This window comes from Hymenobacter segetis, from assembly GCF_038448715.1.
GTDB classification, from domain to species: Bacteria; Bacteroidota; Bacteroidia; order Cytophagales; family Hymenobacteraceae; genus Hymenobacter; species Hymenobacter segetis.
Map to the genome: position 1 here is coordinate 57,672 of NZ_JBCEVZ010000012.1, position 50,008 is coordinate 107,679.

Sequence of the window (50,008 nt, forward strand, 5' to 3'; positions counted from 1 at the left end):
GAATTGAAAGCGTCCATGATAATTATGGTAATAGTTGGAAAGTAGATGAGTATGGTATTGTAAGAACTGGCAAATTGCTTCGTGAAGGAGATGTTTTGGAATACATCGTGTCTGCAACAGACCCTCAAGGCGAGGAACTAGAATATAGTATTCGCCATAATGAGTGGCAGAAGAGTCGAGTGTTACAGTTAACAATTTTGAAAGAGCATATTGGTCTGGGAACTAAGATTTACATATCAATAAGGAGTACGAGAGAGTACCACGCTAATAAAAGCGGGGATGATGACTCAGTGATATTTAAATATGATGTATTGCCTAATCAGTAAACTCGCGCCAGCAATGCCAGCAATTCGCCGTAATAGAAAAGGGCACCCACGCCATGCGCGGGTGCCCTTTTCTATTACCAAATAACTCCCCGAAACCTAAGCCGCTTTCGGGCCTTTCGTTTCGGCAGTATCGCCGGCTTGCTCCTTGCGCACCTGTTGGAGCACCTTGCGCAGCGGTCTTTATTACCCTTTGGCTTTATGACGGGTGTTTGCTGAGCAAGCTTTTTAGGATGGGCAAGTTACCATTTGGGTTTGCTCATGCGTCATTAAGTGAAATAAATTATGCTGACCTGGCCAAATTTATTTCACTTCCTGCATAGGGCGAGTGAATGGCTGGAATCATCAAATGGATTGCCGGAGGCACGGAAACACTGCCAAACCCATTGGTAACCAGTCCCGGCGCGGGCTTGCTTCGGCCCAACCGCCGACCTTTCTTTGCGTATTGAATTGCTCCTCACCACCGCTTGTTTCGTCATCATGCGCATCACTGGCAAAGGTTTCTGGCTCCTGGTTTTGGTTTCGGCGTGCATGCTGCTCAGTTCTTGGCTGCCGGCCCACTATAAACTGTGGTTCGTGAGCGAAACGGGCAACGTCGGCCACGGCCAAGACCTGAACGCGCTGATGATTCTGCTGCTGTTTGGGCGGTGGAAGCACGCGCGCACCTTCGCCCTGTTCCTGAACGGGCTCCAATTTCTGTTCGGTGCCCTCATTCTGTTCACCTCCTGGAAATGGGGCCAGCCCTTGCTAGGCTACAGCCTCACCACCCTGTTGCATCTGGTGGTGCTGAAGGTGCTGAACGACTCGGCCTCAGTACGCGAGTTTCTGGAGGAGAAGCCAACGACTTTCACCAACCAGCAGCCCGCGTAGGTCCCGGCCTGACGGCTGTACGAGCATTACTCCCCCGGTTTCAGCCGCTGAAACGCGTTGTTCAGCACCTCGGCCCAGGTGGGGTGGGCCAGAATCATGTCCTGCAAGTCCTGGTAGCGCAATTTGCCCGCCATCGCCAGCTGAAACATGGTCATGATTTCGCCGCCCTGCTCGCAGAACACGGCCGCGCCCAGCAGGCGGTCGTCTTCGCCCACCAGCACCTCGATGAAGCCATCGGTTTCGCCCGTCTGCACCGCCCGCCCGATGGTGCGAACCGGCAGCCGGCTCACCCGGTAGGCCAGGCCCTGCTCCTTCGCCTGATTCTTCGAGAGGCCAATGCGGCCCAGTTGCGGCTCTGTGAACACTACGTAGGGGAGGGGCCGGTCTGCCGTAGTGCGCTTGCTATTATGCAGCAGCGCATCGCGCACAATGCGGTAGTCGTCGTAGCTGACGTGGGTGAACTGGGGGCCGCCCTTCACGTCGCCCAGCGCGTACACGCCGCGCGTGCCAGTTTGCAGGTGCTCGTTTACTTCGATGTAGCCTTTCTTATTGAGGGTGATGTTGGTGTGCTCCAGGCCGAGGTCGCGGGTGTTGGGCTCGCGGCCCACTGCTACCAGCAGGTGGCTGCCGTGCAGGCGGCGCTCGCCGTCCTTGGTCGTCACCGTGAGGGTGATGGTGCCATCAGCGGCGCGGGTCACGCGGCGGGTTTCGGCGCTCAGCACCAGCCCCACGCCGGATTCGGTGAGGCATTCTTCCAGCGGGTGGCTCACGTCGGCATCTTCGCGCGACATCATGCGCGGCTTGCTGTCGATGACTGTGACGCGGCTGCCCAAGCGCCGGAACATCTGGCTGAACTCAACCCCAATGTAGCTGCCGCCCAAGATGAGCAGGTGTTCCGGCTGCTTCGTCAGGTGCAGCAGTAGCGAGTCGCTGGTGAGGTAGCCGCTGTCGGCCAGCCCCTCAATGTTGGGCACGGCGGCCGAGGTGCCGGTATTGATGAAGATGAGCGGGGCCGTGAGCTGCTGCTCGCCGCCGCCCACCAGCGCCACTTGCAAAGTGTGCGGGGCCGTGAACCGCGCCCACCCCCGAATAAGCGTAATGCCGTCGCGGTCCTCCGTAATCTTGCGGTGCAGGCTGTCGCGCGAGTTCTGGCGTAGCGTATGCATCCGCTCAATCACCGCCCCGAAATCCACCACCGGCTCCGGCGCTTTGATGCCCAGCGCCCCGGCCGTGCGCACATGGTGGGCCCGCTGGGCCGAAGCCAGCAGCGCCTTGGTAGGCGCGCAGCCGTAGTTGATACAAGAGCCGCCCAGAAAGTCGCTCTCAATGAAGGCCACGCGGCGGCCGGCTTCGGCTAGGGCATAGGAAAGCGGCGTACCGGCCTGGCCGGCTCCAATAATGATGGCATCAAACGAATCGGCAGGCATAGCGGGCACAGTGAGGGGATTAATTGCCCTTACATACGGCCCGGCTTACTCCAGCGACTGAGCCCGGCCCGGCAAATCCGGGGGAATGTCGGGCAGAAACACGAAATTGCCGCATCGGGCGTTGCCTGCCCCAATCTTTGCCCCGCCTCGCCCCGCCCCATGAAGCATTTGCTGCGTCTGACTTTCTTATCGGTTTCATCGGGCCTCACGGGCTGCGCCTCGCTGTATTTTCCGCCGCCGCCGCATGCGCCCATGCTCACGCACCAGGGCGAGTTCTACGGCACCGTGAGCACCAACCAGCACACCAACTACGCCCTGCAAGGGGCCTACGGCCTCACCAACCACCTCGCGGTAGCCGGCACCTTCTCCTCCCTGCACCGCAAAAAATCCGACAAAACTGAAAACATCGACTTCGGCGAAGCCAGCCTCGGCTACTTTACCCGCCTGCCCGACAAGCGCGTGCTGGAAGTATACGTGGGCGGCGGCGGCGGCAGCACCGAGCGCATCGAGCGCAACGAAGCTCAAATCACCTCCCGCACCCTCGATGGCAGCCTGTCCAAAGTCTTCGCCCAGGTGAACTACGCCAAGAAGAAGCAGAACAGCCTGCACCTGTTCAACCACGACTTCCCGCTCACCTACGGCGCGGCCATGCGCCTGAGCTACATGCAACTCAACAACTTCAAAATCGACGGCCTGGCCGCCCCCGGCGAAAGCAACGTCTTTTTCGAGCCCATCACCTTCACCCGCACCCAGATTGCGGGACCGGTGCAATTGCAATTAATCAGCGGCCAGATTTTCGGCTTCCGCAACAATAAGTACCTGAAAGCCGCCAATTCGGTGTTTCAGGTCGGCATTGTGATTAATCTGGACAAGAACACCACGCTGGACGAGTAGCCAGCGCTATTTTTTCTGGTCTTCGAAGAAGGTCTTGACTGGCTTTTTAAACAGCCCGCCGCTGGTGGCCAGATACACGGTGTCGCGCCAGGTTTCCAGGCCGTTCAGCTCCAGATTTTCCAGGCCGTCGTTCTTCAGCAGCCGGGCCCGGTAGCCCGTGCTGCTCACTTTGAGCGTGAATAGCTGGTTGGAGCCCGTGGCGTGGTAAATGCCCACCAGGCTGTCGCCCACCGGGTGCATGGAGTTGAAGCGAAGAATGCTCGAGGCCCCCGAGGCGATATTCCAGGTCAGGCCATCATCGTCGGAAATTCCCAGCTGGTTGGTGCCCATGTGGGCATACACCCGGCCGTGCCACTTGTAAAATGTTTCCACGGAGTACTCCTTATTCAGCACCTGGCGGTAGGTGCCGTTCTGCTCAATCCGAAACACGCCCTGGACGCCGCAATCAACCAAAAAGTAGTTGTCGATGGCCGTAATCAAGGTTGGGAAAGAGGGGTAGGTGGGGGAGCCCACGATGGGAATGGTGATAACGCGGGGCGTTGGCATGGACTGCGACGGGGCGCCGGTGGCGTCGAAAGGAGGCACTTGGGCCAGCACCAGGTGCATCTGGCTGTCCATGAACATATCGCGGGTGAGGTAGCTGAACAGCAGATAACCGTTCGCACTAATGGCCCCCATCTTGAAATACGAACGATACCCCGTGGGCACTAGCTGGGCCTGCGGGTCCAGCCGATTGAGCTGAATATGCTGGTAGTACTGGCCCGTAACCGGCTGCTTATTGGGGATGATGGCCACATCCGTTCCCATGTACGACACGAAGTACTGCGACCCAATGGGCAAACGGGCTCTGATATCGGTAGAAACCGGAGAGGCATATTCCTGAAAAAAGCTTCTTCCATTTCGTAGCTCTAGGGTAGTGAAGGCGCCCGGCTGCTGCATATATAGCCCATCGGGGCCCTTGCCTATTCCCAGAATGATGTTGCTGAAGCCCGAGAAGGGAGCCACCGGGGCCCAGCTATACTGCCGGTCCCGCACCACGATTTTCTCGATTTCTTCTTTTTTACAAGCGGCAAGCAGCAAGACAACTGCTATCCAACTATAGCGCAGGGTAAACGGCATAGGGGATGGGGAAAGGAATAAACAAAAAAGTCCCGGCCGAAGCCGGGACTCAAATGTACTTGCTGATTCAGGTTGTGAACGGATTATTTGCCGCCCAGCACGCGCAGCATGGTATCGCCAATCTCGGCGGGCGAATCCACCACGTGGATGCCGCACTCGCGCATGATGGCCATTTTAGCAGCGGCCGTATCATCGGCACCGCCTACGATGGCACCGGCGTGGCCCATGCGGCGGCCGGGAGGAGCCGTCTGGCCAGCGATGAAGCCTACCACGGGCTTCTTGTTGCCGGTTTCTTTAATCCAACGAGCGGCTTCGGCTTCCATGCCGCCGCCGATTTCGCCAATCATCACGATGCCTTCGGTTTCGGGGTCGTTCATCAGCAATTCTACCGCCTGCTTGGTGGTGGTGCCGATGATGGGGTCGCCGCCGATGCCGATGGCCGTGGTCTGGCCCAGGCCGGCTTTGGTGAGCTGGTCAACGGCTTCATAGGTCAGCGTACCCGACTTGGACACGATGCCGATTTTGCCTTTGGTGAAGATGAAGCCGGGCATGATGCCCACTTTGCACTCGCCGGCGGTCATCACGCCGGGGCAGTTCGGCCCAATCATCGTCACGCTGGGGCGCTCCGAGAGGTACTGCTTCACGGCAATCATGTCCTTGGTCGGGATGCCTTCGGTAATGGTGATAATCACCTTGATGCCCGCGTCAGCGGCTTCCATAATAGCGTCGGCGGCGAAAGCCGGGGGCACGAAAATGATGCTGGTGTCGGCACCGGCTTTTTCCACGGCATCGGCCACGGTGTTGAACACGGGACGGCCGAGGTGCTCGGAGCCGCCTTTGCCGGGCGTCACGCCGCCCACCACGTTGGTGCCGTACTCCATCATTTGCTGGGCGTGGAACGAGCCCTCGGAGCCGGTGAAGCCCTGTACGATAACCTTGGAATCTTTATTGACCAGAACGCTCATTCGGAGGTGTTTTTGGGATATTGATGGAGTGGGGGAGGGAAGCCCGGACGGGCAACGGTGGTGCAAAAGTAGGGGATTTTGGGGCTAGGGCAAGGCAGAAGTTATGCAATCGGTTGAACGTCATGCGGAGCGTGCGCAGAACGTCGTGCTGAGCATTATCAGAACGTAGTGCAGAGCATTATTCAGAACGTCATGCAGAGCGCAACGAAGCATCTTGCCCGCCATTACTAAATCTGTCGATTGGATTGCGTTGCGCGGGCAAGATGCTTCGCTGCGCTCTGCATGACGTTCCGTAAATATTTCTTCAACCCCACCCCGCCGCCGAAATCCTTACCTTTGTACCCTCACATCCCATTACCCCACCCATCATTTTTCGATGTATTTCAACCACGTCATTGAGGCCGTCGGCCACACGCCCCTCGTCAAGCTCAACAAAGTAACCGACGGCATTAAAGGCACCGTGCTGGCCAAAGTCGAGTATTTCAACCCCGGCAACTCGGTGAAAGACCGAATGGCCATCCGCATGATTGAAGATGCCGAAAAAGCCGGTATCCTCAAGCCCGGCGGCACCATCATCGAAGGCACCAGCGGCAACACCGGCATGGGCCTGGCCCTGGCCGCCATCGCCAAAGGCTACAAAACCATCTTCGTGATGAGCGACAAGCAGAGCAAGGAAAAGCAGGACATCCTGCGCGCCGTGGGGGCCGAAGTGGTGGTGTGCCCCGTCGACGTAGCCCCCGAAGACCCGCGCAGCTACTACTCGGTAGCCCGCCGCCTGAGCCAGGAAACCCCGAATTCCTTCTACCCCAACCAATACGACAACCTCTCGAACACCGCCGCGCACTACGACACCACCGGCCCCGAAATCTGGGAGCAAACGGAGGGTAAAATCACGCACTGGGCGGCCGGCGTGGGCACGGGCGGCACCATTTGCGGCGTGAGCAAGTACCTCAAGGAACAGAACCCCGCCATCGTGGCCATCGGCCTCGACACCTACGGCTCGGTGTTCAAGAAATACAAGGAAACGGGCATCTTCGACGAAAACGAAATCTACCCCTACAAAACGGAAGGTATCGGCGAAGATATTTTGCCCAAGAACGTGGACTTCGATGTTATCGATTTGTTCATCAAAGTAACCGACGAGGACGCCGCCGTGATGACCCGCCGCCTGGCCAAGGAAGAAGGCCTGTTTGTGGGCTGGAGCTGCGGCTCGGCCGTTTTTGGGGCCCTGGAGTACGCCCGCGAGCACCTGAAAGAGGACGACACGATGGTCATCATCCTGCCCGACCACGGCACCCGCTACCTCGGCAAAATCTACAACGACGACTGGATGCGCGCTCAGGGCTGGCTGTAAGTAAGCTGGGCCATTGCGGGGGCGCAGTCGGGTTGTTATCTTCGTAAAAGCTTGTTTTTTAGCACGACAATATGTCTACTAACTTGAATCACATTGTACTCGTTGACGATAACGAAACCACGAGCTTTCTCAACAACCGCCTGCTGGGCCGTCTGGCGGTAGCCGACCACGTCAGCACGTTCTCGCGGGCCGACGAAGCCTTCGAGCAGCTCTGGGGCGATAACACCGCCGAGAGCAGCGTGCCCGCGCCCGACCTCGTGTTCGTCGACCTGAAAATGCCGGGCGTGTCCGGCTTCGAGTTCCTGGAACTCTACAATGCCCTGCCCCAGCCCGTGCAGGACCAGACCGTAATGGCCGTGCTCACCACATCAATGCACGGGGCCGATACCGCCCGCGTGGCCCAGTACCCCAACGTAGAATACCTCACTAAGCCCCTCACCGAGGAAAAGATGCGCAAGCTGCTGGAAAAGCGTTTCCAGTAAATCGCCTGTCATTGCGAGCGAAACGCGGCAATCCGTCCTCTCAACGCGACAAACCCTTGAGATGTGATGAAGCCAAAAAGTCAAAAGCCCCGGCCCTTTATAGTGGTCGGGGCTTTTGATTTACAGCCCATCCAGCGCCCGGAAAATCCCGGTTTTCTTTTTCTTAAGAAAGATATACCGCACCGAAACCGCCGTAGGAAACCGGTTCCAATCGTCCGAGCCGTACTCGATAGTAGGCTTAAAATCGAAGGAAACGACAAAAGGAATGAAGGCTATTTTGTATTCGACGCCCACCATCCCATCAAATCCCCAGAAGTTGCCGGTGTCGCGGTTGTTGCCGTAGTGGCCGCCCGCGCCGAAATAATAGTTCAGGCTGGGGCCCAGGATGCCGAAGTGACGCTCGGCTAGTACCGTGGCGCTGCGCTCGCGGGGCGCGAACATGCCCAACCCTTCAATCGTGGTTTTGGGCAGAATGAGTTGTTGAATGGTGACGCCGTAGTTGCTGCCGTCGCTACGGATGCCGGCGGCCGTGCGGTACTTCTGGGCAGTGGCGGGGTGGGCTGATAGAGCCGCCAGCAGCAGAACGCAACCGACTAAGCATGGGGATAAAGAAAGAGGTAGCAGTTTCATAACGAACGGGGTAGGGGCGGGGCCTTCCCCCGCCCGTCGTTGAACGACCTGTAGCAGGTATCGTTCGCACGCCGGGCGGGGTCAGGCCCCGCACCCTACGCATAAACCGCGCTAAAAATTGCACCTCGTTTATTCCACCGCATCCACAAACGTGAATTGCTGCCCATCAAATAAGCCTTTGTCGCTCAGTTTGAGGCTGGGAATAACAAGCAGCGCCATAAAGGAAAGCGTCATAAACGGCGCGCCCAGCGGGGAACCCAACTGCTTGGAAAGCGCATCGACAGCGGCGTAGGCGCTGGCCACAGCCGTGCCATCCTGGTCCGACATGAGGCCGGCCACGGGCAGCGGCACCAGGATTTCCTGGCCATCGGCCCCCACGGCGGCCAAGCCACCTTTGGCTTGGATAACGAGGTTTACGGCGCGGGCCAGGCTTTCGTCGTCGCAGCCCACGGCGGTGATGTTGTGCGAGTCGTGGCCCACGCTGCTGGCCAGCGCGCCGTGCTTCAGTCCGAAACCCTGGATGAAGGCGATGGCCGGCGCTACGTGCGGCTGATAGCGGTTGATAACGGCCAGCTTGAGCACGTCGGCGGCCACGTCAGGCACCACCAAGCCGTTTTCGATGGTTGCCGGCAGGTCCACGCGGGCCGTGATGAGCTGGCCGTCGAAACACTCAATAACGCGAATTGTGGCCGATTTCTTAGTAGTGGGCAGCCGGAAATCGGCGGCCGTCACGGGCTGAGCGTGGAAGTTATTGACCACCGCAATGGGCGCGGCGGGCAGCAGCGACTGGCCATTTTCGGCCACCAGCTCACCGTTGAGGTAGGTTTGCAGCACCTCGAAATCGCGCAGGTCTTTTACCACAATGAAGTCGGCGGGGTCGCCTTCGCCCAGCAGGCCCACGGGCAGGTGGTAGTGCTTCACGGGGTTGATACAGGCCACGCGCAGCACGTTGAATACGTCGTTGCCGAGGGCCACGGCGCGCTGCACCAGCTGGTTGATGTGGCCCAGCACGAGCGTATCGGGGTGCTTGTCGTCGGAGCAGAACATGAGGTGGTGGTAGTGCTCGGGCATCAGCTCGATGAGGGCATCGAAGTTGCGGGCGGCCGAACCCTCGCGGATGAGGATTTTCATGCCCACGGCCAGCTTGTCGAGAGCCTCGGCGGCGGTGAAGCACTCGTGGTCGGTGCTGATGCCGGCGCTGGCGTAGTGGGCCGCGTCGTCGGCGCGCAGGCCGGGGGCATGGCCGTCTACGGGGCGGCCGGCGGCGTGGGCCAGGGCAATTTTGGCCATCACGTCGGCATCGCGGTGCAGCACGCCGGGCCAGTTCATCATCTCGGCCAGGTAGCCGATTTTGGGGTTTTCAAATAGCTTTTTGATGTCCGCCACCGTGATTTCGGCCCCGGCTGTTTCAAACGGCGTGGCCGGCACGCAACTCGGCGCGCCGAAGCAGAACTTGAAGGGCGAATGCGCCGCGTTTTCTAGCATAAATTCCACCCCGGCCACGCCCAGCACGTTGCCGATTTCGTGCGGGTCGCTCACGGTGGCCACCGTGCCGTGCGTCACGGCCAGGCGGGCAAATTCGGTGGGCACCAGCAGGGAGCTTTCGACGTGGACGTGGGCATCGACAAAACCGGGCAGCACGTAGGGCAGGGTGGGGTCGGCCTCGGCATCACTGATAGGGGCGATGGCGGCGATGCGGCCGCCTTCAATCTGAATAACGGCGGGCTGAATGGAACGGGCGAAGATGTCGACGACGTTGGCCGTGAGCGAGAAATCAACAGGCATGGGAGGGAAGTAGGGCGAGAAGCAAACCGACCCACTGCCGGTTTTGCGTCGGCAAAGAACCTTATATTTGACAAAAAACCGCTTCCGGTGAAAAAGAACCTTGCCCTTTTGCTGCTCGTGCTGCCGCTGTTGCTGGCCGAGGGCGGCTGTGCCCGCCGCACCGCCCAACAGAAAAAAACCTCCTGGTACAAGCACCACAGCGGCGGCAAATCGGTGCCGTGCCCCTGCAACCGTTAGCGGTTCGGCGGGCTCTTCTCTGGTATGAAAACCTTTCTGCTGCGTAGCGGGCTACTCCGCGCTACGGTCATATTGCTACTAACGGCCGCCACTGTTGAAGCGCAGGTGCCCCGGCGCAACCCGGCGGCCACGAGCACGCCCTCTACCAGCCAGCCGCACGACTACCCCCTCACGCCCGCGCCGCGCTACGCCACCGGCGGCCACCCCGGCAGTTACCGCCTGCCCGACGGCAGCTGGCACCCGGCCGAAGTATATGGCCCCAACATGCCCGACCGCGTACGCCTGCGCCCCGAAAACCTGCCCGACTACGCCCTGTTCCTGCCCAACGAAGTGCCCGCCTACGTGGTGCGGGGCGATACGTTCGTGACGGTGCCGGCCTTCGTGCGGCGCAAGGGCCACCAGCTTGTGCCCGCCGGCTATGCCCAGCGCCTGTACCGCGACGCGGGCTACGAGGTGCTGGTTTTCCAGGCCCCTACGCCCGAAACCCTGCGGGCGCTCAATGCGCCAGCGGTGCCCAACGGGCCGGTGGTATCAGCGGCAGGCGCATTACCGGCCACTACGATAAGCCCGGCGGATGCTTTCAGCAATTCCTTTTTCGGTGCACTGCTGGATTTATTCGTTTTGCCCCGGGCCAATCAGACCGTGCTGCTGCGCCACGCGGGCCAGACGCAGGAGCTGCCCGCCAAAAACGGCCGCTACCGCCAGCTTATGCTGACGCTGTTGGCCGACGACCCGGCCGTTTGTGTTCAACTGCGGGCCGGCCAGCTGGCCACCCGTTACGAGGCCCCGCAGCTGCTGACGGCCTACACCGTGCACCGCCGCGAGGCCCTGTTGCAGGCCCGCAAATAACCCCGGCGGCCGTTTGTGGTTTACTTTGCCTTATGTCTGAACCCACGCCATCCCCCCTCGATTCCATTTATGCCGCTGCTGAACAGGTGCGGCAGCAGCTGAAATTAAAGGCCTTCGATGCCGAAGGTGTGGCCCATCTGGATAATTTTATTCGGGCGCAACGGGGCGAGCTGGGACCGGCCGAGCGGCCGGGCGTGGTAATGGCGCTGGGCTGCTTCTTGGGGCAGTGCTTGGTGGAGGTATACCGGGGCGAATGGGGCACCGGCAAGGACGGCACGACCGGCGTGGGGCTGGCCGGCCGATTTTTTTTTAATCCCTTTTATTTAGTCGATGCGCAACTGAATGAGGGAGAAAGCGCCTCGGTAGCGGCCTTCTTTGCCTCCGTTCCGCAGCGGTTGAAGACCCCGCCCGCCGCTCGTAAGGCTTGGATTTCGTAATCTTGCGGGGCCAATGGCCGCCCGCGTCGTTATGAAACAACTCGTTATCGCCATTGATGGTTACTCCTCCTGTGGCAAAAGCACCACAGCCAAAGCCGTAGCGTCGCTGCTGCACTACGCCTACGTTGATACGGGGGCCATGTACCGCGCCGTCACACTATACCTGCTGGAGCAGGGCATCGACTTCGCCGACTTAGGGCGTATCGAGCAGGCCCTGCGCGAAATCAGCATCACCTTCCGCCGCCACCGCCGCACGGGCCGCAACGAGCTGTTCCTGAACAGCGTGAACCGCGAGGACGACATTCGCCAGATGCGGATTTCCAATTCTGTGAGCGAGGTATCGGTCATTCCGATGGTGCGGCACGCCATGGTGGCCCAGCAGCAGCAAATGGGCCGCAAGCGCGGCGTGGTGATGGACGGCCGCGACATCGGCACCACCGTGTTCCCCGATGCGGAAGTGAAAATCTTCATGACCGCCGAAGTGGAGCTGCGCGCCCGTCGCCGCCAGGACGAGCTAGCCGAAAAGGGCGAACATGTGCCCCTCGAAGACATCATCGAGAACCTGCGCAAGCGCGATTACCTCGACTCGACCCGGGCCGAAAGCCCCCTGCGCCGCGCCGCCGATGCCGTGTTGCTCGACACCACGCACATCACCATCACCGAGCAGGTCGATTTTGTGCTGGATAGGGTGTCGTCGGCGCTGTTTGCGGCGGGCTGGGATTAGGCCCCAGAAATCATCTGTCATCCTGAGCGCAGCGAAGGACCTTATCACGCTGATTTATCCTGCGTGATAAGGTCCTTCGCTGCGCTCAGGATGACAGAATTCCACGACCAACACCTTACACCGCCCGGCCGCCGTACCTTTGCGCCCGGCGAACTCCTCGCCGCCGCAGTGATGTTAAAGGCACAGCATGAAGGTCACGATTGATAAAAATTCCGGCTATTGTTTCGGCGTTGAATTCGCCATTCAGATGGCCGAAGACGAGCTGGCGAACGAAAAAACGCTCTATTGCCTCGGCGATATCGTGCACAACAGCATGGAAGTGGAGCGGCTGCATCAGCAGGGCCTGCGCATCATCGACCGGGAGCAGCTCAGCCAGCTGCACGACTGCAAAGTCCTCATTCGGGCCCACGGCGAGCCACCCGAAACTTATCAGCTGGCCCTGCAAAACAACCTGGAGCTGATTGACGCCAGCTGCCCGGTGGTGCTCAAGCTGCAAAACCGCGTGAAGCACGCTTTCGACCTGAGCCAGCGCCAGGACGGCCAGATTGTGATATACGGCCAGCCCGGCCACGCCGAAGTGGCCGGCCTCACGGGTCAGACTGGCAACCGCGCCATCATCGTGATGAACGAGGCTGACCTCGACCAGATTGACTTCGCCCGGCCCGTCACCCTCTTCAGCCAAACCACCAAGAGCACGGCCGGCTTCTATAAGATGAAGGCGCTGATGGAGGCCCGCATCCTGGCCGCCGGTGGCGCGCTGGACAGCTTCGATGCCAACGACAGCATCTGCCGGCAGGTGAGCAACCGCGAGCCGGCCCTGGCCAAATTCGCTGTTGAGTATGACGTGGTGCTCTTCGTGAGCGGCCGCAAAAGCTCCAATGGCAAGGCCCTGTTCTCGGTGGTGAATGCCGTGAACCCGCGCAGCTATTTCATCGAAAACGAAACCGAAATCGATGAGGAGTGGCTGGTGGGCGCGGAGTCCGTGGGCATCTGCGGGGCCACCAGCACCCCGCTGTGGCTGATGAAGCAGGTGGCCGAGCGCGTGGAAGGCGTGGGCGAGCCGGCGTAGGGTGTAATGAGACGCGCAGGGATGCGATAAATAAGGTAAGTGGCGGGAGCGGCCCGGAATTCGGGGCGACGACATTACAGTTCAGCCCCCGCTTTCGACGCTTGGGAAGCCTTTCCCAACCGTTCGGCAACGGCGGCTTGCGGCCGTATCCGCCCGGCGGCTACCTTTAAATCATCAATCCCAACCAACCTCATCCCCAAGCTCATGGAACCCCTGAACCGCGACCCGTACCTGTGGCAAAAGGCCAAAGCCCGCGCCAAGTTTCAATCGCACTTGCTGTCGTACCTGTCGGTGAACGGGATGCTGTGGCTTATCTGGGCCCTCACCATGCCGCACCATTCCGAGATTCCCTGGCCGCTGTGGGTCACCGCCTTCTGGGGCATCGGGCTGATTGCGCGGGGCGTGGCGGCCTACGGTGGCTTCAGCTACGAGCAGCGCGTCCAGCGTGAGTACGAGCGCATGACTCAGGAGCAAGGCCGCCCCGACCCGCTGGACAAGTACCGCTAGGCTCCATAAGGTGCATGGATTGCACTTTTCAATAAAAAAATAGCGTGAAAATCGGCTCGGCCGTGACCGGAGGGCTTACAAATGCTGTGGAAGCCCCTCCGGTCTTGGCCGGATTGCTTTCCACTGCATTTGTAAGCCCTCCGGTCACGGCCGAGCCGATTTTCACTGTCGTTTTAGGTGCTCCGGCTGGTACCGGACCACTCTCCACGGCATTTCAAAGGCCTCCGTTCGTGGCCGGAGGGCTTTGAAATCTCTTTTTAGGGTACTAAGCCGGCAAGCTACGGGGCGGGCTGCAAGGCCCACACCTGGAACTGGCCTACGCGGGCCACCTGCCGCCGCAGCAGCGGCCGGATGGCGGAGCTGGCCAGCGAGAGCGAATCGTTGGTGTAGAGGTACTGGGCACCCTGGGCCACGCACTGGGCCAGGTAGGTGCCGGGCGCGCCGTTGGGGGCGGGCTCGGCCAGCTGCTCGGGGCGGTCGAAGCCGAAGCCTTTTTTGTGCAGGAAATAGAAGTCCTTGCAGCCGGAATCGTCGGGGCCCACCACGGTGAGCGCGCCGGCGGGCGTGGCCGCTTCCAGGGCCGCCCGGGTGGTGGGGTCGAAGAGCTCGGGGGCCACGGCGGGGTCGCCCTTCATCCAGCGGTTCAGGTCTATCCGAATGGCCGCCCACACGGGCTGGGCCAGCAGCAGCAGCAGCAGCCACGGCCGGCCCTTGGGGTGCCGGGCCAGCCAGGCCGCGCCCCAGGTGCCCAGCAGCACCAGCACGGGCAGCAGGGGCAGCTGGTAGTAGCCGTGCTCCTTCATCTGGTGCAGCTCGAGCAGGTAGTAGGCCAGCAGGGCCACCGCCCACGCCAGCGCCGGCCAGAACCAGGGGTGCCGCGTGGGCAGGTGCCGCGCCGCCCGCACCAGGCCCACCACCAGCAGGCCCACGCCGCCGTAGCCGAGTAGCACTTCGGGCCAGTCCGAAAGCAGGTTGTGCTTGATGATGGAAAAGGCCACGGCCGGGTCCGTTTCGGGGCGCACGAGCAGGCCGAAATCGGCCAGGCCAGAGGTTTTGATGAGGTAATCGGCGTAGGCGTACCAGGCCAGCGGCACGGCCACGGCCACCACGGCGTAGGCGGCCAGCAGCAGCCAGTCGCGCCACGCCAGGGTGCGCCGCACGGCATCCTGCACCACCAGCACCCCAATGGGAAAGCCGATGATGAGAAACTGGAGCTTGGTGAGGCCGCCCAGCGTGGTGGCCAGCAGGCTAAACACCAGCCAGCCCAGGCCCCGGGTATCGCGCCAGCGCAAAAAGCCCCACAGCCCCAGCAACGAGGCCGTGAGGGCCAGCACATCGGGCAGGGCATTGATGCCGTGGTAGAATAATTCGGGGCTCCAGGCCAGGCCCCAGGCGGCCACGCCGCCCAGCCACTCGGCCCCGCTGATGCGCTGCACCAGCTTATAAAACGCCCACACGCCCAGCATGTAAAACAGCCAGTTGATGACGCGGGGCAGGCTTTCGTGGAAGCCAAAAACGTGGTAGGAGCTGGCCACCACCCATTCGTAAGACGGAAACTGCATGCCCGTGATGCCGTTGGTAGCGCCCCGGCGGTCCACGCGGGGCTCCAGCGGGTTCATGCCTTCCTCGTATAAATTGCGGGCCACGGCCATGGTGTTGCACTGCCGCCACACGTGGATGCTGGCCGGCGGCAGCCGGAAAAACGGCGCGTGCAAAGCCAGGTTCAGCCCCAGCAGCACCGGCCAGAACCAGCGCGGCAGCCGCCCGAGGGCCAGCGTTTCAGAAAAAGTCATAAAAAGAAGGAAGCAGATAAGCCCGGCAAATGTAACGGGCGCTGCATGATACATTTGGTTTTCCAAGGCCTGCTTCGTCCCTTCGCCCATGCGCATTTCCCGTCCCCCCAAACGCCTTCTCGGTCGCCGCGAGCTGGTTGATTTTCCGGCCTTCGCCTTGGGCGGCGTCGAGGCCAAGGTGGACACCGGCGCGTACACCAGCGCCATTCACTGCTCCAATATCCACATCGAAACCCCCGCCGGGCAGCCGCCCGTGTTGGTGGTGAACCTGCTCGACCCCGGCCACGAGGGCTCCGACGGCCGGCCGCTCACCTTCAGCAGCTTTGCCCTGCGCGATATCCGGTCCAGCAACGGCGAGGTGCAGGAGCGCTACGTCATCCGGGCGGTGGTGCAGCTGTATGGCGAATCTTTTGAGGCCGATTTTTCGCTTTCCGACCGCTCCGACATGAAGTATCCCGTACTACTGGGGCGCAGCCTGTTGCGGCAAGGACGGTTCGTGGTAGATGTGGCCAAGCGCAACCTTTCCTACAAATTCCTGGCCCGCGCCACCGCCCGGCGCGCCCGTCCCTGACTAATTTTGGGGCGCGGCGTTTGCCACCCTCCACCAATCCAACCCTCCACGATGAAACTGGCCATTCTCTCGCGTGAGCCCAAATCCTACTCCACCCAGCGGCTGGTGGAGGCTGCCGTCGCGCAGGGCCACGAAGCCGTGGTCATCGACCACCTGCACTGCAACCTGGTGCTCGAAAAGGGCCATCCCGGCATTATTTATAAGGGCGAGGCGCTGGAAGGCTTCGATGCCATCATTCCGCGCATTGGGGCCTCGGTCACGTTCTACGGCACGGCCGTGGTGCGGCAGTTTGAGATGATGAAGGTGCGCACCGCCATCGACAGCCAGGCCATCGTGCGCTCGCGCGACAAGCTCCGCTCGATGCAAATCCTGAGCCGAGCCGGCGTAGGCATGCCCAAAACCGCCTTCACCAACCACTCCGAAGACGTGCCCGCCATGATAAGTCAGGTGGGCGGTGCCCCGGTCATCATCAAACTCCTCGAAGGCACCCAGGGCCTGGGCGTGGTGCTGGCCGAGTCGGCCAAAGCCGCGCAGTCGGTCATCGAAGCGTTTCACAACCTCAAGGCCCGCATCATCGTGCAGGAGTTCATCGCCGAAAGTAAGGGGGCCGACCTCCGCGCCTTTGTGGTCGACGGCGAAGTGGTGGGGGCCATGAAGCGCCAGGGCAAAGAGGGCGAGTTCCGCTCCAACCTGCACCGGGGCGGTTCGGGTACGCTCGTCAAGCTCACCCGCGCCGAAAAGGCCGCTGCTTTATTAGCTACCAAAGCTCTCGGTCTGGGCATCGCGGGCGTGGATATGCTGCAAAGCAAGCGCGGCCCGCTGGTGCTCGAAGTCAACTCCTCGCCCGGCCTGGAGGGCATCGAAAAAGCCACCAAGCAGGATATTGCCGGCCGCATCATCGAATACACGGCCAACCTCGCCGCGAAGAAAAAAGAGAAGCCCAAAGCCAAAAAAGGCTCTGCGCAGGCCGTGGACGCGCAATCGGACGTGCCCACAGGCAAGTAGGAGCGGGGCGGTTGAACGACAAGCTCCCCTCCTTACCAAGGAGGGGATGTTCGAGCCGCAGGCTCGGACGGGGGTGGTTATGGGCGTTAAACGGCTCGCGCCTGGCCCGCTATAGCCTGCTGTTGAGGTGCCCTGGCATCGTTCTGGCTTTGCGATTATCACTCAACGCCACAACCACCCCCGTTCGCGCTTCAGCGCGAACATCCCCTCCTTGGTAAGGAGGGGAGTTTGTCGTTCAACCCTCGCCTATGCCACCCACCGCCCCCAACGCCATCAGCCTCAACGGCCTCACCATTCAGCCCGGCGAGCGGGTGCTCACGCGGCTGGTGATTTCCAAGCTGCCCTCGGGCACGGTGATTGACGTGCCGGTGCACGTGTTGCGGGCCGTGGAGCCCGGTCCCACGCTGCTGCTCATGGGCGGCATGCACGGCGACGAAGTGAACGGCATCGAAACCATCCGGCGGCTGGTGCGGCGCGAGCTGCTCACGCCGCTGCGGGGCACGGTCATCGCCATCCCGATTCTCAATATTTATGGGTTTCTGAATTTCAGCCGCGACGTGCCCGATGGCAAGGACGTGAACCGCTCGTTTCCGGGTTTCCCGCGCGGGTCGCTGGCCGGGCGCGTGGCCCACCGCTTCATGCGCGAAATCATGCCCCTGATTGACTACGGCATTGATTTCCACACCGGTGGCGCGGCGCGGGCCAACTTCCCGCAGGTGCGCGCTCTGCTGGGCATCGACCCGGAGGTGGATGCCATGGCGGCGGCCTTTGGCGCGCCCTTCACGCTGCACGCAGGGCTGCGGGGCGGGTCATTGCGCGAGGCGGCGCAGGAGCTGGGCAAGCGCATCATCGTGTACGAAACCGGCGAGAGCCTGCGGCTTGACGAGCCCGGCATTGAAGAGGCCGTGGCGGGCACGCTGCGGGTGCTGCACCACCTGGGCATGGGGCCCGAAGCGCCCGCGCCGGCCCGGCCGGGCATCATCTGCCGGCGGCATACGTGGCTGCGGGCGCGGTTTGCGGGCCTGTTCCGGGCGCACGTCGAGAACGGGCAGTTTATCGAAAAGGGCCAGATTTATGGCTCCATCGCCGACCCATATGGCGCGCAATCGGTGCGGCTGGAGTCGCCCCTGAGTGGCTACGTGATTGGGCTGAACTATATGCCCGTGGTGAACCAGGGCGACGCGCTGCTGCACATTGCCGTGCCGCAGTAGCCTTCTGTCATTGCGCGGCGCAGCCGAAGCAATCCGTCCTGTCAACACCAGACACTTTCTTGTACCAGAAAGCCCCGGTACTACACCGTACCGGGGCTTTTTACATTGAAAAAGGCTTGTCACATCTCAGGGCTCATCACATTGTACAGGACGGATTGCCGCGTTCCGCTGCGCTTCACTCGCAATGACCGGCTGCCCATCCCGCCCACTTCCCTACTTTTGTCCTTTCCTCATCACTCGTTTTCAATGAAAAACCCTCTTCAGCTTACCATTAACATCGTGCTGGCGCTGGCCGTGGCCGGTTTATACTTCCTGCATTTCAACCACAAGCCCGTTGCGCCTGCCATTGCTACCGACAGCAGCACGGCCGTAATGGCCACGCCCGAGCCTGCCGCCGACACGACGGCAGCCGCTACTACCACCGAAACGACCACCACCGAGCCCGCCGTGGCCGCTGCCCCCGTGCAGGACATGACCGGCGACTTCTCGGGCAAGCTGGCCTACGTGGAATCGGGCAAAATGCTGGACGGCTACCAGGGCATGAAGGACGCCCGCCGCGCCTTCGAGGGCAAAGCCCGCGGCTGGGAAAAGCAGAACCAGACCATGCTGGCCAGCTTCAAAGCCAACGTAGAAGCCTACCAGAAGCAGGCCTCCACCCTCACCGCCGAGCAGCGCGCCGCCACCGAGCAGAAGCTTCAGGAGCAGCAGCAGCAAGTGGCCCAGCAGCAGCAGATGCTGCAGCAGCAGGCCCAGCAGGAAGAAGCCAAGCTCACCCAAACTGTGCTCGAAAGCGTGAACAAGAAGGTGGAAGCCTATGGCAAAGCCCACGGCTACAAGCTGATTCTCATCGCCGCGCCCAGCGGCACCATCGCCTACGGCGAGAAAAACCTTGACATCACCACGCCCGTGCTGGCTTATCTGAACGCCGGGTACCGGAAGAAGTAAGGGCTTGGCCTATTGGGGTCAAGGCTAAGCTGACCGTCATGCCGAGCGTAGCCGAGGCATCTCGCGTGTGGTAGTAAATCTTTCCTTGTGATTGAATTACTTCGGCACGCGAGATGCCTCGATTACGCTCGGCATGACGGTCTTTTTTGTGTAATCCCCGAAAAAAAATCCCGGCATCCCCAAGCAACCCTGCCGCCCAAATCCTGCTCTTCACCCAATACTCACCTTTGCCAATAAAAATGCCCGGCTGCCGTTTGGGCAGCACTTCGGCCCGCCGGGGTCGGTTCCTTTCCACCTTTTTATTGCTTCTATGAATTCACTTTTCCGCCTAGCTGCCGTGGGCAGCGTGGCGTTGTTGGGGGCCGCTACCGCCCACGCGCAACAAAACAACCGGTTCACCATCAGCGGCTACGTGCGCGATGGCGCGACTGGTGAAAGCCTGCCCGGTGTGGCCGTGGTGCACCCGGCCAGCGGCCAGGGCACCACCACCAACACCTTCGGCTTCTACTCCCTCACGCTGGCCGCCAGCCCCGATTCGGTGCGGCTGCTGGTGTCGGCGCTGGGCTACGAGAAGCTGCGGCTGGCCCGTAAAGCCGAGCGCAGCTTCACCTACGATTTTCGCCTGAAACCCTCCTCGGCCGAGCTGGCGGGGGTGGAAGTGGTGGGCAGCAAGGAGGAGAAAATCGCCGAAAGCACGCGCATGGGCACCATCAACATCCCCGTGAACCAGATAAAGCTGCTGCCCGCACTGTTTGGCGAAACCGACGTGCTGAAGGTGCTCCAGCTGCTGCCCGGCGTGCAGGCGGGCGGCGAGGGCAGTAGCGGCCTCTACGTGCGCGGCGGCTCGCCCGACCAGAACCTGCTGCTGCTCGATGGCACGCCCATCTACAACGCCTCGCACCTGTTCGGCTTCTTCTCGATTTTCAACGCCGACGCCATCAAGAACGTGGAGATGATTAAGGGCGGGTTTCCGGCGCGGTACGGCGGGCGGCTGTCGTCGGTGGTGGATATTACGATGAAGGAGGGCAACATGCAGAAGCTGCACGGCGAGGGTGCTATTGGCCTCATTGCCTCGCGTTTCACGCTGGAAGGGCCGATTAAGAAGGACACGGCGTCGTTCATTTTCTCGGCCCGCCGCACCTATATCGACATTCTGGCCCGGCCACTCATCAAGGCCAACGCCGATGGGCTGGTGGCCGGCTACTACTTCTACGACCTCAATGGCAAGCTGAACTGGAAAATCAGCCCGCGCGACCGGCTCTACCTGAGCGGCTACCTGGGCTACGACGAGTTTTACGCCAACGACGAGGGCAGCAAGCGCGACAATGGCGACTACAACCGCCAGAACAGCGCCTTGGGCTGGGGCAACCGCATCGCGGCCCTGCGCTGGAACCACATCGTGAACGACCGGCTGTTCATGAACACCCACCTCACCTACACGCGCTACCAGTTCGACGTGGGCACGACGCAGGAGGACCGGTTCACGGACAGCAACGGCCAGGCCCGTACTGATAAATTTGCCCTGAATTACCTGTCTAATATTCAGGATATCAGCTTAAAGTCGGATTTCGACTACGTGCCCAACCCCAACCACTACGTGCGTTTCGGCGGGCAGTACATCCGGCACCAGTTCCGGCCCGGCGCGCTGCAAACCGAGGGCAGCACCGACCCGTCCGAGAACAAGGCTACCGGCCGCAACATCGGGGCCAACGAGGCCAGCATCTACGCCGAAGACGACGTGAAGCTGACCGACCGCCTGAAGGTGAACGTGGGCCTGCGCGTGAACAGCTTCCTGGTGGATAAAAAGCTGTACCCCAGCCTGGAGCCGCGCCTATCGGCCCGCTTCCTGCTCACTGAGCAATGGGCGCTGAAAGGCTCCTACGCCCGCACCACGCAGTACGTGCACCTGCTCACCAACAGCGGCATTGGCCTGCCCACCGACCTGTGGGTGCCCGCCACGGCCAATATTCTGCCCCAGAAAGCCCAGCAGTTCAGCGTGGGCGCCGCCCGCAGCCTGCGCTTCCACGACGAGGACTTTGAGTTCAGCGTGGAAACCTACTACAAGCCCATGCAGAACCTGATTGAGTTTCGGGAAGGGGCTGATTTCGTGGGAACTACCGACGACAACTACGAAAGCAAAATCACCAGCGGCCAGGGTTGGGCTTACGGGGCCGAGCTGTTTCTGCAAAAGAAATCTGGCAAAACCACCGGCTGGATTGGCTACACCCTGGCCTGGAGCAACCGCCGCTTCCCGGAGCTGAACCAAGGCCAGCTCTACCCTTACAAGTACGACCGGCGGCACGATTTCAAGCTGGTCGTCATCCACGAGTTCAGTCCTACGCTCACGCTCTCGGGCACGTTCGTGTACGGCAGCGGCAATGCCGTGACGCTCTCGCAGGGCCGCTATTCGCTGGGGCCGTACAGCTCGTCGATTGAGGACTACGGCACCCGCAACAGCTACCGCATGGCTGCCTACCACCGCCTCGACCTCGACCTGAGCCACACCAAAAAGAAGCGCTGGGGCGAAGTGGTGAACAGTTTCAGCGTGTACAACGCCTACAACCGGCACAATCCCTACTTCATTTACCTGGGGCGCGGGCAGGGGAGCGACAAGCTCAGCTACCGGCAGGTGTCACTGTTCCCCATCCTGCCATCGTTCAGCAAAACGTTCCGGTTTTAACGCCTTCTACCAATGAAAAAGAACCTGTTCCGAACTTTGCTCCTCGCCACCGCCGCCCTGGCCGGCTGCGAAACTGCCACCGACCTGCCCGAGCCGCCGCACACGCCCCGCGTGGCCCTGATGCACATCCTCACCACTGCGCCGCTGGATTCGTCCTTCTACGAGCTGTTTCAGCAGCGCCGGCTCTACGTCAGCAACAGCCAGCGCGTGTTCGACACCAACTACCTCACCGGCCGGCCCGATGCCACCGTGGAGCTGCGCGATGCCACGGGCAGCGTGGTAGAGCGCTACCGCGCCGCCCGGGGCACCCAGTATGGCAACTACCCCGGCTACTACCTGCCCGTGCTGGGCTTCCGGCCGCAGCCGGGCCAGCAGTACACGTTACGCGCCAGCCTGCCCGGCCTCGAAACCGCCGAAAGCACCCTCACCATGCCCGCCGCACCCGTGGTGGAAAGCGGCAGCTACGAGCCCCGCAGCGTGCCCGGCCCCAATGGCTCGGGCCAGTACACGGGCCGCCTGAATTTGGCGCTGCGCGACGACCCCAATGCCACCAACTACTACCTGGCCTTCGCCCGCCTGCTGGACCGGCAGGGCCAGTCCAGCAATGGGAACAGCAGCCTGCGGGTGGACTATAACAGCCAGAACAGCGCCGTCAGCATTGGCCAGTTCCAGCTCTCCAGCCCCAGCCAGGGGTACAGCATCTACCCGTTTGCTGATGCCAACGTGAACGGGCAGCGCATTTCGCTGGCTTCGGACGTGCAGTTTTACAATTATTGCTCCCAGCCCGGCTGCCCGCAGCCGGGCTTCATCGAAGTCACGGTGAGCAGCATCACCAAGGATGCCTACGATTTCTACCTCTCGCGCCGCCGCTACTACGACGCCGACGGCAACCCCTTCGCAGAGCCCGCCCCGCTGGCCTCCAACGTGCGCCCCGGCTACGGCCTGTTCGGCGGTGCCACCGATGTCACCTACGTCATTCAACTCCCTTAGCCGAACCATTAAACCTTACGGTCGCGTTTGCGTCTAAAATCCATAAATTGTCCTTCCATCATTAATCAGCGCGCTTCGGCGCGAATTCTTATGCGGACTAAATCAGTGTTTTTTGCCTTGGGCCTGTTCCTGATGCTGCTCGGCAGCCAGGCGGCCAGCGCCCAGGTTTCGGTGCGTATTGGGGGCGGCTATTATGGCCCGCCGCGGGCTTATTACGGCCCTCGCTACTACTATCCGCCCCAGCCGGCCGTGGTGTATGCCCCGCCGCCGCCCGTCATTATTGCTCCCATGCCATATTATGCGCCGCGCCCCGTATACTATGCTCCCCGGCCGTACTACGGCTACCGGGGCCACGGTTGGGGCCGGGGTGGCCGCCGCTGGTAAGCCGCGTTTCGACTGAAAATTCAAGTGCTAAAAAGCCCGATTGCGGAAACGCGGCCGGGCTTTTTGCTGTGCTCACGGGGTGGGGCTTTTGACTAATTGCGCCGAGCGCGAAAAATACGAGGTTGAGCAATTTTGCTTAATCTTACAGCCCCAACTGCTGTCATCCCGTTTCCCATGAAATCTTCGATTCTGACCCTGAGCGCGGCCCTGCTGCTGGCCGGCTGCAACCAAACGGCCCCCGTCACCTCCACGCCCACCACCGCCGCCGATACGGCGCCCATCACCCCCATTGCCGTCGACTCGGCCAACGCAGCCACCAGCACGGCTCCTGATGCGGCGGCTACGGCCCCCGCGCCGGCTGTCGCACCCACGCTCAAGGATGCCGAAACCATGAAGGTGGCGTTCAGCTTCAAGCCCACCGACAATCCCGACGACCCCAAGCATCCGCGCGTGCTGGCCCACCTGCTGGTACAGGGCAGCCAGCCGCTCGACATCGACCTGGGCAAATTCCCGAACCAGCCCGACATGGTGACCGGCGCCAAAGCCAAGGCCGCCAACTTCCCCGACGGCATGCTGATGGGCTTCCGCAGCTACGACGCCGCCTCCGGCATCAGCCAGGACCTGGCCGTGCTGCACCCCGACGCCCGCCACCTGCGCGTGGTGCAGCGCCGCGTGGACGAAACCAACCCCGAAGCCGCCAAATTTGAAACCTCGCGCGAAGTGCCGCTGCCCCCCAACACGCTGGTTGTAGCCGCGCCGGCATCGAAAAAATAGCTGAAAATGCGTAGGTTAGGGCATGGAAAACACCTCTCTCCTCGGCCCGCTGAAGGGCGCTACGCACCGCGAAGTCGGCGGCGTGCTCGTTGATGTAGTGCCCACCGGCAATGCCCGCGTCAAGCGTATTGTGTACCCGGTGGGTTTTCGGTGGTCGAAAAACCTGAAGGACATCATGGGCACGTCGCTGTGCATGCACGCGCACGTAGGTTTTTTGGCCAGTGGCCGGATAAATATCCAGTACGCCGACGGGGCGTTGGAGGAGTTTGTGGCCCCGCAGGCCGTCGCCATCGCGCCCGGCCACGACGGTTGGGTGGTGGGCAATGAGCCCGCCATTCTGATTGAATTCGACTTTGAAGGCGAAACCGTGGAGCGCATGGGCTTGGCCAGCCGGCACTAGCCGCCTGGCCAAATCAGGAGGGCGCAAAGTGCGACCGGCGTAGCTTTGACGCGCTTTTGCGCCCCCATCTTACTGCCCCGCCCATGCCCACCGGCACCATTCTGCTCATCGACGACGAAGCCATGCTGCGCCAGGCCGTGGCCCGCACCCTGGAGCTGGAAGGCTACCTCGTGCGCCAGGCCCCCGATGCCATGCGCGGCCTCGAAGCCCTGCGCGAGTACGCCGACGAAATCCTCGTGGTGCTGAGCGACGTGAAGCTGCCCGACGGCCGCGGCCTCGACCTGCTGCCCCGCTACAAAGCCCTCGCCCCGCTAGCCGAAGTGGTGCTAATGACGGCCTACGGCACCATCCCAGACGGCGTGCGCGCCATGAAGGAAGGCGCGTTCGACTACCTCACCAAAGGCGATTCCGATGACCAGCTCATCGTGGTAGTGGACCGCGCCGCCGAAAAAGCCCGCCTCCAGCGCCGCGTGGCCGATTTGGAGAAAAAGGTCGGCGCCCAGTACAGCTTCGACTCCATGATTGGCCACGCGCCCGCTTTGGAGCAGGCCAAAAAGCTGGCCCAGCGCGCTGCGCCCACCGACAGCACCGTGCTGTTGGAAGGCCCCACCGGCGCGGGCAAAGAGCTGTTTGCCCAGGCCATCCACCAGGCCAGCCCGCGCCGGAGCAAGCCGTTTGTGGCGGTGAATTGCTCGGCTTTTCCGAAGGATTTGCTGGAATCGGAGCTGTTTGGGTACAAGAAAGGGGCCTTTACGGGGGCGCTGGCAGATAAAAAGGGCTTGCTGGAGGAAGCCAGCGGTGGCACCATTTTTCTGGATGAGATTGGGGAACTGGAGCTGAACGTGCAGGCCAAATTCCTGCGGGTGCTGGAGACGCGGCAGTTCACGAAGCTGGGCGATACCCGGCCCACCAGCATTGATGTCCGCATTGTGGCCGCCACCAACCGCAACCTGCGCCAGGAGGCCGAAGCCGGCAATTTCCGGCCCGACCTCTACTACCGCCTGGCCGTGTTCACCGTGCCCGTGCCCGGCCTCAACGAGCGCCGCGACGACGTGCCCGAGCTGGCCGACTACTTCCTGCAATTCTTCGCCGCCCGGCTGCGCCGCCGCTTGCGCCCCCTCGGCCCCGACGTGCTGGCCCAGCTCCGCGCCCACGACTGGCGCGGCAACGTGCGCGAGCTGAAGAACGTGCTGGAACGCGCCGCCATCCTCGCCGACGGCGACACCCTAACCGTGGACGACCTGCCGCCCGAATTCCACCACATCCTGCCCGCCCCGGGCCTCGATGAGGCCACCGACCGCACCCTGCGCACCCAGGAAAAACGCCAGATTCGGCAGGTGCTGCTCGACACCGGCGGCAACAAGATGGAGGCCGCCCGCCAGCTCGGCATCGGCACCAAAACGCTGTATCGCAAGATTCAGGAGTACGGGTTGCAATAGACCAAACAGAACACGCTTCACTAAAACAAAACCGGGTTATTCTGACCACCGCACCGGGTCAGAATGACCCGGTTTTCTGCGTTTGGGCTGTCTGAATTTTGGGACTGACATAAAGTTATTGACTGAATATAAGTTGATTGATGAGCTTTTGCTTTCCACTTTTCCAATGTGGATTCTGATTGGCAAGGGGCTTTGGGCAACCCTGTCAAACTCACCGCTGATGAACCCGCTGCTGCTGATTATCCTGCTTTCCGCCCTTGGCCTGGCCGCCTTCTGGCTCTTCTATCGCTCGGTCGATTTCTTCGACCGCATCTGATTTCTCATCCCTCGCTTTGTTGCTATCGCCATGATGCTCGCCCTGCTTTTCCTCTCCCTGGCCACGTTCGGCTACCTCTGCTACGTGCTGCTGAAACCGGAAAAATTCTGATGTAGGGGCGGGGCTTGCCCCCGCCCGGACGCTTGCTCTAGCGATTCCGTGCAACGGCGGGCGGGGGCAAGCCCCGCACCCTACGCAGTTTTTACAATCCCCCAACCACCATGAACAAAGAACTTCTCGGCATCCTGCTCATTTTCGGCAGCACGGTGCTGCTGGCCATTCCGCTGGGCCGCTACCTGGCCACCATATACCGCGGCGATAAAAGCTGGACCGATTTCCTCGCCCCATTCGAGCGGCTGCTGTTCCGCATCGGCGGCATCGATGCCAACCGGGGCATGACCTGGCCGCAGCATCTGGTGGCGCTGCTCACCATCAATCTGGTGTGGTTTGGCTGGGCCATGTTCGTGCTCTGCACCCAGGGAAGCCTCCCGCTCAACCCCGACCACAACCCCTCGATGACGCCCGACCAGGCGTTCAATACGGCCATTTCCTTTCTGGTGAACTGCAATTTGCAGCACTACTCGGGCGAGTCGGGCGTGACGTACTTCTCGCAGGTGTTCTGCCTGATGTTTCTGCAATTCGTGACGGCCGCTACCGGCATGGCCGCCTGCGTGGTGGTCTTCAATGCCCTGAAAGAAGGCACTGCGGAGAAGCTGGGTAACTTTTATAGCTACTTCGTGAAGAGCATCACGCGAGTACTGCTGCCGCTGTCGCTGGCCGTGGCGCTGGTGCTGGTGTTCCAGGGCACGCCCATGAACTGGGCAGCCAAGGCCCCGATTGTAACGGTGCAGGGCGACTCCGTAAACGTGAGCCGGGGCCCGGCCGCCGCCATGATTGGCATCAAGCAAATCGGCACCAACGGCGGCGGCTTCTTCGGCGTCAACTCGGCTCACCCGCTCGAAAACCCCACCTACCTCACCAATGCCGTGGAGAACGGGGCCATCGTCCTCATTCCCATTGCCATGGCGCTGGCCTTCGGCTTCTACCTGGGCCGGCCTCGGCTGGGCTGGATGATTTTCGGCGTGATGACGGCCGGCTACCTGCTGCTGCAAGTGCCCACCGTGGCGCTGGAAATGCACGGCAACCCCGCCATCTCCCGCATGGGCATCGACCAAAGCTTGGGCTCGATGGAGGGCAAGGAAATTCGCCTCGGCGCGCCGGCTTCGGCGCTGTGGGCCATCACCACCACCGTCACCAGCAACGGCTCGGTGAATGCCATGCACGACTCACTCACGCCGCTTTCGGGCATGAATACGCTGCTGGGCATGATGACCAACGCCTTTTATGGCGGGGTAGGGGTGGGCTTCCTCAATTTCTTCGTGTTCATCATCGTGGCCGTGTTCATTTCGGGGCTGATGGTGGGCCGCACGCCGGAGTTCCTGGGCAAGAAGATTGAGGCGCGGGAGATGAAAATTGCCATCCTCATTGCCCTGCTGCACCCGCTGCTGATACTGACGGGCACGGCGCTGGCGGCCCACGGCTACGCCGCCCACCCCACCGAATACGCCTCCTGGCTGGCCAACCCCGGCTACCACGGCTTCTCCGAAATGCTCTACGAATTCACCTCCTCGGCCGCCAACAACGGCTCCGGCTTCGAGGGCCTCGGCGACAATACGCCGTGGTGGAACATCAGCACCGGCGTGGTGATGATACTGGCCCGCTACCTGCCCATCATCGGCCCGGTGGCCATCGCGGGCTTGCTGGCCCGCAAGAAATTCATCCCCGAAAGCGCCGGCACCCTGCGCGTAGATACCGCCACCTTCGGCGTGATGGTCTTCTTCGTGATTTGGATTATCGCCGCGCTGGCTTTCTTTCCCGCACTGGCCCTGGGCCCACTGGCTGAGCATTTCACGCTGTACTAAACTTAAATTTTCTGTCATCCTGAGCGCAGCGAAGGACCTTATCACGGCTGCGCTCATCTGAATTACTAACCCTTGCGGCGCGGACATGATAAGGTCCTTCGCTGCGCTCAGGATGACAAACCAACCAATGGCAACCCAATCCCAATCCCTCTTTCAACCCGCGCTGGTGCGCGAAGCCGTCGGCCAGGCCTTCGTCAAGCTCGACCCGCGCACGATGTTCCGCAACCCGGTGATGTTCACCGTGGAAATCGGCACGGTGGTGATGTTGTTCGTCACCATCGGTCTGTTGATGAAGCCCGATGCGGCGCAGGGCAGCTTCGGTTACAATTTCACGGTGTTCGTGGTGCTGTTTCTGACCTTGCTGTTTGCCAATTTCGCCGAGGCCATTGCCGAGGCGCGCGGCAAGGCCCAGGCCGATTCGCTCCGCAAAACCCGCCAGGATACGCCCGCCAACGTGCGGCTGGATAACGGCCAGATGGTGGCCGTGAGCTCGGCCCAGCTGCAAAAGGGGCAGGTTTTCGTGGTCGTGGCCGGCGAGATTATTCCCACCGACGGCGAGATTATCGAAGGCCTGGCTACCATTGACGAGTCGGCCATTACCGGCGAATCCGCGCCCGTGATTCGGGAGGCGGGCGGCGATAAATCCAGCGTTACGGGCGGTACCAAGGTGCTTTCCGACCGCATCGTGGTGCAGGTGACGACGGCACCCGGCGAGTCGTTTCTCGACAAGATGATTGCGCTGGTGGAAGGCGCGTCGCGGCAAAAAACGCCCAATGAAATTGCCCTCACCATCCTGCTGGCCGGGTTTACGCTGGTGTTCGTGATTGTGTGCGTGACCTTGCAGCCCTTCGCCGAATACTCGAAAACGCCCATTGCGGTGGCCTCGTTTATCGCGCTGTTCGTGTGTTTGATTCCGACCACCATCGGCGGGCTGCTCTCGGCCATCGGCATCGCGGGCATGGACCGGGCGCTGCGGGCCAACGTCATCACCAAGAGCGGCAAAGCGGTGGAAACGGCCGGCGATATCGACGTGCTGCTGCTGGACAAAACCGGCACCATCACCATCGGCAACCGCAAGGCCACGCATTTCTGGCCCGCGCCAGGTGTGGCGATGCAGGCGTTTATCGAGCAGGCCACCATCAGCTCCCTCACCGACGAAACGCCCGAGGGCAAGAGCATCGTGGAGCTGGCCCGCGACCATAAAGTGGACCCCGCGCAACTTCAACCCCGCTTGGATGGAGCCGAACTCATCAAGTTCACGGCCGAAACCCGCAGCTCCGGCGTGACGCTGGCCGGCGGCACTCGCCTCCGCAAGGGCGCGGCCGATGCCATCCGCAAGCTGGCCGAACAGGCCGGCCACGCCTACCACGACGACGTGGCCGACCGCGTGAAAATGGTGGCCAGCAACGGCGGCACCCCGCTGGTGCTCAGCGAAAACGACCGGGTGCTGGGTGTGGTCGAGTTGCAGGATATCATCAAACCCGGCATCCAGGAGCGGTTTGCGCGGCTGCGGGCCATGGGCATCAAGACGGTAATGGTGACCGGCGACAACCCGCTGACGGCAAAATTCATCGCCGAAAAAGCCGGCGTGGACGACTACATCGCCGAGGCCAAGCCCGAGGACAAGATGCAGTACATCCGCACCGAGCAGCAGCTGGGCAAGCTGGTGGCCATGATGGGCGACGGCACCAACGATGCCCCCGCCCTGGCCCAGGCCGACGTGGGCGTGGCCATGAACTCGGGCACCCAGGCCGCCAAGGAAGCCGGCAACATGGTCGACCTCGACAACGACCCCACCAAGCTGATTGAGGTGGTCGAAATTGGCAAGCAACTGCTGATGACGCGGGGGACGCTCACCACGTTTTCGATTGCGAATGATGTGGCCAAGTACTTCGCCATCGTGCCGGCGCTGTTCATGGTGGCCATCCCGGCCCTGGGCGCGCTGAATGTGATGGGGCTGAAATCGCCGCAATCGGCCATTCTCTCGGCCGTGATTTTCAACGCCCTCATCATCCCGGCGCTGGTGCCGCTGGCGCTGAAAGGCGTGGCCTATAAGCCGGTGGGCGCATCGGCGCTGCTGCGCCGGAACCTGCTGATTTATGGCCTGGGAGGGGTGGTGGTGCCGTTTATCGGGATTAAGCTGCTGGACTTGATTGTGGGGGTGTTTTTGTAAACTCCCCTCCTTGCCAAGGAGGGGATGTTCGAACCGAAGGTTCGGACGGGGGTGGTTGTGGCGTTGAACGACACCCGAACGACCTCCCGAACGACTTCAACGCCATAACCACCCCAGCTGACGCTTCGCGCCAGCGTCCCCTCCTTGGTAAGGAGGGGAGTTTGACCGCCTTTATCCCCAATTCCATGAAAACCCAACTCCTGCCCGCCCTCCGCCTCACCCTGGCCCTGATGGTGCTGTGCTGCATCATTTACCCCGCGCTCGTAACGGCCATCGCCCAGGCGGCCCCCGGCCACGGCGCGGGCGTTCAAATCAGCCGCCACGGCCGCGTGGTGGGCTTCGCCAACGTGGGCCAGAAATTCGATAAGCCCGAATACTTCAATTCCCGCCCCTCGGCGGCCGACTACCACGCCGATGCCAGCAGCGGCTCGAACAAAGGCCCCAGCAACCCCGAATACCTGGCCGTGGTGAAGGCCCGCCTCGATACCTTCCTGCGGCAAAACCCCGGCGTGAAGGCCGCCGACGTGCCCGCTGAGCTCATTACGGCCAGCGGCTCGGGGCTCGACCCGCACCTTTCGCCCGCCGGGGCGCTGGTGCAGGTGGCCCGCGTGGCCCGCGTGCGCAAGCTCGATGCGGCCCGCGTGCAAGCGCTGGTGCAGCAGCAAATCGAGCCCGGCACCCTCGGCCCCGACCATGTGAACGTTCTCCGCCTCAATCTGGCGCTGGATGCGCTGGCCGCCGAATAGCTTCTTTTGCACAAAATCAACCAATGAAAATACCCGCTTTCCTGCTGCTGGCGGCCCTGCCGCTGGCCGCCCTGGCCCAAACTGCTCCCACCACCGACCCGGCCCTGGCCGTGCCGCCGCCCGCCGCGCCTGTTACTGCCGCGCCCGGCCCCATCACCACCTACGGCTTCGTGGATGCTTATTACGGTTACGATTTCAACCACGCCAATGGCAATAACCGGCAGGCCTTCCTCTACTCGCACGGCCGTCAGAACGAGTTTGCGCTCAACCAGGGCCTCATTGGCGTGCGCTACGATGACGGCAAGGTGCGCGGGGCCGTGGGCCTGCACGCCGGCACCTACGTAGCCGCCAACTACGCCGCCGAGGACCCCGTGCTCCGGCACGTGTACGAGGCTTACGCGGGCTTCCGGCCCTTCGCCAAGGCCTGGCTCGATATGGGGATTTTCGGCTCGCACATTGGGTTCGAGTCGGCTATTTCGAAGGATAACTGGACGCTGACGCGCTCCGTGATGGCTGAGAATTCGCCCTATTATGAATCCGGGGCCCGGTTTACCTACGAAGTCGGCCCGAAGCTGACCCTGACCGGAATGGTGCTGAATGGCTGGCAGAACATCCGCGAAACCAACCAGGCCAAAGCCCTCGGCACCCAAATCCAGTGGAAGCCGTCGGACAAAATCCTCATCAACAGCAGCACCTTTTATGGCAACGAGCAGCCCACGGACTCGCTCATTCGCCGGCGCTATTTCCACGATTTCTACATCACCTATGCCGCCTCGGAGCGCACCAATCTGGCTTTGGTTTTTGATGTGGGCAAGCAGCGGGGCGTGAGCAGCGAGAAATACGACACCTGGCACACGGCGGCGGCCTTTATCAAATATAAGCTGGCCGATAAATGGTCGACCACGCTGCGCGGTGAGTACTACTACGCCGAGCGCGGCGTGATTATCCGCAGCATCATGCCCGCCGCGCGGGATAGTGATTTCCGGGTAGCCGGCGGCTCACTCAACCTCGATTATCTGCCCACCAGCAACGTGGCGTTTCGGGTCGAAGGGCGGTATCTGAATGGCATGAAGGGCGTGTTTGCGCGGGGCGATAACGCGGATAACCGCAGCTACGGCAATGTGACGACGAGCATCGCGCTGTCGTTTTAGGGGCGGCTGAACGGGATGACTGTCATTGCGAGTGGAGCGCGGCAATCCGTCCTCTCGATGCAAAAAGCCCTGAGATGTGATAAAGCCCTTTTTTAGCTTGGTCACTTAAGAAAGTGTCTGGTTTTGACAGGACGGATTGCCGCGTTCCGCTACGCTCCACTCGCAATGACAAATAGCCTATCCTTATGAACCCCGCCGCCGACCCCCGCGACCAATCTGCCGAGCGGTTCCTGCGCCTGGTGCAGGCGCGGCGGCGCGGCACGCTCAAGGTATACCTGGGCCTAGCCGCCGGCGTGGGCAAAACCTACCGCCTGCTCCAGGAGGCCCACGACCTGCACCAGCACGGCGTGGACGTGCTCATCGGCTACATCGAAACCCACGGCCGCGCCGGCACCGTGGCCGAACTGAAAAACGTGCCCTTGCTGCCCCGCAAGCAGGTTTTTTACAAAGGGCACGCGGTGGAGGAGATGGACGTGGAAGCCATCATTCAGCGCCGGCCGCAGGTGGTTGTCATTGATGAGCTGGCCCACAGCAACGTGCCCGGCTCACGCCACGAAAAGCGCTGGCAGGATGTGGAATACCTCGTGGCCCAAGGCATTTCGGTGATAACCGCCGTGAACGTGCAGCACCTCGAAAGCCTGCACGACCAAGTGCTGAAAATCACGGGCACCGACGTGACCGAGCGCATCCCCGACCAGCTGCTGAAACAGGCCGACGAGGTGGTGAACGTGGACCTGACCGTGGGCGAGCTCCGCGCCCGCCTGGAGGAAGGCAAAATCTACGACCCGGCCAAGGTGCCCACCGCGCTGGCCAACTTTTTCCAGGCCGAAAACCTGTTGCAGCTGCGGCGGCTGGCGGTGCGCGAAGTGGCCCAACTGCTGGGCCGGCAGGTAGAATCCGAAGCCGGCGGCGCGCCCGCCGTGGCCCCGCAGCGCCGCAACGACGACCGCCTGCTGGCCTGCATCAACTCGAACGATAAAGCCGCCCGGGAAATCATTCGCAAGACCTCGCGGCTGGCCGACCGGTTTGCGGCCGCCGCCTGGTACGTGCTCTACGTGCAGACCGGCCGCGAAACCGCCGACCGCATCGGGCTGGCCACGCAGCGGCATTTGCTCAATAACTTACAGCTGGCCGCTGAGTTGGGCGCACAGATTCTGCGGGTGAAGGACGACGACATTGTGGGGGCCATCCGGCGGGTGGCGCAGGAAAAAAACGCCACGCTGCTGGTCTGCGGCATCACCCGCGAGAAGGGCTGGTGGGAGCAGCTGAGCCGGCGCGGCGTGACGTCGGATTTGCTGCGCGCCGTGGCGGACGATGGCAGCGATTTGGACGTGTATCTGGTGACTTATTGATTTCCTGAACAACCTCGGACCGTCAGCCGAACAAACCCGGAACGTCATGCTGAGCGCAGCCGAAGCATCTCTACTGCTTCGTTGGCTCGATTGAATTACTTGCACGGTAGAGATGCTTCGACTGCGCTCAGCATGACGTTCAAAGGGCTGTTAAAAGCCAACCAAAATCATGAATCTCAAAACCAAAATCACCCTGGGTTTCCTGGCCATGCTGCTGCTGCTGCTCAGCATCGGGGGCTACGCCTACTACTCATTGCGGCAGCTCGACCGCAGCTCGCACGATGTGCTCAAGGCCAACCTCTATTCCGTGAATCTGGGCCTTCGCATGCTCAAAAGCCTCGACCAGCTGGCCCGCCAGCCGCTGGCCGATACGGCGGGCACGGCTGCCTTCATGGCCGCCCTGGGTGCGGAGGCCCGCAACGTGACCGAGCCCGGCGAGCAGCAAGTCGTCGACAACCTGCAAAGCCTGACCCAGCAGCTCCGGCAGCACCAGCAGGCGGCGCGGCGCACGGCGGCCGCCGGGCAAGCCAGTCCGCTGGGCATCAGCGCCGAACCCTACACCCTCGGCGGCCTCACCTACCAGATGATGGCGCTGAACACCGACGCCCTGAACCGCAAAACCGAAGCTGCCAACCGCCGTGCCGACCAGGCCAACCGCAACCTGCTCGTCTTCATCACCCTGGCCGGGCTGCTGGCCCTGGCCCTGGTGGGCAGCGTGCCAGAAGCCGCCGTGCAGCCCTTGCGCAAGCTCACCGCCGCCCTCGACCACGCCACCGCGCGCGACTTTTCGGCCAGCATCCCGCAGGAAAGCCACGACGAGTTTGGCCAGGTGGCCCGCGCCTTCAACCGCATGCTGAGCCAGCTGCGCGAGTACCGCACCTCCACCGAAGCCGGGCTGATAACCGAGCGCAACCGCGCCGCCAGCATCGTGAATACCCTGGATGAAGGCCTGCTGCTGCTTGATGAAAACCGCCACATTCTGCTGGCCAACCCCGTGCTGTGTGAGCTGCTGGGAATGCCCGTAGAAAAATTAGTCGGCCGCCCCGCCGCCACCGTGCGCCTCGAAAATGACCTGTTTCAGGCCATGCTCCAGCCCCTGGATGCGCCCAACCGCGAATCTGCGGTAGCCGAAGCGCCGCTGCTGCACATTGCCCAGCGCGGCGAGGAGGCTTTCTACCGCCTCGCGGTGCAGGATTTGGTGTCGTTTAATGAAGCCACAGAGAAGACCGAATTCGTGGGCCACATCCTCACCCTGCGCAACGTGTCCGATTTCAAGAAGCTCGACCAGGTGAAGTCGAACTTCCTCGCCACCGTGTCGCACGAGTTGAAAACGCCGCTTTCCAGCATCAACCTCAACACCAAGCTGCTTCAGGATGAGCGCCTGCCCGCCGACGAGCGCCAGCGCGTGACCGGCTACATCCGGCAGGAAACCCAGCGCCTCCAGCGCATGGTGGCCGAGCTGCTCGACGTGTCGCGCCTCGACGCGGGCGCGGGCATTCAGCTCGACGTACGCCCCACCAGCCTGGCCGATGTCATTGGCTTTGCCACCGCCACCGTGCAGCCCCAGCTCGCCGACAAGGAGCTGCGCCTGGAAATCCAGCAGCCCGCCAACCTGCCCGCCGCCCGTGCCGACGTCGAAAAAACCACCTGGGTGCTCATCAACCTGCTGGCCAATGCCATCCGCTACTCGCCGGTGGGCGCCCCCCTCACGGTGCGCGCTACCCTGGCCGGGGCCTTCGTGCAAGTGAGCGTGCAGGACCATGGCCCCGGCATCGCACCCGAGCATCACGAGAAAATCTTCCAACGCTTCGCTCAATTGCCCGACAAAACAGGCTACCGGGGCGGCTCCGGCCTGGGCCTGAGCATTGCGCGCGAGTTCATCACCACGCAGGGCGGCCGGCTGTGGGTGGAGAGCGAGCTGGGCAGCGGCAGCACGTTCAGCTTCACGCTGCCGGTGGTGTAAAAAACGGCATTCCGACGCAGGAGGAATCTGGGTAAAGCCGCCTGAACGGCTTTACCCAGATTCCTCCTGCGTCGGAATGACAACTGTGAAGTCCGCGCTACTTCCGCCCCGGAATCTCCTGCAAGGTCCAGGTATTACCGTCGGGGTCCTGGAAGGCGGAAAATTTAATCCCGCCCATATCCTGAATCCCGCCCATGGCCACGCCCCGGCCGGCCAGCTCGGCACGGGCGGCCGCGATGTCGGCCACTACCAGGTGCAGGCCACGCAATGAACCGGCCGGCATGGCCAGGCCCGCCAAACCAGCGGCCAGCACGATGGAACAGCCCGAGCCCGGCGGCGTGAGCTGCACCACGCGCACCGTGGGGCTGGGCCGCACGTCGTGGTCGAGGTGGAAGCCGACTTGTTCCACATAAAAGGCTTTGGCGCGGTCGATATCGGCCACCGGCACGGGGATTAGCTCCAGTTTAAAGTCCATAAAAATCAGGCGTTGGCCGGCTGGTAGGTAAGCACGAGCACGCCCGTGCTGGTGGTGTGCGATGATTTTAGCTTGAAATCGGTGGGGGCACTCGCAAAAAGTCGTTTGCCGCTGCCCAGCACCACCGGAAAAATCATGAGACGGTATTCGTCAATCAGGCCGTGCTGGCGCAGGTATTCCACCAGCTGGCCGCTGCCGTAGACGAGCAGGTTCTGGCCGGGCTCCTGCTTGAGGCGGGCCACGGCGGCCGCCACATCGCCCTCGATGATTTGGGCGTTCCATTCAGTCGTTTGCAGGGTGCGCGAGGCCACGTATTTGGGCATGCTGTTCATGCGGTCGGCGCCGGGGGCGTCGGGCATCTTGGGCCAGGCTCCGGCAAAGGCCTCGTAAGTCACGCGGCCCAGCAGCAGGGCATCGCTGGAGGCCATTAGCTCGCCCTGAAACTCGCCCAGCTCGTCGTTGAAATAGGGGGCGGTCCAGGCGGGGTTTTCCATCACGCCATCCAGCGTAAGGTATTCGGCGGCAATTACTTTGCTCATGATTTTCGAAAACTGGACTTGCTACTCGCCGGCGGGCTTATCAAAATTGAACAGCCACTCCGTGCCGAACCGGTCGATGAGGGTTCCAAACTTACCGCCCCAGAACATATCGGCCAGCGGGTCGATGACGGTGCCGCCCTCGCCCAGCTTGGTAAAAAGGGTGTTGATTTCTTCGTCGCTGCTGCAATTCAGGCACATGGCGATGTTGTTGCCGGGGTCAAACGGGCGGCGGGTATCCAGGGCGTCGCAGGCCATAAGCACGAACGAGTCGGTGGTCAGGGTGCCGTGCATAATCTGGTCCTGGGCTTCGGCGGGCATCTGGTCGCACATCGCCGTATCGCCGACGCGCATCAGCTTGAGCTCGCCGCCAATGCAGCTTTTATAGAAGGAGAGGGCTTCGCGGCAGGTGCCGCCGGGAAATGCGAGGTGAGGACTGAGGAGAGCCATGGTGGTTAGGGGGGAATAATTGTGAGAAGATTAAATGAGAAAGGAAAAAAGGAACAGTCATGCTGAGCGCAGTCGAAGCATCTCTACCGCTTCGTTGCAGTCGGCATTAATTGCGTTGCGCGGTAGAGATGCTTCGACAGGCTCAGCATGACCGTGCTGCGACCGCCCCACTACCGTGCAACAGTGTCGCTTACAGCGTAGCCGCTGCCGGCGTCGCAAAAGCAGCTTCCGTTTCATCAGCGCCGGCTGTTTGGGCGCGGCTGATGAGGTAGCGCTTCCACAGGAAATAAATGCCGAAGAGCACCGCCGTCATCACCAGCGCGGGCAGCGTGGCCACGAAGCCCATGCCGGCCAGCGCCACCGACGCGGCAGCCCCGATGAAGTCGATGGCGAAGCCGGCGAAAGCCCATTCCTTCAGCGTGCGGTACTTGTTCTGGAGCAGGGCCAGTGCGCCCAGAATTTTGGCCGCGCCCGTGATGTCCATGATGTAGACCGGATAACCGAGCTGCTTCATCGCAGCGATGCCATTTTGCTCGTGCAGCAGGCCGGCCACGCCGTCGGCCAGCATCATGAGGCAGAAGAGGATGGTGAGTGTCCAATAGAGGCGGGCAGTGGTGCGGGGTGTCATGGCAATGGTGATTGAGAGGTAAAAGAAGAGGCTGAAATGGCAGCCCTAACCGCGTCGGAAGGCTGAGATTTTGCTAAAATTTTGACCATCTAACTATGTTAGCAAAGGTATTAGCAAAAATCAGGTGTGCAAGGGGGTGATTCTGCCCAATTAGGGGGCTGAATGCGGCAACAGATTGCCTATATTTGACCTCTATGAAGCACGTTTCTATTCTGGTGCCGGCCGGCGATGCGGTGGTAGGCAGCATTGAAGGGCCGCACAAGGTGCTGAGCCAGGTGAATGATTTGCTGGCGGGCGCGGGCCAGCCGCCCGCCTTCCAGATTGAGCTGGTGGGCCTCACCAAGCATAAAACCTTCAACCGGGGCCTGTTCACGCTACATGCCACCCGCACCATCGACGAGGATTTCCGCACCGACCTCATCATCATTCCCGCCCCGCACGGCGACCTGACCGAAGCCGTGGCCCTGAACCAGGACCTCATCGCCTGGATTGCCGGCCAGCACGCGCACGGGGCCGAAGTGGCCAGCCTGTGCCTGGGCGCGTTTCTGCTGGCCGCGACGGGCCTGATGGATGGCCGGCAGTGCGCCACCCACTGGCTGGGCGCGCCGCAGTTCGCGGCCATGTACCCCGCCGTACACCTCGTGGCCGAGCAGGTAATTACCGACGAGCAGGGCCTCTACAGCAGCGGCGGAGCCTATTCCTACCTCAACCTGATACTGTATCTGGTGGAGAAATACGTGAGCCGCGACATGGCCGTGTGCTGCGCCAAAGTGTTTCAGATTGACATCGGGCGGCGCAGTCAGTCGCCATTCGTCATTTTCCGGGGTCAGAAGGACCACGACGACGAGCCCATCAAAAAGGCTCAGGAATTCATCGAGCAGCACTTTGCCGAGAAGCTTGCGGTGGATGATTTGGCGGCCCAAAGCTGCCTGAGCCGCCGCAATTTCGAGCGCCGCTTCAAGAAAGCCACCAGCAACACCGTGGCCGAATACGTGCAGCGCGTGAAAATCGAAGCCGCCAAAATGAGTCTCGAATCATCGCGCGAAAACGTGAACGAGGTGATGTACTCGGTGGGCTACTCCGATACCAAGGCGTTTCGGACGCTGTTTAAGCGCATTACGGGCGTGTCGCCGCTGGCTTATCGGGAGCGGTACAGCCGCAAAAGCCTGCCGCTGGCGGCGTAGGCAGTGGCATAGCTACCACACGACTCGGCCCCTGATAGCTAGCGCTGTCAGGGGCCGAAACACTTCAGGGTACCCGTTTCGGGGCCCTGTGCCGGGGGAAGCTAGCGGACGACCGCCACGGCTTCCGGCGACTTAGCGGGCGTGAGCTCGCGCACCGAAATGGTGGTTTGGGCTTTGCCCTGCACGTCCACGCTGTAGCGGAACCGCTCGCGGCCCACGCGCAGTAGCACGGCGTACTGGCCGGCGGGCATCCCTTTGAAATTCAGCTTGCTGCCATAGGAGGTGAGGTGGTTTACTTCATTCACCAGGCAGGTGCTGTTGTCCAGCGAAACGACCTGCATCTGCAAGCGTTGCTGGGCTGGGTTTTCCACGGTGAGCCACAGCGCCTGGGCATCGGCCTGTTTGGCTTTCACGGCTGGGGCGCTCTGGGCCAGGGCGGTGCCAGCGCTACCCACGATGGCTAACCCGCCCAACAGCAGGGCCCGCAAGTACGGTGCAGTACGGGTTTGGGTGGCGGCAGCGGGGCGGGAGGTGAGGGAGGTTTTCATGGTTTTTACAGAAAAAAGGTGAGATGGAAAAAAGTGTGACGTTCTCGGCGGCTACAGTACTGGGCGTCGAACAGTACAAATGTATGGTAGGTACTTTGTAAAGCAAGGTACTGTTTCAATTATTGTACATGTTGCTATGCGTTTCCCGGCTTAAATGCTGATTATCAACGATAAAATTTTATGAGAAAAATTATCTATTGATGCTAGGCCTGCTTTTTTTAGCGGATTAGGCGGGTTGATGGTCGTTGCAGGAGAGCCGCCCGGCTGCTTTTGGCAAGAGCGGAAACTGCTTCAGAAGTGATAGCAGCTTTGGAACATGCCGAACGGGGAGGGCTGCGATAGAAGAGCACGACTCGGTGGGCAGGAGATTGGGAGAGCTTTCAAATGTGGATACCGCCGATGAAAGCGAACGTTACAGCCCGGAAAAACTTTTTTTGCGCCCGCAGCAGGGCACACCAAAAAGGGCCGGCAAATTGCCGGCCCTTTCGCTTGGTCAGTTTAGCTGTTGGAAGGGGTTAGCCTTGCGCCTGCATGCGGTGCAGCCACTCGCGGGCCGTGCTCAGGTTGTCGAAGACTTCGGCGTGGAAGGCGGTGAGCTGGGCGTAGAAATTGGCAGCCGAGCCATCGGCCAGGGATTCGGGCGTGGAGACCAGGGCGAAATATTTGAGGCCGGCTGCGGCGGCGTTGGGAGCCCAGGTATTAATAACCCAGTCCATGGAATGGTCCCAGGGGCCGCGCACCGAGCGGGTGTCGTTGAGCACGCAGCTGAACTTGGACTGGGCCAGCGCGCTGGTGTAGGCGGCGGCCCCGGTCCGAATGCTGTCGGCGGTGAGGTAGCCCATCCAATCCACAAATACCCAGCGGTTGGTGGCGTCCGAGTCGATGGTGAGGTAGACGCGGCCGGTGGGGCTTTTCAATTCTTCAATCATGCAGTAAAGTACGGCTAAAAAATATAGCCAATTGGATTCTGATACGGTTGCGTAAGCAACAGTAATTCTTTAGTTATTAAAGAGATTTTGCCGCGTTACGGCCGGGGCCTGCGGGCTGCTGGCCGGGTGCCTGGGCGCTACTGGAAATGCTGCTGAAGCACGGCATCCAGCTTTTCGGGTGTGAGGGGCTTGGTGATGCGGCCGGCGGCGGGCAGCTCCGCGAGGCGGGTGAGGTCGCGTGGGTCCATGGATGTGGTGAGGACGACCACGGTGGTGGCGCGGCGTTGGGCCAAGGGCAGCTGCTGGTAGGCCTGCAAAAATTCGATGCCGTTCATGACGGGCATCTGAATATCGAGCAGAATGAGGGCCGGGTAGTCGGGCTGGGATGCGGTGCTGGCCTGCTGAATAACGGCCAGGGCTTCCTGCCCGTTTTCGGCCACCATAATCTGCTCCGTCACGGCCAGCCGCTTCAGCAGCCGCTCGTTCAGAAAGTTATTGGTCGGGTCGTCATCGACCAACAGCACACTGCTCAACTTCGGCATGAGCTACCCTACGTAAGCGCCGCGTTTAAGTTCAGACGCGGTCCGGCAGCACCACCGTAAACGTGGAACCCACGCCCGCCGTGCTCTGCACCTGGATGGTGCCGCCCGCGTTCTCGACGATGCGCTTGACCATGTATAGGCCCACGCCGGTGCCCTCGACGTGGGTGTGCAGGCGGCGAAACATCACGAACAGCTTGGCCTGCTCGGCTTCGGTGAGGCCCAGGCCGTTGTCGTGCACTTCCAGTTGCACCTGGCCCGGCGGGCAGGTGGCGCGTAGCAGCACCTGCGGGGCGCGGCCGGGCACCTGGTACTTGATGGCGTTGCTGAGCAGGTTGTAGAGGATGCTGCGCAGGTTTTTGGGCGAAAAGCGCACCGTGGGGCAGTCGGCCAGGTCCAGCGTGAGGTGGCCGCCGGCGGCGGCCAGGGCGGGGGCCAGGTCGAGGCGCACGGCTTCGGCCAGGGCGGCCAGGTCCACGGCTTCGGCGGGTTCGGCGTGGGCCTGCTGGAGCTTGCTCACGTCGGTGAGGTGGCCCAGGGTGCGCTGGAAGCGGAGCACGGAGCCGTGCATGAGCTCCAGCAGGTGGGTCACGTCGGGGGTGTGGCGCACGGCGGCGGGCAACTGCTCGCCGAGGGCCAGCAGCAGGCCTTCGATGTTGGCGATGGGGGCTTTGAGGTCGTGCGAAGCGGTGTAGACGAACGTGTCGAGGTCCACGTTGGTGTGGCTGAGGCGGTCGTTGGTGTCGCGCAGCTCCTCGTTGGCCACCAGCATTTCTTCGTTGATGGCGGCCAGCTCCTCGTTCAGCTCCTGCACCCGCTGGCGGGCTTCTACCTGCTCGGTAATGTCAGTAATAAGGGTGTAGAAACCCCGCACTTCGCCGTCGTGGACATCGGGTATGTAGTTGGTGTGGGTATACCGCACCAGGTCTTCGCGGTAGGGCATGCGGGCTTCAAATTCCAGGCGCTCGCCGGCCAGCGCCCGCGCCATATAGCCCTGCACAACGGCATAAGCGGCTTCACCCACCACCTGCCGTACCGGCAGCCCAATCATCGCGACGGGGTCGAGGCCAAACCAGTTCCGGTAGGCGTTATTCAGAAACTGACAGTGCTCGTCGCGGTCGATGTAGGAGATGAGCACGGGCAGCGCATCGGTGAGCAGGCGCAGGCGCTGGGCGGCGGCTTCGGTGGCCTGGCGGGCCTGCACCTGCGGCGTGACTTCAAATGCGAACACGAGAATGCCATCAATCCGGCCCTGCTCATCGAAGCGGGCCTGCTGGATGTAGTTGAAGTACCGGTCTTCCAGCGCACCGTCCTCGGGGCGGCGGAAGGAGATAAGAATGGCCTGCTCCTCGTTGGTAATGCCCGTTTCGTACACGCGCCGGAAGGTGTCGAGCACGCCGGAGCTGGCCAGTTCCGGGAATACCTCGGCCATGCGGTGGCCTTGCAGCTGCCGGCCCGGAAACAGCGCCAGATAGGGCGGGTTCACCAACTCAAACACCAACTCGCGTCCGGCCAGGATGCAGATGGCCGCCGGGGCCGCCATAAATAGGCGTTCGAGGCGGGCACGCTGGCGCTCGGCTTCGGCGCGGGCAGCCTGGGTTTCCCGGGTGCGGGCGGTCACGCGGCTTTCCAGCTCCTGGTTGAGGGCGTAGAGCTCCTGCTCCGAGTGGGCCAGGGCGGTATTGGTGGTCAGGAACTCGTCGTTGCTGGCCCGCAGCTCCTCGTTGGTGGCGGCCAGTTCTTCGTTGATGGCGGCCAGCTCCTCATTCAAGGTTTGGATTTCCTGGCGGGCCAGTACCTGCGGCGTCACGTCGTAGGCAAACACGAAAATGCCGTTGATGGCCCCCCGTGGGTCGTGCCGGGCCTGGTAGATGAAGTTGTAGTAACGCTTTTCCAGCTCCCGGCGGCCTTCGTTGTCGTGGTCGAGCTGCACCAGCATTTCCGAGGCCCGGAAGGTTTCGCCGGTCTGGTACACCTTATCCAGCAGGCCGAAGATGGGCTGGCCCACCAGTTCGGGCATGGCCACAGCAATGGGCTTGCCCACGATGGGCCGGTCGCCGACCAGCGCCTGGTAGGGTGGGTTCACGAACTGAAAAACGTGCTGCGGCCCGTCGAACACGCAAATCATGGCCGGGGCATCGTGCAGCAGCAGCTCCAGGTGCTGGTGTTGCAGCTCGGCTTCGGCGCGAGCTTCCAGCTCGCGGGCCTGGCTGGCGCGCAGCTCCTCCACAATGGCCGAGCGAACCTGGTCGTTGGTGTCGGTGAAGTTCACCACCAGCACCTCGCCCTGGCGCTGGGCCACCAGCAGGTAGTAGCCGTCGAGGCCGTCGTGCTGGTAGTTGTTCTGGCGGCGCTCCACCTGGCCGCTCAAAAAGGCGTCGCGGTAGAAGGCGAACACCCCGGCCGCCTCCGCCGTGGGAAACAGGGTCAGAAACGACTCGGTGGGGCGCTGGGGCAGCCGCAGCATCTGCTGGGCGGCGGGGTTGAGGTACTCCCAGGCCAGGTCGATGATGGTGGTGCCGGCGGCATCATACACGGGCCGCAGCAGCATAAAGCCGGTTTGCGAGGTGTTGAGCACCACCTGCAACAGGTCCGGCGAGTAGGGAAGGTCGGCTGGCGAAACCGGGGCAGCAGGGTCGGGCATGGAAAGGCAGCTAGCGCAATGGGTCCCGAAGTTACTAGCCCCGGCCTTCGCGCCGCGCCGCTACCGGCGCTCCACGAAGGTGAGGCGGTTGTGGAACGGGTCGATAACCGTCATTTCCAGCGCCGTGGGGTCGTAGAAGGGGATGTCCAAGCCGGGCTTGTTGTGCTTGTACTGCCGGGCCAGCAGCTGCGCGTGGTAGGCCGTGAGGTGCGCAAAATCATCGATGAATACCCGCGCCCCCGGCGCGCAGTCGCCGTGGTGCTCGGAGAGGTGCAGCGTCACATCCTCCCGCGTGATTTGCAGGTAGCCGGGGCTGCCCTCCGGCCGGTGCTCCCAGTCGATGCGGAAGCCCAGCCAGTCGAGGTAAAACTCGATGGCTTTGGCGTAATCGAAAATGCGGAGGATGGGCTTGACGGTGGCCATGGGTTTGGGGATAGGGGATTGGGGGAGCGAAGAAAAGCGTCATGCTGAGCGAAGTCGAAGCATCTCTACCGCAATAGTAAATCCTTTCGATTGGATTGCGTTGCGTGGTAGAGATGCTTCGACTCCGCTCAGCATGACCGTCTTTTTTCTCACTGTTCAGTCCACTACCCTGCCTTCGTGCCGCAGCTGGGGCAAAATTTCTGCTCGGGCTTCAGGGCCTCGCCGCAGCTGGTGCAGTGGCGGGGCTGGGTTTGGGCGGCGGTGGCGGTGCCGCAGCTGGGGCAAAACTTCTGGCCGGGTGCCAGCTTGGTCTGGCAGTTGGGGCACTGGATGAGAGTGTCGCGGTTCAGGAAATCGAGGTTTTTGGTATAGTCCTGGGCGCGGGTCTGGGTGCGGATTTGCTCGCGGGTGGCCTGGGCCTGCTGAGCGCGGAGCTCCTCCTGCTCGTCGGGGGCGCAGTCTTCGCAGAGGCCGGCGCTGTGGTTCCAGCAGGCATCGGGGCACACCCAGTGGCCGCAGCGGGTGCATTGCTTGAACTGCTGCTTGCCCTCGGCCACGGCCGCTTCTAGGGCCTTGTCGTGCGAGGTGCCCCCCACGGCCCGCTGAATCTCATAGGCCGCGTTTTCCACCCCGCCCAGCCCGCCGAACAGGCTGCTGGCGGCATTGAGCAGGCTGCCCGCAATGCCGATGGCATTCGGCTGAAACCGCGACATGTAGCCGTTGCGGCACTTGTCGCAATGGAATTTGAACTGGAAGCCCTTGTCGGTGGAAAGGTCGTCGTAGTTGGCTACGAATTGTATCAGGGAGCTCATGGCGCAGCGGGGAGAGGTGATGGGTAAAAGTAGCGTCAAATGCCAATACGAGGATGCCGCAAGGGTGCCGCCCGGCTTCGGCACCTCATGGCGGGGGCCGTGGGGCCGGTTACTTTTGAGGCAAACCGGTCGGCCCGGCCCTTCATTATGATGACAAACGAGCTTTCGGCTCCGGCCCAGGGTACCCGCCTGCCCGGCCTCGACCACCTGCGGGCCCTGGCCATTGGCCTGGTGCTGCTGTTTCATTACCGCATTTTCCCGCATCCCGAGTGGCTGAACACGGCCGGGCAGTTTGGCTGGACCGGCGTCGATTTATTCTTCGTGCTGAGCGGCTACCTCATTGCCTCGCAGCTGTTTCGGGAGCTGGCGCGGCGGGGCCGGCTTTCGCTGGCCACCTACTTCATCAAGCGCACGTTTCGTATTCTGCCGGCCTATTGGGCGGTGCTGGCGCTGTATTTCCTCGTCCCGGCTTTCCGGGAGCGGGAGGCGCTGCCGCCGCTGTGGAAATTCCTCACCTTCACCCAGAATTTTGGGCTGGATTTGGCACGGGGCGGCACGTTTTCGCACGCATGGTCGCTGTGCGTAGAGGAGCAGTTCTACCTGCTGCTGCCGCTGGGGCTGCTGGCCCTGGCCCCCGGCCGCCGCGGCAAATGGGCGGCCGCAACCCTGCCCGCGCTGGTGGTTCTGGGCTTCGGGGCACGGCTGCTGAGCTGGTACGGGGCGGTTGCGCCCCAGCTCAATACCGAGCACGTGACTCTGGTGTGGTACAAGTACATGTATTATCCCACCTACAACCGGCTCGATGGGCTGCTGGTGGGCATTGCCATTGCGGCGCTGTTCCACTTCCGGCCGCAGGCGGCAGCCCGGCTGGCCCGCCACGGCAACGGGCTGGGGCTGCTGGGCCTGGCGGTGCTGGCCGGGGCGTTCTGGGTGTGCCGCGAGCCGCAGGCGTTCGGGGCGTCCATTTTTGGGTTTCCGCTGGTGGCGCTGGGGTATGGGCTGCTAGTGGTGGCGGCCATCAGCCCGGGCAGCGTGCTGTATGGCACGGCGTCGCGCATATCGGCGCGGGTGGCGGCGCTGTCGTTTGCCATTTACCTCACGCATAAGGGCATTATTCATCTCACGCAGGCGTGGTTTTCAGCGTACGGTATTGGGCTGGAGAGCAATGCCATGATGGGGCTGTGCCTGGCCACGGTGCTGGCCGGCGCGTGGCTGCTGAATGTGGCGGTGGAAAAGCCGTTTCTGAAGCTGCGCCAGTGGCTGCTGGCACGGCGGCGCGCCGTGGCTCTGCCGGTTCTGGCAGGGGCGGAGTAGCCGTGCTGCTGGCCGTTGTTCTACAAAAAAAGGCCCCATCAGTTGCTGATGGGGCCTTTTCAGTAATGCGTTGCACCTGATGGCGCGAGCCTTAGAACGTGAAGCGTAGGCTCACGGCCGCGTCGTTGTAGAAGCCGGTGTAGCCGTGGAATACCTCGAAGAAAGGCTTGTAATCGACGCCCACCACGAAGGGCAGGTCGGGTAGCTTGTATTCGAGGCCCAGAATGAGGTCGGCCCCGACGGCGATGTAGGTGTTTTCGTCGTAGTAGTAGCCGCCTTTGTTGCCTTTGAGGAAGTACACGTCGCCGTTGCGGCCGTTGTAGTAGAACCGGTCATCGGCGAAGTAGTAGCGGCCCTGGTAGGCCCCGGCGTGGAAGCCCGCGCCGTAGTAAAACTGCAGGCCCTTGGCATCGGCTATACCGATGTGCTTCTCGCCGAGGATGGTGAGACGGCCGCCGTGCGCTTTGTATTCCGTCGTGAGCAGGCCTTCGATGGCCACGCCTTTGCCGCTGCCCAGAAAGTGCTTCAGCGTGAGGCCCGAGGACCAGCCGCCGCCGCGCAGGCCCAGGCCCGTGCTATAGCCCGAACCGCTGCTGCTGCCGCCACCGCTGCTTTTTTTCTTCGATTGGGCATTGGCTGCCAAGCCGGGCAGCAGGAGCAATAGGAAGGCCGTAAGACGTAAATAATTCATGGGAAAACACTGTATGCGAATGATGGAATTTGGACAAAAGTAAGCGGTAGGCCGGGAAGTACGCCGTGGCTCGGGCGCGTTCCCGCCGCTGCTGCTCCTCGCAACAGGGTATTGCCAGGCTTGGCCCGGGATGAATGGGCTGCCGGCCGGGGTGGTCGACAGCAGGCCGCCGCCAGTGAATTGGTGGGAAAATATCGGCTGAAAAAGAGCGGATTATTTGATGCGCTCCAGGAGCCAGGTGCCCAGCGGCGGGCCGTCGGGCGCGGAGCCGCTGGTGGGCGGTAGCAGCAGCGGGGCCACCACGCCGGCCGGCAGCGTGGCCTGGTCGGGGGCGGTGAAGGTGGGGCCGCTGTCGGTGCCGGCGTCGTAGGCACGGGCGGACACCCGGCGCAGGGCCACCCATTGGCCATCGGCGTCGAGCAGGGTTTCGTCTTCCAGCGCCACAAACCAGTCCGGGCTGGGCGCAATCATCGTGACGAGGCTCAGGCGGGGGTGGGCGGCGTCTAGGCGAATGGTATCGGCCACCGTACCCGGCGAATTGATGACGCGCCCCTCCAGCGTGCGGAAGGCTGCGCCGCTGCTTTGCAGGGCCATTATTTCGGTTCGCAGCGCGGTGTTGTTGCCGCGCTCAGCCATGTTTTTGATGCCGGTGCTGGCCGGCTGGCCGGACCGGAACAGGAGGCCATCGGCCCGATGTGAAGCCCCGATGACGGACGAAAAATGCGCCCCCGCCGGGAAATTGGCGTGGGTGTCGGCGCTCCAGGTGGCTTCGAACGTGACGCGGTAGAGTGCCGGGCCAATGGCTGGCGCAGGCGGCTGCTCTTCCGAATCGGCATTCTTAGAGCAGGCTGCCAGCCCGAACAAAACGGCCCATAGGCCCAGGCGATGGAGTGAACGAGGCATGGCACGAATGAATTAAGAGTGGAGTTACAGCGCCTGCGCCACCTGCCGCACACTGGCGCGGTGGCGGTAGTCGGCATCGAAGTAGGCAAACTTGATTTTGCCATCCTGGCCGATGACGTAGGTGGCGGGCACGGGCAGGATGTTTTGGTCGAGCCCATTGGCCTGCTTCAGGTTGATGCCGTAGCGCAGGTATTTTTTTGCCGTGGCATCGTCCACCACGAAGGCGGTTTTGTAGGCCTTCATGATGGTCAAATCCCGGTCATGTACGATGGGGAAAGAGGCCTTGGTTTTGGCCACCGTCTGGGTGATGTTGGCCGGGGTTTCGGGGGTAACAACCACTACTTGGGCGCCTTTGGCCGTGAGCACCTGCAACGAATCCTGGAGCTGGCTTAGCTCTTTGTTGCAGTATGGGCACCACTGCCCGCGATAGAAATACAGCACCACCGGCCCCTTTTTCAGGAGCTGGCGCAGCTCTACGGGCCGCCCGGCGGCATCCTGGCCTTTAAAAGCGGGCGCAACGGTGCCCACCGCGAGGGCTGAGGCCGTGAGCGGCGGGGCCGGGGCGGTTTGGGCCAGCGCCGGGGCGGCAAGCAGCAGCAGCAGCACGCCGGCAAGATTCGAAAAGGTGTTCATGGGCTGGGAAGCGTAGCGAATAGTTGCGGTGCCAGACGCACGCCCATTATTACCCTTACACCCAATTCCGTCTTTTTTAAATCGACCTCGGTGCGGGAAAACCCCTGCTCCCGAGCTCGCCATCCAAATTGCGGAGAGCAACAAAAAGCCTCACCAGATGCTGGCAAGGCTTTTTGTTGTTTTAGGCGAGGTAAAGTGTGGTATTAGTCCGGCTTCAGGGGCGTAGCGGCCGGGGCGGCCTGCGCGGCTGGCGAGGCTTTCAGGGGCGCGCCGTTGAGGGTGACGTTTTCAAATTTCACGTCGGGGTATTTGTTCGGGAAGGCGGCATTATCGGCGGTGGCGGTCACGTCTTTGAAGGTGATATTGGACACCTTATCGGTGGGGTTGCCATTCAGTACCGCGAACTGTTTGCACTTCACGTTGACGTTGGAGATGCGGATGTTGCGGATGGTGCCGAAGGGCTTTTCGGTGCTGCCGGCCATGTTGAAAAACTGCATCCAGGGCGAGAGGGTGACGATGGTGCCGCACTTGCCGGTGATGTTTTCGATGGTGATGTTTTCGTAGAGCTGGTAGGTGTCGGGGCGCATTTTGAAGAGCAGGATGGGGCGCTCATTATCGACTTTGCAGTTGCGCATGGTGATGCGATTGGCGTGGATGCACTCGCTGCCGCAGGTGAGGGCGGCGTGGACTTCGCCGAAGGTGCAGTTTTCGACCAGCACGTCTTCGATGGGGCCGTTTTCGGGGAGCTTCTGGGCGGTGGGGCCTTTGCCGCCCTTCATGCAGATGCCGTCGTCGTTCACGGACACGTAGCAGTTGCGGATGGTGACTTTGCTGCACACGTCGATGTCGACGCCGTCGGTGCTGGGGGCCTTCACGGGGCGGAAGGGCGAGCGGATGTCGCAGCCGTCCATCAGCACGTTGGTGCACTGGTAGAGGTGGGTGGTCCAGAAGCCGGAGTTGTGCAGCTTCACGTTTTTGATGGTCACTTTGTCACAGCCCCAGATGAAGAGCAGGCGGGGGCGGTGCACCTCCAGGTTGGTGGAGGGCTTGTGGGCTTTGGCCATGGAGTCGCGGTGCGCCCAGAAGGTTTTCCAGAATTGCAGGCCGTTGCCGTCGATGGTGCCGGGGCCGGTGATGGTGAAGCCGTTTACCTTGGTGGCGTTGACGAGGGCGGCGTAGTAATCGAGCTTTTGGCCCTCCATGCGGGAGGGGATGAGGGGGTAGTCGGCAATGTTATCGGAGCCTTTGAGCTTGCCGCCGGCCAGCACGCGCAGGTGGGTGTTGGGCTTGAAAAACAGCGCCCCGCTCAGGAAAACGCCCTTTGGAACCACCACGGTGCCCCCGCCGGCGGCGCTGGCCTTGTCGATGACCTTCTGAATGGCCTGGGTGTTGAGCCGGGTGCTGTCGAGGCTGGCCCCGAACTGGGTGATGACGTAGTCTTTGGGGACGGCGGGCTTTTTGGGGGGCGTGGCGACGTGGAAGGGCAGCGAGAAAGTGGCCAGCCACATGGTCAGCAGCGCAAGAAGGAGTTTCATAGGGCGGGAAAATTGGTTGAGGCCGTAAAGAAGCAGCGCGCTTCCGGCGGCACTGTTCTGTAGTTACCTGACCGGGGGCGGATGGATGGCGCGGGCCTGTGGCCCATGCCATCCGGGTAACCCAAGCTGCTGAAGAAACAGCCACCGGACACGAACCCGCCAGCAGCTGTCGGGGACGTCGGCAGAGCTTTTTTGGTGGTGTAATAGGCTTGGGGCATGCGGTGAAAGCAAGAACACCCACAACGGCCCGCCAGATACAGGAGCCTGTTATATTTGG

General features: G+C 62.0%; 50 protein-coding genes and 1 pseudogene (1 of these 51 running past the window's edge). 31 read left to right on the forward strand and 20 right to left on the reverse strand.

Features of this window, described 5'->3' with window-relative positions; translation table 11 throughout:
• Positions 1-326, forward strand: the final stretch of a protein-coding gene (locus AAFH49_RS07150; RefSeq protein WP_342296923.1) for a Swt1 family HEPN domain-containing protein. It extends 445 nt beyond the left edge of the window; the window shows 326 of its 771 coding nt (coding positions 446-771); the start codon falls outside the window, past its left edge; the stop codon is at positions 324-326.
• A gap of 528 nt (positions 327-854) precedes the next feature.
• Positions 855-1,193 (forward strand): hypothetical protein, encoded by a 339-nt coding sequence (locus tag AAFH49_RS07155; protein ID WP_342296925.1) that lies wholly within the window; start codon positions 855-857, stop codon positions 1,191-1,193.
• Positions 1,194-1,219: 26 nt separating this feature from the next.
• On the opposite strand, the gene AAFH49_RS07160 is transcribed toward AAFH49_RS07155, so the two are convergent.
• Entirely contained in the window at positions 1,220-2,620 is a 1,401-nt protein-coding gene (locus AAFH49_RS07160; RefSeq protein WP_342296927.1) for a mercuric reductase, read from the reverse strand.
• A 159-nt stretch (positions 2,621-2,779) separates the two neighbouring features.
• Between AAFH49_RS07160 and AAFH49_RS07165 the strand changes: the two genes are divergently transcribed.
• Complete coding sequence (locus AAFH49_RS07165; protein WP_342296929.1) at positions 2,780-3,514, forward strand: hypothetical protein; 735 nt, start codon at positions 2,780-2,782, stop codon at positions 3,512-3,514.
• A 6-nt stretch (positions 3,515-3,520) separates the two neighbouring features.
• Here the strand turns inward: AAFH49_RS07165 and AAFH49_RS07170 are convergent, their stop codons facing one another.
• Both AAFH49_RS07170 and sucD read right to left on the reverse strand, forming a co-directional pair.
• Positions 3,521-4,633, reverse strand: coding sequence for a hypothetical protein (locus AAFH49_RS07170; RefSeq protein WP_342296931.1), 1,113 nt, complete (start codon positions 4,631-4,633; stop codon positions 3,521-3,523).
• A gap of 83 nt (positions 4,634-4,716) precedes the next feature.
• Positions 4,717-5,598: a succinate--CoA ligase subunit alpha gene (gene sucD, locus AAFH49_RS07175; protein ID WP_342296933.1), complete on the reverse strand. Its 882-nt coding sequence runs from the start codon at positions 5,596-5,598 to the stop codon at positions 4,717-4,719.
• 376 nt (positions 5,599-5,974) lie between these two features.
• On the opposite strand from sucD, the pseudogene AAFH49_RS07180 reads away from it, so the two are divergent.
• Both AAFH49_RS07180 and AAFH49_RS07185 read left to right on the forward strand, forming a co-directional pair.
• Positions 5,975-6,949, forward strand: a pseudogene (locus AAFH49_RS07180) (PLP-dependent cysteine synthase family protein); the annotation flags it as partial.
• 74 nt (positions 6,950-7,023) lie between these two features.
• On the forward strand, positions 7,024-7,434 hold the full coding sequence (locus tag AAFH49_RS07185) for a response regulator (RefSeq protein WP_342296934.1): 411 nt from the start codon (positions 7,024-7,026) through the stop codon (positions 7,432-7,434).
• 120 nt (positions 7,435-7,554) lie between these two features.
• On the opposite strand, the gene AAFH49_RS07190 is transcribed toward AAFH49_RS07185, so the two are convergent.
• Positions 7,555-8,064 carry a hypothetical protein gene (locus tag AAFH49_RS07190; RefSeq protein WP_342296935.1) on the reverse strand — a complete coding sequence of 170 codons (510 nt, stop codon included), beginning with the start codon at positions 8,062-8,064 and terminating at the stop codon, positions 7,555-7,557.
• A 129-nt stretch (positions 8,065-8,193) separates the two neighbouring features.
• Positions 8,194-9,849: an adenine deaminase gene (gene ade / locus AAFH49_RS07195; RefSeq protein WP_342296937.1), complete on the reverse strand. Its 1,656-nt coding sequence runs from the start codon at positions 9,847-9,849 to the stop codon at positions 8,194-8,196.
• An 87-nt stretch (positions 9,850-9,936) separates the two neighbouring features.
• On the opposite strand from ade, the gene AAFH49_RS07200 reads away from it, so the two are divergent.
• The 6 genes from AAFH49_RS07200 (at position 9,937) to AAFH49_RS07225 (ending at position 13,672) form a co-directional block, all read left to right on the forward strand.
• The gene (locus AAFH49_RS07200) at positions 9,937-10,086 is read left to right on the forward strand and encodes a hypothetical protein (RefSeq protein WP_342296938.1); all 150 of its coding nucleotides are present in this window, start codon (positions 9,937-9,939) and stop codon (positions 10,084-10,086) included.
• Between the two features lie 24 nt (positions 10,087-10,110).
• Entirely contained in the window at positions 10,111-10,935 is an 825-nt protein-coding gene (locus AAFH49_RS07205; protein WP_342296939.1) for a hypothetical protein, read from the forward strand.
• 32 nt (positions 10,936-10,967) lie between these two features.
• On the forward strand, positions 10,968-11,372 hold the full coding sequence (locus AAFH49_RS07210) for a hypothetical protein (protein WP_342296941.1): 405 nt from the start codon (positions 10,968-10,970) through the stop codon (positions 11,370-11,372).
• Between the two features lie 31 nt (positions 11,373-11,403).
• A complete protein-coding gene (gene cmk, locus AAFH49_RS07215; RefSeq protein ID WP_342296942.1) occupies positions 11,404-12,096 on the forward strand; it encodes a (d)CMP kinase in 693 nt (230 codons plus the stop codon).
• A gap of 187 nt (positions 12,097-12,283) precedes the next feature.
• Positions 12,284-13,165: a 4-hydroxy-3-methylbut-2-enyl diphosphate reductase gene (locus AAFH49_RS07220; RefSeq protein WP_342296944.1), complete on the forward strand. Its 882-nt coding sequence runs from the start codon at positions 12,284-12,286 to the stop codon at positions 13,163-13,165.
• A gap of 204 nt (positions 13,166-13,369) precedes the next feature.
• On the forward strand, positions 13,370-13,672 hold the full coding sequence (locus AAFH49_RS07225; RefSeq protein WP_342296945.1) for a 2TM domain-containing protein: 303 nt from the start codon (positions 13,370-13,372) through the stop codon (positions 13,670-13,672).
• A 278-nt stretch (positions 13,673-13,950) separates the two neighbouring features.
• Here the strand turns inward: AAFH49_RS07225 and AAFH49_RS07230 are convergent, their stop codons facing one another.
• Entirely contained in the window at positions 13,951-15,465 is a 1,515-nt protein-coding gene (locus AAFH49_RS07230; RefSeq protein WP_342296946.1) for an ArnT family glycosyltransferase, read from the reverse strand.
• Between the two features lie 88 nt (positions 15,466-15,553).
• On the opposite strand from AAFH49_RS07230, the gene AAFH49_RS07235 reads away from it, so the two are divergent.
• The 18 genes from AAFH49_RS07235 (at position 15,554) to AAFH49_RS07315 (ending at position 35,487) form a co-directional block, all read left to right on the forward strand.
• Complete coding sequence (locus AAFH49_RS07235; protein WP_342296947.1) at positions 15,554-16,036, forward strand: ATP-dependent zinc protease family protein; 483 nt, start codon at positions 15,554-15,556, stop codon at positions 16,034-16,036.
• A gap of 51 nt (positions 16,037-16,087) precedes the next feature.
• Positions 16,088-17,041, forward strand: coding sequence for a 30S ribosomal protein S6--L-glutamate ligase (rimK, locus tag AAFH49_RS07240; protein WP_342296949.1), 954 nt, complete (start codon positions 16,088-16,090; stop codon positions 17,039-17,041).
• Between the two features lie 248 nt (positions 17,042-17,289).
• Positions 17,290-18,252: a succinylglutamate desuccinylase/aspartoacylase family protein gene (locus AAFH49_RS07245; RefSeq protein ID WP_342296950.1), complete on the forward strand. Its 963-nt coding sequence runs from the start codon at positions 17,290-17,292 to the stop codon at positions 18,250-18,252.
• Positions 18,253-18,498: 246 nt separating this feature from the next.
• A complete protein-coding gene (locus AAFH49_RS07250; RefSeq protein WP_342296951.1) occupies positions 18,499-19,197 on the forward strand; it encodes an OmpH/Skp family outer membrane protein in 699 nt (232 codons plus the stop codon).
• A 310-nt stretch (positions 19,198-19,507) separates the two neighbouring features.
• Complete coding sequence (locus AAFH49_RS07255) at positions 19,508-21,877, forward strand: TonB-dependent receptor (RefSeq protein WP_342296953.1); 2,370 nt, start codon at positions 19,508-19,510, stop codon at positions 21,875-21,877.
• Between the two features lie 12 nt (positions 21,878-21,889).
• Positions 21,890-22,867, forward strand: a complete 978-nt coding sequence (locus AAFH49_RS07260; RefSeq protein WP_342296955.1) for a DUF4249 domain-containing protein — start codon at positions 21,890-21,892, stop codon at positions 22,865-22,867.
• A gap of 90 nt (positions 22,868-22,957) precedes the next feature.
• Positions 22,958-23,251, forward strand: a complete 294-nt coding sequence (locus tag AAFH49_RS07265; RefSeq protein WP_342296957.1) for a hypothetical protein — start codon at positions 22,958-22,960, stop codon at positions 23,249-23,251.
• A gap of 174 nt (positions 23,252-23,425) precedes the next feature.
• Positions 23,426-24,025, forward strand: a complete 600-nt coding sequence (locus AAFH49_RS07270) for a hypothetical protein (protein WP_342296959.1) — start codon at positions 23,426-23,428, stop codon at positions 24,023-24,025.
• Between the two features lie 22 nt (positions 24,026-24,047).
• The gene (locus AAFH49_RS07275; protein WP_342296960.1) at positions 24,048-24,425 is read left to right on the forward strand and encodes a cupin domain-containing protein; all 378 of its coding nucleotides are present in this window, start codon (positions 24,048-24,050) and stop codon (positions 24,423-24,425) included.
• Between the two features lie 83 nt (positions 24,426-24,508).
• Complete coding sequence (locus tag AAFH49_RS07280; RefSeq protein ID WP_342296961.1) at positions 24,509-25,864, forward strand: sigma-54-dependent transcriptional regulator; 1,356 nt, start codon at positions 24,509-24,511, stop codon at positions 25,862-25,864.
• Between the two features lie 166 nt (positions 25,865-26,030).
• Positions 26,031-26,180, forward strand: a complete 150-nt coding sequence (locus tag AAFH49_RS07285) for a hypothetical protein (RefSeq protein WP_342296962.1) — start codon at positions 26,031-26,033, stop codon at positions 26,178-26,180.
• 33 nt (positions 26,181-26,213) lie between these two features.
• Positions 26,214-26,291, forward strand: a complete 78-nt coding sequence (kdpF, locus tag AAFH49_RS22195; RefSeq protein WP_394368967.1) for a K(+)-transporting ATPase subunit F — start codon at positions 26,214-26,216, stop codon at positions 26,289-26,291.
• Positions 26,292-26,401: 110 nt separating this feature from the next.
• Positions 26,402-28,102 carry a potassium-transporting ATPase subunit KdpA gene (gene kdpA, locus AAFH49_RS07290; protein ID WP_342296963.1) on the forward strand — a complete coding sequence of 567 codons (1,701 nt, stop codon included), beginning with the start codon at positions 26,402-26,404 and terminating at the stop codon, positions 28,100-28,102.
• 127 nt (positions 28,103-28,229) lie between these two features.
• Positions 28,230-30,275 (forward strand): potassium-transporting ATPase subunit KdpB, encoded by a 2,046-nt coding sequence (gene kdpB, locus AAFH49_RS07295; RefSeq protein WP_342296964.1) that lies wholly within the window; start codon positions 28,230-28,232, stop codon positions 30,273-30,275.
• Between the two features lie 185 nt (positions 30,276-30,460).
• Positions 30,461-31,021, forward strand: coding sequence for a potassium-transporting ATPase subunit KdpC (gene kdpC / locus AAFH49_RS07300; RefSeq protein ID WP_342296965.1), 561 nt, complete (start codon positions 30,461-30,463; stop codon positions 31,019-31,021).
• A 23-nt stretch (positions 31,022-31,044) separates the two neighbouring features.
• Positions 31,045-32,172 carry a porin gene (locus AAFH49_RS07305; RefSeq protein ID WP_342296966.1) on the forward strand — a complete coding sequence of 376 codons (1,128 nt, stop codon included), beginning with the start codon at positions 31,045-31,047 and terminating at the stop codon, positions 32,170-32,172.
• Positions 32,173-32,357: 185 nt separating this feature from the next.
• On the forward strand, positions 32,358-33,524 hold the full coding sequence (locus tag AAFH49_RS07310) for a sensor protein KdpD (RefSeq protein ID WP_342296967.1): 1,167 nt from the start codon (positions 32,358-32,360) through the stop codon (positions 33,522-33,524).
• 169 nt (positions 33,525-33,693) lie between these two features.
• Entirely contained in the window at positions 33,694-35,487 is a 1,794-nt protein-coding gene (locus AAFH49_RS07315) for a HAMP domain-containing sensor histidine kinase (RefSeq protein ID WP_342296968.1), read from the forward strand.
• A 97-nt stretch (positions 35,488-35,584) separates the two neighbouring features.
• Here AAFH49_RS07315 and AAFH49_RS07320 read toward each other — a convergent pair whose 3' ends face one another.
• The 4 genes from AAFH49_RS07320 to AAFH49_RS07335 all read right to left on the reverse strand — a co-directional run bounded on the left by AAFH49_RS07320 (position 35,585) and on the right by AAFH49_RS07335 (position 37,576).
• Positions 35,585-35,962 (reverse strand): VOC family protein, encoded by a 378-nt coding sequence (locus AAFH49_RS07320; RefSeq protein WP_342296970.1) that lies wholly within the window; start codon positions 35,960-35,962, stop codon positions 35,585-35,587.
• A 5-nt stretch (positions 35,963-35,967) separates the two neighbouring features.
• Positions 35,968-36,501, reverse strand: coding sequence for a dihydrofolate reductase family protein (locus tag AAFH49_RS07325; protein WP_342296971.1), 534 nt, complete (start codon positions 36,499-36,501; stop codon positions 35,968-35,970).
• A 21-nt stretch (positions 36,502-36,522) separates the two neighbouring features.
• The gene (locus AAFH49_RS07330; RefSeq protein ID WP_342296973.1) at positions 36,523-36,948 is read right to left on the reverse strand and encodes a VOC family protein; all 426 of its coding nucleotides are present in this window, start codon (positions 36,946-36,948) and stop codon (positions 36,523-36,525) included.
• A gap of 190 nt (positions 36,949-37,138) precedes the next feature.
• On the reverse strand, positions 37,139-37,576 hold the full coding sequence (locus AAFH49_RS07335; protein ID WP_342296974.1) for a DoxX family protein: 438 nt from the start codon (positions 37,574-37,576) through the stop codon (positions 37,139-37,141).
• 194 nt (positions 37,577-37,770) lie between these two features.
• Between AAFH49_RS07335 and AAFH49_RS07340 the strand changes: the two genes are divergently transcribed.
• Positions 37,771-38,760 (forward strand): GlxA family transcriptional regulator, encoded by a 990-nt coding sequence (locus tag AAFH49_RS07340; RefSeq protein WP_342296975.1) that lies wholly within the window; start codon positions 37,771-37,773, stop codon positions 38,758-38,760.
• Between the two features lie 101 nt (positions 38,761-38,861).
• Here AAFH49_RS07340 and AAFH49_RS07345 read toward each other — a convergent pair whose 3' ends face one another.
• The 6 genes from AAFH49_RS07345 to AAFH49_RS07370 all read right to left on the reverse strand — a co-directional run bounded on the left by AAFH49_RS07345 (position 38,862) and on the right by AAFH49_RS07370 (position 44,655).
• Positions 38,862-39,308 carry a hypothetical protein gene (locus tag AAFH49_RS07345; protein WP_342296977.1) on the reverse strand — a complete coding sequence of 149 codons (447 nt, stop codon included), beginning with the start codon at positions 39,306-39,308 and terminating at the stop codon, positions 38,862-38,864.
• Between the two features lie 515 nt (positions 39,309-39,823).
• Positions 39,824-40,237, reverse strand: coding sequence for an STAS/SEC14 domain-containing protein (locus AAFH49_RS07350; protein WP_342296979.1), 414 nt, complete (start codon positions 40,235-40,237; stop codon positions 39,824-39,826).
• Between the two features lie 137 nt (positions 40,238-40,374).
• The gene (locus tag AAFH49_RS07355; protein ID WP_342296980.1) at positions 40,375-40,779 is read right to left on the reverse strand and encodes a response regulator; all 405 of its coding nucleotides are present in this window, start codon (positions 40,777-40,779) and stop codon (positions 40,375-40,377) included.
• A gap of 31 nt (positions 40,780-40,810) precedes the next feature.
• Positions 40,811-43,420, reverse strand: a complete 2,610-nt coding sequence (locus AAFH49_RS07360) for a PAS domain-containing protein (protein ID WP_342296982.1) — start codon at positions 43,418-43,420, stop codon at positions 40,811-40,813.
• A 60-nt stretch (positions 43,421-43,480) separates the two neighbouring features.
• Complete coding sequence (locus AAFH49_RS07365; RefSeq protein ID WP_342296983.1) at positions 43,481-43,843, reverse strand: glyoxalase superfamily protein; 363 nt, start codon at positions 43,841-43,843, stop codon at positions 43,481-43,483.
• Between the two features lie 164 nt (positions 43,844-44,007).
• Entirely contained in the window at positions 44,008-44,655 is a 648-nt protein-coding gene (locus tag AAFH49_RS07370; RefSeq protein ID WP_342296984.1) for a zinc ribbon domain-containing protein, read from the reverse strand.
• 147 nt (positions 44,656-44,802) lie between these two features.
• On the opposite strand from AAFH49_RS07370, the gene AAFH49_RS07375 reads away from it, so the two are divergent.
• Positions 44,803-45,969: an acyltransferase family protein gene (locus AAFH49_RS07375; protein ID WP_342296985.1), complete on the forward strand. Its 1,167-nt coding sequence runs from the start codon at positions 44,803-44,805 to the stop codon at positions 45,967-45,969.
• A gap of 91 nt (positions 45,970-46,060) precedes the next feature.
• Here AAFH49_RS07375 and AAFH49_RS07380 read toward each other — a convergent pair whose 3' ends face one another.
• The 4 genes from AAFH49_RS07380 to AAFH49_RS07395 form a co-directional block, all read right to left on the reverse strand.
• Positions 46,061-46,660 carry a hypothetical protein gene (locus AAFH49_RS07380; RefSeq protein WP_342296986.1) on the reverse strand — a complete coding sequence of 200 codons (600 nt, stop codon included), beginning with the start codon at positions 46,658-46,660 and terminating at the stop codon, positions 46,061-46,063.
• A 213-nt stretch (positions 46,661-46,873) separates the two neighbouring features.
• The gene (locus AAFH49_RS07385; protein WP_342296987.1) at positions 46,874-47,563 is read right to left on the reverse strand and encodes a spondin domain-containing protein; all 690 of its coding nucleotides are present in this window, start codon (positions 47,561-47,563) and stop codon (positions 46,874-46,876) included.
• Positions 47,564-47,587: 24 nt separating this feature from the next.
• Positions 47,588-48,196 carry a peroxiredoxin-like family protein gene (locus AAFH49_RS07390; protein WP_342296989.1) on the reverse strand — a complete coding sequence of 203 codons (609 nt, stop codon included), beginning with the start codon at positions 48,194-48,196 and terminating at the stop codon, positions 47,588-47,590.
• 203 nt (positions 48,197-48,399) lie between these two features.
• The gene (locus tag AAFH49_RS07395) at positions 48,400-49,731 is read right to left on the reverse strand and encodes a glycoside hydrolase family 28 protein (RefSeq protein ID WP_342296991.1); all 1,332 of its coding nucleotides are present in this window, start codon (positions 49,729-49,731) and stop codon (positions 48,400-48,402) included.
• Between the last annotated feature and the right edge of the window lie 277 nt (positions 49,732-50,008).

Bases quoted from the DNA above. Each gene is read 5' to 3' on its own strand.
- AAFH49_RS07155 (WP_342296925.1), top strand. From the start codon at position 855: ATGCTGCTCAGTTCTTGGCTGCCGGCCCACTATAAACTGTGGTTCGTG.
- AAFH49_RS07160 (WP_342296927.1), bottom strand. From the start codon at position 2,620: ATGCCTGCCGATTCGTTTGATGCCATCATTATTGGAGCCGGCCAGGCC.
- AAFH49_RS07165 (WP_342296929.1), top strand. From the start codon at position 2,780: ATGAAGCATTTGCTGCGTCTGACTTTCTTATCGGTTTCATCGGGCCTC.
- AAFH49_RS07170 (WP_342296931.1), bottom strand. From the start codon at position 4,633: ATGCCGTTTACCCTGCGCTATAGTTGGATAGCAGTTGTCTTGCTGCTT.
- sucD (WP_342296933.1), bottom strand. From the start codon at position 5,598: ATGAGCGTTCTGGTCAATAAAGATTCCAAGGTTATCGTACAGGGCTTC.
- AAFH49_RS07185 (WP_342296934.1), top strand. From the start codon at position 7,024: ATGTCTACTAACTTGAATCACATTGTACTCGTTGACGATAACGAAACC.
- AAFH49_RS07190 (WP_342296935.1), bottom strand. From the start codon at position 8,064: ATGAAACTGCTACCTCTTTCTTTATCCCCATGCTTAGTCGGTTGCGTT.
- ade (WP_342296937.1), bottom strand. From the start codon at position 9,849: ATGCCTGTTGATTTCTCGCTCACGGCCAACGTCGTCGACATCTTCGCC.
- AAFH49_RS07205 (WP_342296939.1), top strand. From the start codon at position 10,111: ATGAAAACCTTTCTGCTGCGTAGCGGGCTACTCCGCGCTACGGTCATA.
- AAFH49_RS07210 (WP_342296941.1), top strand. From the start codon at position 10,968: ATGTCTGAACCCACGCCATCCCCCCTCGATTCCATTTATGCCGCTGCT.
- cmk (WP_342296942.1), top strand. From the start codon at position 11,404: ATGAAACAACTCGTTATCGCCATTGATGGTTACTCCTCCTGTGGCAAA.
- AAFH49_RS07220 (WP_342296944.1), top strand. From the start codon at position 12,284: ATGAAGGTCACGATTGATAAAAATTCCGGCTATTGTTTCGGCGTTGAA.
- AAFH49_RS07225 (WP_342296945.1), top strand. From the start codon at position 13,370: ATGGAACCCCTGAACCGCGACCCGTACCTGTGGCAAAAGGCCAAAGCC.
- AAFH49_RS07230 (WP_342296946.1), bottom strand. From the start codon at position 15,465: ATGACTTTTTCTGAAACGCTGGCCCTCGGGCGGCTGCCGCGCTGGTTC.
- AAFH49_RS07235 (WP_342296947.1), top strand. From the start codon at position 15,554: ATGCGCATTTCCCGTCCCCCCAAACGCCTTCTCGGTCGCCGCGAGCTG.
- rimK (WP_342296949.1), top strand. From the start codon at position 16,088: ATGAAACTGGCCATTCTCTCGCGTGAGCCCAAATCCTACTCCACCCAG.
- AAFH49_RS07245 (WP_342296950.1), top strand. From the start codon at position 17,290: ATGCCACCCACCGCCCCCAACGCCATCAGCCTCAACGGCCTCACCATT.
- AAFH49_RS07250 (WP_342296951.1), top strand. From the start codon at position 18,499: ATGAAAAACCCTCTTCAGCTTACCATTAACATCGTGCTGGCGCTGGCC.
- AAFH49_RS07255 (WP_342296953.1), top strand. From the start codon at position 19,508: ATGAATTCACTTTTCCGCCTAGCTGCCGTGGGCAGCGTGGCGTTGTTG.
- AAFH49_RS07260 (WP_342296955.1), top strand. From the start codon at position 21,890: ATGAAAAAGAACCTGTTCCGAACTTTGCTCCTCGCCACCGCCGCCCTG.
- AAFH49_RS07265 (WP_342296957.1), top strand. From the start codon at position 22,958: ATGCGGACTAAATCAGTGTTTTTTGCCTTGGGCCTGTTCCTGATGCTG.
- AAFH49_RS07270 (WP_342296959.1), top strand. From the start codon at position 23,426: ATGAAATCTTCGATTCTGACCCTGAGCGCGGCCCTGCTGCTGGCCGGC.
- AAFH49_RS07275 (WP_342296960.1), top strand. From the start codon at position 24,048: ATGGAAAACACCTCTCTCCTCGGCCCGCTGAAGGGCGCTACGCACCGC.
- AAFH49_RS07280 (WP_342296961.1), top strand. From the start codon at position 24,509: ATGCCCACCGGCACCATTCTGCTCATCGACGACGAAGCCATGCTGCGC.
- AAFH49_RS07285 (WP_342296962.1), top strand. From the start codon at position 26,031: ATGTGGATTCTGATTGGCAAGGGGCTTTGGGCAACCCTGTCAAACTCA.
- kdpF (WP_394368967.1), top strand. From the start codon at position 26,214: ATGCTCGCCCTGCTTTTCCTCTCCCTGGCCACGTTCGGCTACCTCTGC.
- kdpA (WP_342296963.1), top strand. From the start codon at position 26,402: ATGAACAAAGAACTTCTCGGCATCCTGCTCATTTTCGGCAGCACGGTG.
- kdpB (WP_342296964.1), top strand. From the start codon at position 28,230: ATGGCAACCCAATCCCAATCCCTCTTTCAACCCGCGCTGGTGCGCGAA.
- kdpC (WP_342296965.1), top strand. From the start codon at position 30,461: ATGAAAACCCAACTCCTGCCCGCCCTCCGCCTCACCCTGGCCCTGATG.
- AAFH49_RS07305 (WP_342296966.1), top strand. From the start codon at position 31,045: ATGAAAATACCCGCTTTCCTGCTGCTGGCGGCCCTGCCGCTGGCCGCC.
- AAFH49_RS07310 (WP_342296967.1), top strand. From the start codon at position 32,358: ATGAACCCCGCCGCCGACCCCCGCGACCAATCTGCCGAGCGGTTCCTG.
- AAFH49_RS07315 (WP_342296968.1), top strand. From the start codon at position 33,694: ATGAATCTCAAAACCAAAATCACCCTGGGTTTCCTGGCCATGCTGCTG.
- AAFH49_RS07320 (WP_342296970.1), bottom strand. From the start codon at position 35,962: ATGGACTTTAAACTGGAGCTAATCCCCGTGCCGGTGGCCGATATCGAC.
- AAFH49_RS07325 (WP_342296971.1), bottom strand. From the start codon at position 36,501: ATGAGCAAAGTAATTGCCGCCGAATACCTTACGCTGGATGGCGTGATG.
- AAFH49_RS07330 (WP_342296973.1), bottom strand. From the start codon at position 36,948: ATGGCTCTCCTCAGTCCTCACCTCGCATTTCCCGGCGGCACCTGCCGC.
- AAFH49_RS07335 (WP_342296974.1), bottom strand. From the start codon at position 37,576: ATGACACCCCGCACCACTGCCCGCCTCTATTGGACACTCACCATCCTC.
- AAFH49_RS07340 (WP_342296975.1), top strand. From the start codon at position 37,771: ATGAAGCACGTTTCTATTCTGGTGCCGGCCGGCGATGCGGTGGTAGGC.
- AAFH49_RS07345 (WP_342296977.1), bottom strand. From the start codon at position 39,308: ATGAAAACCTCCCTCACCTCCCGCCCCGCTGCCGCCACCCAAACCCGT.
- AAFH49_RS07350 (WP_342296979.1), bottom strand. From the start codon at position 40,237: ATGATTGAAGAATTGAAAAGCCCCACCGGCCGCGTCTACCTCACCATC.
- AAFH49_RS07355 (WP_342296980.1), bottom strand. From the start codon at position 40,779: ATGCCGAAGTTGAGCAGTGTGCTGTTGGTCGATGACGACCCGACCAAT.
- AAFH49_RS07360 (WP_342296982.1), bottom strand. From the start codon at position 43,420: ATGCCCGACCCTGCTGCCCCGGTTTCGCCAGCCGACCTTCCCTACTCG.
- AAFH49_RS07365 (WP_342296983.1), bottom strand. From the start codon at position 43,843: ATGGCCACCGTCAAGCCCATCCTCCGCATTTTCGATTACGCCAAAGCC.
- AAFH49_RS07370 (WP_342296984.1), bottom strand. From the start codon at position 44,655: ATGAGCTCCCTGATACAATTCGTAGCCAACTACGACGACCTTTCCACC.
- AAFH49_RS07375 (WP_342296985.1), top strand. From the start codon at position 44,803: ATGATGACAAACGAGCTTTCGGCTCCGGCCCAGGGTACCCGCCTGCCC.
- AAFH49_RS07380 (WP_342296986.1), bottom strand. From the start codon at position 46,660: ATGAATTATTTACGTCTTACGGCCTTCCTATTGCTCCTGCTGCCCGGC.
- AAFH49_RS07385 (WP_342296987.1), bottom strand. From the start codon at position 47,563: ATGCCTCGTTCACTCCATCGCCTGGGCCTATGGGCCGTTTTGTTCGGG.
- AAFH49_RS07390 (WP_342296989.1), bottom strand. From the start codon at position 48,196: ATGAACACCTTTTCGAATCTTGCCGGCGTGCTGCTGCTGCTGCTTGCC.
- AAFH49_RS07395 (WP_342296991.1), bottom strand. From the start codon at position 49,731: ATGAAACTCCTTCTTGCGCTGCTGACCATGTGGCTGGCCACTTTCTCG.